The following is a 44,613-nucleotide window of genomic DNA, read 5'->3' on the forward strand; positions in this document are numbered from 1 at the left end:
ATAGGAAACACCGAACCACTCGGCCTGCTGATCACCTTGCGGGAGCGACAAGGCGACCGCCATGGGGCGGAACGTCTGGTTCGCGAAGCCATCGAAACAGGAAACACCGACCCACTGACGCTGCTGATCACCTTACGGGAGCGACAAGGTGACCACGAAGGGGCGGAACGTCTGGTTCGCGAAGCCTTCGAAATAGGAAACACCGAACCACTCGGCCTGCTGATCACCTTGCGGGAGCGACAAGGCGACCGCCATGGGGCGGAACGTCTGGTTCGCGAAGCCATCGACACCGGAAACACCGACCCACTGGACCTGCTGATCGCCCTCCGAGACCACGAGAGCGACCACGACGGCGTGGAACGTCTGGTTCGCGAAGCCTTCGACACCGGAAACACGGGCCCACTGACGTTGCTGATTACCCGACGGGAGCGAAAGGGCGACCACGAGAGGGCGGAACGTCTGGTTCGCGAAGCCGTCAACGCCGGAAACACCGGCCCACTGGACCTGCTGATCGCCCTCCGAGACCACGATAGCGACCACGACGGCGTGGAACGCTTGATCCGGGAAGCTGCCGACGCTGGAAGCACACTGATTCGGTGGCACATGGACACGTTGCGAGAACAGATAGGCAACGGTGAAGTCGCCGAACGCCTCGCACGTCAGGCCGCTGACGCAGGAGACACACTGAAATTGACGGTTCTGGTCACACTGCGGGACGACGCGGAAGACCCCGAGGGCGCCGAACGCTTGCGCACATGGTTGCGCCAAGGACTTGACACCGAAGGGGCGTAGGCACAGGTCCGAGGTTTTCCGGCCGAACGAATCGAGTCGCCCACCGCTTTGGCCACGGCGGGCGTAGCGTCCGCGTGCCGGGCTCGTGCCTGATCACCGGGTTGGCCGACGACGACAGGGCTCATACGCCCGCTCAGTCTGAGGGAGCCACGCAATCTGATTAACAGTTGGCACGGCTGGCGGTTGCTGACCGAACTCCACACCCACCCTGCGATGCCCGAAGCTCTGGTTGCAGTTCTGGTTGCATTCGTGGGCGTCCGGCAGCGTTCACAACACCGGCAGCCGAGTGCTCCGTCGCAGGTCAGAACGCCAGTAGCCCCAGTCGAACGGGCAGATGAGCAATTGGAAAGCGTGTTGGGTTCACCCCCTCACGAGTTCGAATCTCGTATCCTCCGCCAGCCTGAACAGGCAAAACGTTGCCCCCCGGTCGCCCTGCGACCGGGGGGCAACGTCGTTGTCGGTCTCGGTTCTGGTCTCGGTTGCGGCGCATCAGCGCCTCGCTCCCGTTCCCGGGCTTCGTGTGCCGAGTCGGCGTCGGGTGTGCCGGGGGCATCGCGGGTTGCGGCGTCATGTGGTGTGTAAGAGCCGGGCGAGCCAGGCGGTGCGGGTGCGGCGGGCCGTGGCCGAGATGTGCGCCTGCGGGTACAGGGCGTCGAAGCCGTGGAAACCGCCTGCCCAGACGTGGAGTTCGGCCTGTCCGCCGGCCGCCCAGATCCGGGTGGCGTAGTCGGTGTCCTCGTCGCGGAACACTTCGGCGGAGCCGGTGTCGATGTAGGTGGTCGGCAGGTTCGAGAGATCGTCGGCCAGCGAGGGCGAGACGTACGCGGGCACGTCGTCATCGGTGAGGTCGCCGAGAACGCAGCGCCAGCCGAAGTCGTTCATCTCGCGGGTCCAGACGCCGGGGCCGCCGGAGTACTGGAGGCTGGAGGTGCTGGTGTTGCGGTGGTCGAGCATGGGGCAGGTCAGTATCTGCGCGGCGATCGCCGGAGTGCCGAGGTCGCGGGCCAGCAGGGTGACGCCGGCCGCCAGGCCGCCGCCCGCGCTGGCTCCCGCGACGATGATCCGGGCGGGATCGACGCCCAGTTCCTCGGCGTGTTCGGCGACCCAGAGCAGTCCCTGGTAGCAGTCGTCGACGGGGACGGTGCCGGTGGCCTCGGGCGCCAGTCGGTAGTCCACGGACACCACGACCGCGCCGAACTCGTCGAGCCACTCCAGCGGGATGTCGATCTGCGAGAAACGGTCGCCCATCACCATTCCGCCGCCGTGGATCCAGTACACGCAGGGCGCGGCGGTGGTGCGGTCGGCGCTGCCGGGGGTGAAGACCGACAGGGGTATCGCAGTGCCGTCCTTGGCGGGCACGGTGACCTCGCGTCGGTCGACCCGCCGGTCGGCGAGCAGGGACTCGACCGGCGTCGAGGGGTACTGCCGCAGTTGTGCGAGCAATTCCACGGTGAGCTCGGGCATCAGCGGCATGTCGGAGAGGAGGTCGCGCAGTTCGGGGTCCAGGGCGGGGCGCGCTGTGGTCATGGTCGTCGGCCTTTCGCGGGGTGGTGCGGGGGCGTTCGGGCGGGATTTCGGGTGGAGCGAGGGCCGCCTCGGCAGCACCGGGGCGGCCTCCCCGAGGCCTAGAAGGCGGCCTTGCCGCAGACCGGGACGTAGTCGGTGTTCTCCGGCTCCTTGGCCAGTAGTTCGCCGATCCGCGCCACGATCGCCTGGGCGGCCTCACCGGCGAACGTCCGGTGGTGGTCTTCCTCGCTGGTCCATCCCTCGGTGACGTGTACGACGTCGGGGTCGGAGGCGGAACGCGAGACCAGGTAGACGACGCAGTGCTCGCTCGCGCCGGGGCTGCCCTCGTCGAGGCCGGTCGACAGCAGATCGACCAGCCGGCCGCCCATCCCGGGAGCGGCGGTCAGCGTGGCGTTGAATCCGTAGTTGGCAATCATGGGGAGCCTTCTTCGTATCGGTGGAGTGGACTTCCTCCATTCAATGCCTCTGACCTGCGGAAACGTTAGAATGATCCTCTCCCGCTCTTGCACGATCCTCGCGAAACCGGGAGTGCTTTCACGCATTGCTGCTGAAATGGGCGCATGTCCCTCGATGAGTTCCGCGAGCTCCTGGCCCGGCACGCCCGCCCCGACTGGACCACCGCCGTCGACGGCGTCCTGATCTCGAAGGTCGACCGGCCCGACCCGCCCGCGCCCTCCATGTCCGGCACGGTCCTGGCGGTCATCGCCCAGGGCGCCAAACGGCTCGCGCTGGGCGATCGGGTCTACGAGTACGGACCGGGGCAGTACCTGGTCGCCTCCGTCGACCTGCCGGTCACCGGACAGTTCACCCAGGCCGACCCCGGCCGCCCCGCCCTGGGCTTCGGGCTCGTTCTCGAACCGTCCGCCGTTGCCGACCTCCTGCTGCGGGCCGGCCCCGGAGACATGCCCCGCACCGGCGGAGGCCCGCCATCGGGGATCGCCGTCAGCAACGCCCCGCCCGCCCTCCTGGACGCGGTGGTCCGGCTGCTGCGCCTGCTCGACGAACCCCGCGACCGCGCCGTACTGGCCCCGCTGGTCAAACGCGAGATCCTGTGGCGGGTGATCACCGGCGAGCAGGGTGCGACGGTGCGCCAACTGGGCATCGCCGACAGCGGTCTCAGTCATGTCTCACGTGCCGCACGCTGGATCCGTGAGCATTACGCCGAGCCCTTCCGGGTCGAGGACGTGGCCCGCCTCTCCGGCATGAGCGCCTCCGCGTTCTACCGCAACTTCCAGGCGGTGACCGCGATGAGCCCCATCCAGTTCCAGAAGCAGATCCGGCTCCAGGAGGCACGACTGCTGCTGGCCACCCACCCGGGCGACGTCGCCGGGGTCGGCCGGCGCGTCGGCTACGACAACCCGTCGCAGTTCAGCCGCGAGTATCGCCGCCGGTTCGGCGCGCCCCCGGGCCGGGACGCGGTCCGCCTGCGGGACGCCGCCCGCACCCCGGCAAGCGTCATGCTGTAAGCACGATTGGGCAGAACGGGAGAATCGTGCAAGGAGGGGCGAGGATAGTTCTACTGTTTTCCCAGCTCAGAGCGATTCAATGGGATCACTGAAACCACCGCTGAGCAGGAATGAACATTCCGGTCCGCGGATCCCACCACATCGCAAGGGGCACAGCATGAACACTGTTCTGATCACCGGGACCTCGTCCGGCTACGGCCGCGCGACCGCCCTCCACTTCCACGCGCGGGGGTGGAACGTCATCGCGACGATGCGCGGCCGGCGCCCGGATGTCCTGCCCGAGTCGGACCGGCTGCGCATCGTCGAACTGGACGTGACCAAGCCCGACACGATCACCGCCGCGCTCGAGCTCGCCGGGCCGATCGACGCCCTGGTCAACAACGCGGGTGTCCCCTCGATCAGCGTGTTCGAGGGCACCCCGATGGCCCGCGTGCGGGAGGTCTTCGAGACCAATACGTTCGGCGTGATGGCCACGACCCAGGCGGTGCTGCCCCAGTTCCGCGAGCGCGGATCCGGCGTGGTGGTCAACGTGACCTCCAGCGTGGTGCTGGGCGACATGCCCCTCTCGGCCGTCTACAAGGCGAGCAAGGCGGCCGTCGAGGGGTTCACTTCGTCCCTCGCGCTCGAACTCGCACCCTTCGGCGTACGGGCCAAGACGGTCCAGCCGGGCGCCTGTCTGACGACGAACTTCGCGGGCAAGGCCATGGACGGCGGGCCGCTGGACGAGCTGGTCCCACCGCCCTACGCGCCGTTCGCAAGGAAGGCCATGGCCGACTTCACCGGCCAGGATCTGTTCACCCAGGAGAGCGATGTCGCCGAGACGGTCTGGCGCGCCGCCCACGACACGACCGGCCGACTGCGCTTCCCAGCCGGCCCCGACGCCGTCCGACTCGCCCAGGCGACGTGACCGAGCCGGATGCGCTCTCGCGTGTACCGGCGTGGGATTGTCCGCGGCGGGCATGGGGAGACTCGACCCGCTGGGCGCGGCGGCCGCCTTCACCCGCCGGCAGTGGCGCTGTACGCCCCTTCATCCCAGAGCTGCCACAGACCGCCCGCAGCACCACCGAGTCGTAGGGCGCGGGACCGAGAACCCCATATCCTCCGCCGGCCCGAACAGGCAAAACGTCAGCCCCGATCGGTTCGCCGATCGGGGCTGACGTCGTCTCGGTACACGGTGCGGCTCGCGACGACTTCCTCGAACGGCCGCCGCATCCGCGCCGGCCCGGCCGGCGTCGACCGTGGGCTCGAGGGTGTCGGTTGTGAATGTGCCGGCGGGGTCCGATGGGGGGCGCTGTCAGCGGCGTCACCCGGATGGCAGGCCACAGGCGTCGTGGTGGGGCGTTCGGGGCACACGGGCCCGGTCACGAGCATGTTCGAGAACCAGTTCAGTGGGAGAGCCCGTCATGCGGACGAACACGGTGCTCCGCGGTGTCGCTGTCGCGGTGGGGCTGATCCTGATCGCCTGCGCGTTCGTGCTCGCGTACGTCATCACGCCGAATTATGTGGTTCGACTCCCCGACGACACCGACGCCAAGCGGTCCTACATCGGCAGTTTCAGGACTCTGCTCGACGCCCAGGAGGTGGCGAAGGGCAGCCTTGCGACAGCCGTCAAACGAGACGTCCCCCTGGCCATCGAGCGGACCGTGAAGGTCGAGGCGACCTCGGGCAACACGGCCCTGGTCAGCGATGCCCGGACGACGACCGCCGCAGGCAATCGGGTCGAGAAGACGGACTGGAAATACGCCGTCGACCGCAAGACGCTCGAACCGGCAGGCAGCCATCCGGCGGACTGGACGGTGGTCGAGGCCCAGGGCCTGACGGTGAGTTGGCCGCTCGGCGCGAAGAAGCGGACGTACACCGGCTGGCGGCCGGAAACCGGGAGCACGACCCCGCTGACCTACACACGCACGGAGAACAGGTCGGGACTCGGCACCTACGTGTACGAGGCGCACCTGCAGCCCACTCGGATCACCGACGCCCAAGTGCTCGCCGGTCTGCCGCCGGCCGTCCCCAAGGCCACCCTGGCCCTGGTCGCCCAGCTCGGGACCCTACCGCCCGCCGCCAAGGAGCAATTGGCGGCGCTGTTGCCCACATTGAGCGATCCGGTGCCGCTCGCCTACACGCTGGCGAGTGCGGATACTTTCTGGATCGCCCCCGAGACCGGCATCGTGATCGACACGCAGCGGTCCCAGCAGCGCGTGGCCGGAGTCATCGCCCCGAGCGGCGGCGCCTTCCTCCCGCTGCTGCCGGTCTCCGACGTTTTCTACCAACAGACCCCCGGGTCCGTGAAAGCCGCCGCGAACGACGCCCGTGACGGCCACGACCTGATCGTGCTCGTCGGTACCACTCTGCCCATCGTGATGGGTGTGGTCGGCGCGCTCCTGGTTGCCGCGGCGCTGCTCATCCGTCGTCGCCGCCGCCCCGAACCGCTGCGGACGCCCGACACCCCTTGAGTTCGGCCGTCTTGGACACCCGTCCACCAACCCAGCTTGCACCCTCCTCCGCAGCGTATGGCGGCCCTGACATCCCGCGTCCGGCGGTGAACCACTCGCGCGACCGAGGCTCGGTGGTGGGCTCCGCCCACATACTGACTGGATGTCAGCTTGGTTCGGCGGTAGTGCCGCGCGTCTGCGCGCCGTGTGTGGCGACAGTCGGCTTTTGGATGTGCTGGTCGCGGGGGCGGTTGCCGCGCCGGTGTTCGTTCCGTTCGCGACCGCGCCCGATGTGACGCCGCTCGGCTTCGTGGTCAATCTCGGCACGGTCGTGCCGTTGATCTGGCGGCGGCGGGCGCCGTTCGCGGTCACGTTGATCGTCGCCTTCTTCGCCACCGCCGTGTCGTTGCATGATCGGCCCGGGCAGACGTTGCAGTACGGGGCGTTGGTGGCCATCTACACGTTGGCCGATCGTGGGCGGCATCGGTGGCAGCGTTGGGGGTTCATCGGCACGCTCACCGCCACCACCCCGTTCGGCGCGCTGCTGGTCAAGGACAACGACGCGGGGCAGTTCATGTTCACGCTGCTCCTGCCCGTCATGGCGTTCCTCATGGGCATGCTCGCCCGGGCGGCTCGGGAGAGGTCGGATGCGTTGGTGGAGCGGTCCGCCCAGTTGGAGCGTGAGCGTGAGGCCGAGGCGGCGCGGGCTGCGGCCGAGGAGCGCGCGAGTATCGCCCGCGACATGCACGACATCCTCGCGCACGCGGTCAGCATCATGATCGTCCAGGCGGAGGCCGGGCCCGTCGTGGTGCGAACGGACCCCGACCGGGCCGAACGCTCCTTCGACGCGATCGCGGAGGCCGGACGCGACGCGATGGAGCAACTGCGCCGCATGCTGGGCGTCCTCAAGGACGATCAGGAGCAGGACATCGGTACCCGCGCGCCCCAGCCGACCGTCGACACGATCGCCCAGCTCATCGAGCACGTCGACCGTACTCACGTCCAGGTGCGACTCGTCGTCGAAGGGGACCGTCGCGACCTGCCCGCCGACGCGGACCTGGCCGCGTACCGCATAGTCCAGGAAGCCCTCACCAATACGGTCAAGCACGCCGGCGCCTCCACGGCGGAGGTACGGCTGAGCTGGACCGGCGACGAACTGGAGATCACTGTGACCGACGACGGCAGGGGCGGCGGCGAAGCGAATGCCGCAGGGTGGCGGCGCGGCGGCGACGGCCTGATCGGCATCCGCGAACGTGCCCTCGCCTGCGGCGGAACGGCCGATTCCGGCCCGCTGCCCGAAGGCGGGTTCCGCGTACACGCGCGTCTGCCCTACACCCCGACCTCGGCGGTGGCCTCGTGATCCGCGTGGTACTCGCCGACGACCAGGAGTTGGTGCGCAGCGGCTTCGCGATGATCCTGGACGCGCAGCCCGACATCGAGGTCGTGGGCGAGGCGGCGGACGGCACCGCCGCCGTCGCCGCCGTCCGCGAGCACGTCCCCGATGTGGTCCTGCTCGACATCCGTATGCCGGGCCTGGACGGCATCGAGGCCGCGAAGATCGTGTGCGCCGAGACCCCGGCCCGCGCGATCATGCTCACGACGTTCGGCCGGGACGACTACGTCTACGACGCCCTCTACGCGGGGGCGAGCGGCTTCCTGCTCAAGGATGTGCGGCGGGACGATCTCGTGCACGCGGTGCGGGTGGTCGCCGCAGGGGAGTCGCTGCTGGCGCCCGCCGTCACCCGGCGGCTCATCTCGGACATCACCCGCAACCGGCCGCGCGCCGGGGCGACCGAGTCCGAGCGCCTGGCCGTGCTGACCGCGCGCGAACGCGAGACCCTGCGCATGCTGGGCCGTGGTCTGTCGAACGCGGAGATCGCCACCGCCATGGTCGTCAGCGAGCACACGGTCAAGACGCACGTGAGCAACGTGCTGTCCAAGCTCGGGCTCCGCGACCGGGTCCAGGCCGTCATCGCCGCGTACGAAACCCGGCTGATCGAGCCGGCCTGACGGGCCTTCGGACGGGCCTACCGGGGCGACGGGTGGCGGGCCATCGGTCGCGCGGGGGAGCCGGGCGTCGCTTCTCCCCCGCGCCGGCCATATCCGGAGATCACCGGCCGCGGCGATCTGCGGGACCGTCGTTCTCCAGAGGATTGAGGACATGGGAAACACCCGTTCCGAATCCCGGGAGAATCGCTCATGACCAGGACCGCCTTCCACCTCGCCCCCGCCCTCATGGGCGCCTACGGTGTCGTGCGTCTCGTCGACGGCATCGACGGGCAGCACGGTCCCGGCCCCGCCTGGACCATCGGCCACCTGCTCTTCCTCGGGTCCCTGCTCCTGTACGGCGTGGTCATCGCGGGACTGCGACGCCGGATCCTCGACGCCGGAGGTGGCGGTCGGGCCCGCAGGATCACCGCCGACGCGCTCACCACCGTGGCCGCCGTCGGGCTGGCCGCCTTCGTCCGCGTCGCCGTCGTCGACATCGTCGTCGGGCTGAAGGCGGCCGACGCGGCCGAGAAGAGCGCGTTGTCCGACCGGTACGCCGACGTCCCCGCCGTGATCCCCCAGGCGTTCTACGAGATCGGACCGGTGTTCTTCATGCTCGGCCTGCTCGCGCTGTTCGTGCGGTACGCGGTCGTCGGCCCCCGGCGCGGCCTCGCCTCGGCGGCTGCCCCGGTGCTGGTCCTCGTGGGCTTCGTGGCCATCATGGCCGACCTGAACCTCCTCCCGATCGGCGCCGCCCTGATCTGGGTCGCCCTCGTCCCGCTCAACCGTGCCGACACCATGACGCCGGTCCGCCGGGACGCTTCGGTCACCGCCACGGTCTGAGGCGCGGTGGCGCGGACGGTACGACCCGACCTGCGCTTTCCCGGGCCGCGGCCGTGACGTTAACCGTCAGGTTAACGCGCCTTGCGGAAACGGCCGTTGCCGAAGATCCACCCGAGATCCGATGGTTGACCTGCGGCGACGCCCTCGTGGCCGCGTCGTCGAGATGACTCGCAACCAGGAGGACGCGCCATGGAACACCTGCAGACCGGTGTGCTGCTCACCACCCTTGTCACCGCGGGGCTGATGGCCGGGCTGTTCGCCGCCTTCTCCTACTCGGTCATGCCGGGTCTCGGCCGGTCGTCCGACCACACGTTCGTCGAGGCGATGCGGGACATCAACAAGGCCATCCTCAACCCGGTCTTCATGCTTCCGTTCATGGGCACGATCCCGCTCCTCGGTGTGGCCACCGTCCAGGCCTGGCGCGACCAGGGTCGGCCCGTGTTGCCCTGGGTGCTGGCGGCGCTCGCGCTGTACCTGGTCGCCTTCGTGGTCACCGCCGGCGTCAACGTGCCCCTCAACAACCGACTCGCGGAGGCCGGTGATCCCGACCGGACCGGGCGATCGGCCGCGATCCGCGCGGACTTCGAGGGCAAGTGGGTCACCTGGAACATCGTCCGCGCGTTCCTGCACACGGCGGCGTTCGCCTGCCTGGCCTGGGCGCTGATCGTGCACGGCGCGCACCGGTAGTACCGCGGTGGGAGCGTCCGCGACGCGGACCGTCGATACCCCGGGTATGCCTAGGGATACCCGGGATCCGCCTGCCTCCCGGAGTGCCCCCGACCGCCCGTGTTGATGGACTTCGCATACCGCCCGAACCGTGGCGGCGAGCGGGGCCGGGAGGACGAAGTGGGCGGCACGGGTGGCAAAGTGGAGTACGCGCCGAGAGGTTCGGAGCCGGTACGGCCCGCTCCGGCGCGACCCGATGTACCTGTCCTGGAGATGCGGCAGGCGGTGCGCGGGTACGGCAGCGGCGACGCACGGGTGCGGGCGCTGGACGGTGTGGACCTGTCGATCGCGGCCGGCGCCTGGGTCGCGGTGATGGGGCCGTCGGGATCGGGCAAGTCGACGCTGCTGCACTGCGCCGCCGGACTCGACACGCTCGACTCGGGCCGCGTGACCCTCCTCGGTGAGGACCTGACCGACGCGGACGACCGGCGCCTGACCCGACTGCGGCGCGGCACGGTCGGGTTCGTGTTCCAGAACTTCAACCTGGTCGCGTCCCTGACCGCCGAACAGAACGTGGCGCTGCCGCTGCGGCTGGCGGGGCGCGGGGTGCGGCGCGAGGACATCCGGTCCGCGCTCGCCGACGTCGGGCTCGCGGACCGGGGACGGCATCGCCCCCGCGAATTGTCGGGTGGGCAACAGCAGCGCGTCGCGCTGGCGCGGGCCATGGTCACCCGACCCAGGGTGCTGTTCGCGGACGAGCCGACCGGTGCGCTCGATTCGGCGTCCGCCCGCACCGTGTTGGGGCTGTTGCGGGGCATGTGCGACGACGCGGGACAGACGATCGTCATGGTCACGCACGATCCGGTCGCCGCCGCGGTCGCCGACACCGTGGTGTTCCTCGCGGACGGGCGGGTGGTCGATCGCATCGAGCGGCCGTCCGCGCGGCGCATCGCCGATCGCCTCGTGTCGCTGGAGGTGTGAGCCGATGTTCACGCTCTCCTGGAGCACGCTGCGCGACCGCAAGCAGTTGTTCGCGGGCGCGCTGGTGGCCATCGCGCTGGGCGTCGCGCTCGTCCAGGCCTCGCTGCTGGTGTTGATGTCGGTGTCCGATCCGGTCATCCCGTCCGACCTGCCGCACGCCGAACGCAACGAGATGCGCGAAGGCTTCGTCGGCGCGGCGATGCTGATGGGGCTTCAGGCCCCGCTCGTGGTGTTCCTCGCGGCCTTCGTCGTCGGCTCGACCTGCGCGTTCGCGGTCGCCCAGCGCCGTCGGGACCTCGCGCTACTGCGCGTGTTGGGCGGCGGCCGCGGCCAGGTGCGACGGTTGCTCGCGGCCGAGTCGCTGCTGCTGGGTGTCGTCGGTGCGCTGTGCGGCGCTCCGCTGGGGCTGATCGCCACGTGGGTCCAGGCACGACTGCTCGAACACGTCGGCTTCGTGCCCGCCGGGTTCCGACCGACGTACTGGGACTGGAAGGCCGTACTCGTCGCGGGCGCCACCGGAACCGGCATCGCCCTGCTCGGCTCGTGGAACGCGGCTCGGCGCGCGGGGCGCATCCGCCCCTTGGAGGCCATGCACGACACCGGCGCGGCGGCCCGCGTGATGACGCCGGGCCGGTGGTGCGTCGGCCTGTCGTGCCTCGCCCTGTCGATCGTGCTCGCCGTCGGCGCGCAGGCCGCCGACATGATCGGCGCGGTCACCATCGCGATGGTGCTCGCGGTCGTCGGCGCGGTGGCGCTGTCGGCGCTCGCTCCGCTGGTCGTGCCGCTCGTGGCACGGGTGTTCGGACTGATCTTGCGGCGCAGCGCGCTGGGTGCGCTGGCCGAGGCGAACATCCGCGACGGCGCGCGTCGCAACGCGGCCGTCGCGGCGCCGCTGATCACCCTCGTCTCGCTGGTCCTCGGATTGTCGGGCGCGTTGGGGGTATTGGCGCGGTCGATCGGTGTCGAGCAGGAACAACTCACCCGCGGCGACCTCGTCGTCACGTCGGCGGACGGCGCGCGGGCGGCGCGGCTGGCGGGGATCCCGGGCGTCGCGGACGTGTCGACCCGGCTGACCGTACCGGTGCCGGTGACCGCCGAGGTGCGCCGGGACGGCGCCGGGGCCGCCCGGCCGCACGTGTTCGACGAGCGGGTGATCGCCGTCGACCCGGCCGCCTACGCACGGGCCCGTACGCTCGCGCCCGCGTCCGGCTCGCTGGCGGACCTGCGCGGCGACACCGTGGCCGTCGGCTCCGCGGTGCCCGCCGAGGGCTACCGTCCCCCGCGCGTCGGCGACACGGTGAGCGTCGACGTCGCGGGGCACGAGCGCACCCTGCGGGTGGTCGCGGTACTGCCGGAAACGCTGGACATCGGCGACGAGTTCCTGATTCCGCGCGAGGCCCTGCCCGGCGATCTCGTCGCCGCCGCGCCGGCGGAATCCGTGCTGACGGTCGCGCCGGGCGTGTCCGTCGCCGAGGTCGCGAAGCGGATCCGCGCGGCGGGTCTCGGCGAGTCGACCACCGTGGCGCGATGGGCGCGGGGCAGAGCCGACGCACAGCAGGACGGCAACGACAAGATCTTCGCGGTACTGCTCGCACTCGCGGGTGTCTACGCCCTGATCGGCGTGGTCAACGCGCTGGTCATCGCCACGGCCGAACGCCGCACCGAGTTCGCGGTCGTCCGGCTCGGCGGCCTCGAACGCCCGCAGGTGGTACGGATGGCGCTCGTCGAAGCCTGTGCCGTGACCACGATCGGCCTCCTGCTCGGCGGTCTCGTCGCGGCGGCGGGGATGGCCGGTACGGCCAGGAGCACGGCGGCCGCGACGGGGACGGCGATCGTGGTGGTGCCGTGGGGCATGGTGGCGACCACCGTGTCGGGGGCGTTCGCCGTGACGGTGGTGGCCGCGGTGGTGACCACGCGGAAGGCAACGCGGGAGCGCCCGGTGCGAGTCGCCGGGGCGCGTACGTGAGGGCCACGGTCCGTCGGGGCGGCCGTTCAGGCCGCGTGAGCCGCGTCGACGGCCGCCGGGCGCGCGACAGGTGAGGGCGGGCGGGGCGGCGGGCTCGACGGCACGGTAGGTACGGTTTGCGCACCGCCGCCAACGATCGCGAGAGGACCGCCGTGCCGTCGTCTGCCCTGCTTCGTCGCCGGCGGTCCGGAAGCCGCGCGAGCGCCGACCACGCGCCTGACGACCACGCGCCTGCCGACAGCAGGGCCGGCGCGGGCCCGCGGCTGCGGCTGCGGCTGCGGCTGCGGCGGATGCGACGCGGGCTCGCCTACCTCGCCCTCGGCCTGCCCACCGGCCTCCTCGCCCTGGTCGTCCTCGGCACATTCGCGACACCGGTGCTGATGGCGTGCACCCGGCCGGCCGACATCTCCTCGTGGGCGGACGCCGTCCGCCGCGCCGCGCTCCTGCTGTTCGGGATTCTCCTGACCGTCGGTATCGCGCCCCTGGCCGCGGCTCCGCTGGCCGCCCTGGAACGCCGCCGGCTGCGCGTACTGGCGTCCGCGCCGGCCACGCCGGCCGATCCCGAGCCGGCCGATCCCGAGCCGAGCCCCCGCGCCGTTCGATTCCGCGCGAGGTACACCACGGCCCGCGCCTGGCGCGAGGTCGCCGCCGGGTACCTGGTCGCCGTCGCCGGGCCCGGGCTGGTGCTGCTCGCGGCGATCTGGGCCGTCCTGTGCCCGGTATGGCTCGCCGCGCCGCTCGTGGTCGCGCGCAGCAGCGGCGGCCCGGTGGCGCTCGGCATCGGCCACGCGCGCAGCGTCCCCGACGCGCTTCCGTACTGCGCCGCCGGGCTCGCCGCGGGCGTCCTGGGCCTCGTGGTTCTCACCACCCTCGTCCGCGCGCAGGCCGCCCTGTCCCGGACCCTGGTCGAGCCCCGCCCCGACCCGCTCGCCGCCCGCCTCGTCGAGGTCACCCGCTCCCGGTCCCGACTCGCGGACGGCTTCGCCGCCGAGCGCCGCCGCATCGAACGCGACCTGCACGACGGCGCCCAGCAGCAACTCCTCGGCCTCACCCTGCAATTGGGTCTCGCCCGGATGGACCTGCCCGCCGACTCCGCCGCGGGTCGGGCCGTCGCCAGGGCGCACGACCAGGCCAAGACCCTGATGGCCGACCTGCGCGAACTGATCCGCGGCATCCACCCCCAGGTGCTGACCGACCGGGGGCTGGGCGCGGCCCTGTACGAACTCGCCGAGTTCTGCCCGCTGCCCGTCGGCACGGACATCGACCTGCCGCACCGCCCACCGCGAGCGGTCGAGACCGCCGCGTACTTCGCCGCCGCCGAGGCGCTGGCCAACGCGCTCCGGCACAGCGCCGCCGACCACATCCGGCTCACCGCCCGCGTGCGGCACGGCCGGCTGACCGTCGACGTCGAGGACGACGGACGCGGCGGCGCCCGCCTCGCCGACGGCACGGGGCTGACCGGGCTCGCCGACCGGGTCGCGGTCGTCGACGGCACGATCCGGGTATCCAGCCCCCCGGGCGGGCCGACCCTGGTGCGGGTGACGATCCCGTGCCCGCCCCATCCACAGGAGGACGACCGGTGAACCCGCTGCGCCTGATCCTGGCCGAGGACACCGTCCTGCTCCGGGCAAGCCTCACCGGGCTGCTCGAGCGCCTCGGCTTCGAGGTGACCGCCGTCGCGGACGGCGCGGCGCTGACCGCCGCCGTCCACGAGCGGGTCCCCGATCTCGTACTGACCGACGTCCGCATGCCCCCGGCGTTCGCCGACGAGGGCCTGCGCGCCGCACTCGCGCTGCGCGCCACGTTCCCGTCCCTGCCGATCGTCGTCCTCAGCCAGTACATCGAGCCCGAAGGCGCCGCCGAACTGCTCGCCGGTGGCGGCGGACGCGCGATCGGCTACCTCCTCAAGGACCGCATCGTCGACGTCGAGGACTTCGCCGCCACCCTGCGCCGCGTCGCCGCCGGCGGCACCGCCGTCGACCCCCAGGTCGTCACCCGCCTCCTGCGCCGCCGCGCCGAACCCGTCGCCGCACTCTCCCCGCGCGAACGCCAAGTCCTCGCGCTGATCGCCGAAGGCCTGTCCAACGCCGCGATCATGCGCGCCCTGGACATCTCCGAACCGGCCGTCGGCAAGCACGTCCGCAACATCCTCACCAAGCTCGGCCTCCCGCCCGACGACGACACCAACCGCCGCGTCCTCGCCGTCCTGGCCTACCTCGGCTCGCGCAACACGCCGGCCCACCCCGCCGACGAACCCGGTCCTGTGGACCCGCCGACCGTAGGCGCCCCGAGCCCTGACCGACCACGGCCTCCGTCGCCCCGCCGATCGGTTGCGCCATAGCCCAAACCTCGAAGCCCGTCAGGTCGCGGTTGGAAGGATGGGCGTACGAGCGCGAGAGCCTCCGAAAACGGGAGTCGCCGAACGTTGTCGGAACCGGACGGGTGCCCCGATCACGATGCGATCAGGGCACCCGCGTCCACAGCCATTCACCGCCCGCGCCACCGCTCGACCCCGCCCGCTACCGGGACCCGAAACGGGACCGTCCCGACACGGAAGCGGACCCGGCAGCCCTCAGTGAGTTGTTTCGTCGAATCGACCGTTCCGGTACTCCGGAGGTCCTTCCTGTGCGAAGGAAGTCGGATTCGCCTGCCAAAGGCCCGTGCCGGGGGAGGGTGGCTCCTCGGTAGCGTCCGTCGGCCTGTCACGGACAGAGTCGGAGGTTCGCTCGGATCGCGGGGCCCCCGGCGATTCCGGATCACCCGAGGGTGCGTGCGGATGGCCGGAAGGGGTTTCGTCGGCGGACGAGCGGCGAGCATCGTCGTCGCCCTTGTGGATATCGAACCTCAGTCGAATCCGTTCAGCTTCGACAAACCTTCCGGCGGCTTCCATCGACCGGGCAATCCGATCCACGAACACTGTCCGTTGGTCGGATTCTCCGGACAGCCCCAAGTCGGCCAGCAGGGTTACCAAAGGACCGATCACGGTGTCCTCGGACGAGGACGCGCCGGAGTCGGTGGGAAAACCGTCTACCGCGTCCACGTCGGGCCTCCCGCCCACCCAATCACCAAGCCCTTGAAATCCGCCGGCCCCACCCACATCGACGGATGCGGCAACCAGGTGTCGGTACAGCTCCGACACTTCCGCGTCATTCGCGGCAGCGGAGATCCGGGCCAGTGGCCCGATGAGTGTGACCGCTTTCTCGACCTCCTCTTCGTGTCGTGCCAGCCACCAAACCACGGCACTTCCCGTGCTCTTGAGGACCTCGTCGCGAAGGTAGGCCCGTTGGTTGCGCTCGTACTGGCGTTGGTACTCCCATGCCTCCTCCGACTTGCGGAGCGTGGACAGGTCCCGCAGCCTCGCCATGTCCGCCGCATCCAGCGTCAAGGTCACGTCGATCGCCAGCACGATCACTGCTCCGGAAGGATCCTGCTGCACCCCACCGAGGGCACCCCGAAGCAGGTGACCGGCGAAATCGCAGTGCTCGGGATGCTCCCGGCCGACGATCGCGCGGGCCCGTCCCAACAGAGCTGAAACAGCCAGGCTCGCCGGGTTGATGTGCGAGTCGGCGGAGAAGTCCTGAATGGGCCGCCACATCACGGTCGCGGAGAACACGAAGTCGTAGTCGGATGCGCAGCTGGGAAGCGCCACGCGCTCCACGCGTGTCTGCTGGTAGGGCGGCACTGTGGGCGCCGAAGGGAGGTTGTGCCGCGACGTACCCGCAGGATGGCCGGTCGTGGAATTTGCGGCTGCCCGCGACAACGCCACACATCCGACGACGACGACCGTGACAGAAACCCAAGCCCACAGGGGCAACCGGAGGATGGCACCGAGGACGGCGGGAATCAGACCGGAGACGAGAATGACGAAAAGGTTCTTGCTCCTGGTATTCACTGGGCCTCTCCCGAGTCCGATACGTCAGGTTCGTCTTCCATGGGGTCGAAACCCTGTGCGACGTCGATCTTGTGCCGGAGCCGGTCAGCGACCATTTCACGGCTCCGGATGCCATCCGACAACGGCGGCGGATCGTTTCGGGCCCATGAGCCGGCGATCACGTACAACCGGTTGAGCGCGTCGGGTCGATCCGCGGCGGCGCTCGTCAAGATGTCGAGCATCGGGTCCCAACCACTGTCCTGCCGAACGGTCGAGAGCCAGCGCCGAACCGTCGCCTCCCACTCCTGTGGGGGCCGCTCCGCCATGACCGTGCGCCACGCGCGGATCAGGTCCGGCCAGAACCTTCGAAACGGCAGGACATCGGGTTCGAGCAAGCGCACGAGCAGCGCCAGGTTGAGCTCGGGTCGCCCGCGTTGCCTATGGAGCAGACGATCGATCAACCTTCGATACAACCGCTCGCTGGACACCGCCAGTTCGAACAGGGCCTCACGCGCCGCCTCGGCCTCTTCTCGACCCGGGTGCAGCGCCAGGTGGTGCAATCTGACCAGCGCCTGGTTGGGATGAGTCCGGGCGATCACCTGATGGCAGACACGGGCCAAGACGTGCACGAGGTTCGTCGGCAAGGCGGGACTGATGGCCCACGTGTAGGCCTGCTCACGAAACGTCGCTCCGTAGCGTTCGTGGCCCAGTCCGGTCTCTAGCGCAGCCGCCGCCTCGACACGAAACGGCCGCGACGCCGTCGGGCGCGTCCACGATTCGACGAGGATCCGAACGTCGTCCGGCCGATCGACGCCCAACACCTGCTCGACCACGCGGGAAACCAATCTTCCCCGATCGTCCGGCGTGAGGTCGGGCATCGCAACGCACTGAGCGACCCAGTCACGCATTCCCTCCCGAAGGTCGGGAAAGTTGACCCAGAAGTGAGTCCGGATCGCTCCGTCGTAGGCAAGGCGCTCGAATCCCACCCGGCCCTCGTCGTCACGCTGGATCCGAAGGCACTTCAACTCTTCTCCGAAGTCTGCCTGCGCCAACCGAGGCGTCTCGTCCTCACGGTGATCGAGATTCCTCAGCAGCAGTCGTGAACCGTGGAAGACGGCATCTCCGGTGGCACCATCGAGCATGGCGGCGGCCAGCAATAACGCTCGCTCCGGAACGCTGCGATGCGCGTTCACCTGCGCCGCCGCCTCCCCCGTGCGGTCGGTGACCGCCGCCATCGCCTCGGCGCACCAGGAAGCGAAGTCGCCCCCGTACCGACCGCTGTCCCGAGCCCGTCGGACCAACCCGGCGAAACGTGCGATCTCCCGCATCGGCGAAGCCGCCGAAAACCGAACCAACTCCGCTTCGGTCAACTGCTCAGGCGCGAAATCCACGCCGTCCACGCGGAGATGGCGACTGAGCACCGCCGTCCCACGCGGACGACCCAAATGGACGACCAACGGAGCGAACTCGGCCTCGAGCAAATACTCGCGCCCGGCCGGAAGGATCGCGACCAGTCGCGCGCCGCAAACTCCGACTGTCGCACGGTATGCCGCCAGGGTTCGCCGGCAGCGCAGAAGTCCATCGTCGTCCGTATCGGACAGGTCGAGGAGAAACCGATCCTGAGGGCCGGCATCGAGAATGGCCTCGTCCCGCTCCACCGACAACTCTTCGAATCGACCCTCCTCCGAAACGTCGAGTTGGTGCAGCAACATGGTCGCTGCGGTGCGTCTGCCGATCCCCGGTGGCCCATCCAGCAGGATCAATGTCCCGGGAGCCGCCAGTCGGTCCCTGGCTCGGCCGTAGTGCGGTGGAGGAATGAAGCGTCTGCTGAGCTGTATCCGGTGCTCACGTGCGACCCGGAGTGGATCCGCGCGCACCCGAAACGTTCGCTCGAACCACTCATCCCCGGCGACATTGAAGTTTATCTGAGTCCCGGATCCGCTGTGAACGGAACCACGAGGCTCATGGATCCAGGCGCCGGCGTCGGTTGTCATCGGCTTTTGTCCGAGCCTCCGTGCCGACCGTCGAACCTCTGGCGTATCGTGCCCGAGCTATCACCGGCAGTGTAATTGAGCCCCGTATTGTCCCCGGAGAATCGCGGGGCGTTGTACTGGTCTCCGGTACCGGTGTGCACCGGTGCCTGAGGCTCGCTGATGAAGGTGCCCGACAAATCTCCCACGAGATTTCCGATACCACCTCGCTGGGTATGCCGAACGTCGTGTGCCCGGGTCTGCACGCCCCGGAAATCCTCCTTGTCAACGGCCATGTCGGTATCACCTCGAGCCTCACCATCGCGGCAACGATCGCGGTCCGCCGCAGCCAACTGCGGAACAAGTTCGGCGAGATTGTTCCCAAGCTGCGCCAAACCGACCTCGATGTTCCGGTGATCCAGCCTTCGATATTGGTGGTCCGCCAGGTCCGCGAGAGCCGGGGGAAGCAACTCACGCTCGAGTCTGACGGTCCTACCGACCAGCACCGGGATCACCAAGGATCCGCTCTCCAGCGCCTCGACGATTTCTCGACGGGTCCAATCCTCGGGATCATCCAGCGCACGTCCGCCCTGCGCGGCTCGTGCCTCCATCCACCCGGACCCGATGACGGCCAGCAGGACGCTACTGCGTCGGAGCGCAGTGATCAACGCCTGGGGAAAGCGCCGGCCAGGTTCGATCGATTTGCCGGCGCGGAACACCCGTTCGCTGCCGAAGCGGCGCGAAAGTTCGTGATCCACGAGCGCAGCAGTGGCCTCCTCGTCTCCGGTTCTGTAATTGACGAAGATATCGGGCATGCCTCTCTCTTCTCCGAGAAGGAACGAAATTCCGAAGCCGAACGAAAAGGACGCACAGTGCCCGAACCTCGGAGTGCAAAGAAACGAAACGACCTGTATCAACCGGCTGTGCCGACCCCGACGCAGGTCACTACCGCGTCTGATCGACCGCCAAAGCCAGTGCGGGCTGCAGGTCTCGAACGGTCCGATTGGCCTGGAAGCGTTGCAACTCCCTGGCAAGGCGCCGTATATCGGTCCTGACTGTGGCGGACGGCACGATCGAAGCCACGTCGAGCAGTTCCTTGGCGATCTCGCAGGAATGCTCCACCTCACCTGCAGCAGCGTGGGCCAGTGCCCGGCGCATGCCGTACCTCATCCTGGTGCGATGCGCCCGCGGCGCGATGCGAAGGCACTCGCGATCGAGAATTTCGACGGCGGCACGCGGTCGTCCGAGGTCATGCAGGCACCAGCCATTCACCATGCTCACCGAATCGGCCAGATTCGTGCTGCCGATCACGGGTGCTTCGGATGTCCGGGCGTCTGCGGAGCCGAGCAGGTCGCGAGCTCGGTCGAGACTCTTCAGGCAGGCCCGTTCGTCCCCCGCAAGAGCATGTCCTTGGGCCTCGCGCTGAGCCGCCAGACCTCGGATCCGGGGTGGCAGCGCGCTGTCCTGTGCTTGATCGGCGAGCCCGATCGTCTGCTCCGCGTCGGACTTGTAGAACGCGATCAGCGCGCGTCGAACGAGCGCGTAGGAGGAAAGGTCGGTGTCTCCCCCCGCCTGGGCCATCTCGACGGCCTGCGCCGTCAGATCGATGGCATTGCGGTCGTCCCCACTTTCCTGGGCCATCCACCCGGCGTATTCCGCGAAGCGGGCGGCCAGCACCAGGAACCGGGCTCGTTCGCGAGCACCGCTTCGGGCCGCCGACTGCACCAGCATGCGCGTCTGGGACTCCAGCAGCGGAAGCAGCACCTTCGGATCGGCACCTTGGCCAAGTTGCCGGATCTGGTCGAACTGCGTCCGAAAGGAGGCCCCGATCGGCAGGTTCGCCGGCGCGGGATCGCCATCGTTCCGGGTCAATATCACGCCGAGCAACGACCCGGTGCCCGAAACGAGCAGATCCCGCCGCTGCACGAACCGGTGGGGATCGTTGTCCGAGTCGTCCGACGGTCCCTGCGGCTCGACCAGGCGCCTCAGCCGACCACCGGCGTCCAGTAGCGCGTCACACCGTTGTGCCAGGTCGAACGACGGCCGTCGAACCCCGCGTTCGACCTTGCTGAGATAGCCCTTGTCGTAGTTCGCCAGCTGAGCGAAGGCGCCGAGCGAGAGACCCGCCCGGTGCCGAAGACGACGTAACTCGGAACCGAAACTCAGAGGCGTACCCATGCAGAACTCCACCCTTTGGGCCGTTGCACACCGGAAGATCGGAAATCAGGGGATCGGAGCGCGTCCCCAGCTCCGACGAAGAGTCTGGCATGCGACACGGCGCAAAAGCCTGGTTCCGCGAGGGTTGCCCGTTGCCACCCCACGAGTACCGGAATGACTGATCCCCACTTCACAAACGCCGCCGCGCGTCACCTGGTGGTCGTCGTGTACGCCCGACCCCAGTGATCGCCCCCCGAGTCGCGCGCTGCGTGCGGCCCGTCCATCCCGGTCAGGGGTTGGTGCGGAGCCAGGTGAGGACTGCGAGGACTCGGCGGTGGTCGTCGTCGGATGGGGGGAGGGCGAGTTTGTCGAAGATGGCGGAGATGTGTTTTTCGATGGTGCCCTGGGTGAGGGACAGGGTGCGGCCGATGGCGGTGTTGCGGCGGCCCTCGGCCATCAGGGCGAGGACTTCGCGTTCGCGGGGGGTGAGGGCGGCCAGCGGGTCGTCGCGGCGGCGGGTGAACAGGGCGGAGACGACCTCCGAGTCCAGGACGGTGCCGCCGGCCGCGACGCGGGTGAGCGCGTCGGAGAGTTCGTCCAGGCGGGAGACGCGGTCCTTGAGCAGGTAGCCGACGCCGCCGCCGTCGGCCAGCAGGTCGCCGGCGTAGCTCTCCTCGACGTACTGGGACAACACCAGGATCGCCGTCCCCGGCACCTCGCGACGGATCCGCAGGGCCGCCCGCAGGCCCTCGTCCGTGAAGGTCGGCGGCATCCGGACGTCGACCACCGCCACGTCCGGCCGGTGTGCGGTCACCGCCTCCACCAGGGACGGGCCGTCGCCGACCGCCGCGACCACCTCCGCGCCGGTCTCCTCGAGCAGGCGGACCAAGCCCTCCCGCAGCAGCAGCGAATCCTCCGCCAGGACCACCCGCATCAACGCTCCCCCACCCCGCTCAACGGAATCTCCGCGGTCAGCGTGGTCGGCCCACCGATCGGGCTCACCACGTCGAGCCGACCCTCCACCGCGGCCAACCGGTCGACCAGCCCGGCCAGGCCATGCCCCTTGCCGGGATGCGCCCCGCCGCGCCCGTCGTCGCGAACCTCCACCGACAACGCCCGCTCGTCCACCCGCACCCGCACCCGACACCGCTCGGCCCCGGCGTGCTTGGCGACGTTCGTCAGCGCCTCGGTCACCACGAAGTACGCCGTATTCTCCACCGCCGGGGCGAACCGCCGCCCCTCCGGCAACTCGGCCGTCAGCGTCACCGGGACCGGACACCGCGCCGCCGCCGCGGTCAGTGCCGGCACCAGGCCCCGGTCGGCCAGGATCGGCGGCGCGATCCCCCGGGACAACGCCCGCAGTTCGGTCAACGCCTCGTGGCTCTGCGAGATCATGTCGGCGACCAACGGCCGGGCCCGCTCGGGGTCGTCGTCGAGCCGACGGGCCACGGTCTCCAGGTCCATGGTGAGCCGCACCAGTCGCTGTTGCGGCCCGTCGTGCAGGTCCCGTTCGAGCCGGCGCAGCGTGTTCGCCTCGGCCGCCACCGCGCTGCGCCGACCCTGTGCGAGCTGTTCGGTACGCAGCTGCAACGCCGCCGTCTCGTTGGTCAGCAACACCCGGGCCAGTCCGGCCTGGATCGCCACCAGCGCCCGCGTCATCGGCGCCGCCGTGGCGAGCAGCACCACACCGATCCCGGTGTTGAACGCGATGTCGGCGGCCCGCGACGAGACGCCGAACATCAGGTCGAGCAGACCCTGCTTGCCCTCGTCGCGCGGGATCGGCCACGACCACGCGACATACAGCACCTCCCCCAACCCGCCCACGGTCCAGGTCAGCGCGAGGCAAAAGCCCACCACCCGCAGCGGGAAGGACACCACTGCGTGCGTCAGATCACGCCAGGATTGCGGGTCGCGCAGCGCGCGCGACCACGCCTTGAAGCCCGTACCCGTCGACGCCCGGTAGCCGTGCGGCGGCAGAGCCCGACCGGTCACCGCCTCCACCCGCCGACGCTCCACCGAGGCGAACCACCCGGCCGCGGCCAACACCCCGACCAGGACCGGGATCCCGAACACCAGGACCGAACCCACCGCGCCGATCGCGAACCCGCCGAGCCCGACCACGAACGCGGCGACACCCAGCGGCAAGCCGCCCAGCACGAACCCGAGTCGGCGCAGAAAGAGCCGAAACGCCCCCGCCTCCTGCGCGAGTTCACGCGGCGCGGCCGCCGCCGGGGATGATGTGGTCGTCTGGGTCATGACCACATCCTCGCCGCCGGAAACGACCGCGCCCAGCGGGTATTCCGGACCCCGGGGGTAGGGCACACCCCCAGACGCCCCCCGTCGACCCGAACCCGCGAAGGCCGGTCCTATCGCGCGGGCACGATGTTCTGATTCGCGTGGAAGAGGTTCCCCGGGTCGTACTTGCGCTTGATCTCGGCCAGCCGGTCGTAGTGCCCGCGATACGTCGCCTCGACCCGATCGTGGCCCTCCCCCTCACCGATGAAGTTGACGTACGCGCCACCCATCGAGTGCGGGTGCAGGTCCCGCCAGTAGTCCACGCACCACTGCCGAATCGTCCCCGCGTTGGCCGGGTCCGGATCGACACCGCCGATGATCCCGGACCAGACCGCGTCCCGGTAGTCCCACGCGGTGTCGTCGCGATCCACCCGATGCGCCGCCCCGTCGATCGGATACAGGTGCATCGTGGACAGCGCCGTCGGCAGGTTCTCCGCGTACGCGGCGTGCACGTCGATCGCCTCGTCCGTGATGCGATCGAAGAAGTCACCGCGCCAGTACCACTGGAGGCCCGCGGGGATCAGCTCGTCGAACATCGACTGGAACGCCGGGTACGGCATCGGCGCGGCGAAGTGGAAGGCCGGCGCGCCCGGTTCGCGCGCCACGGCGAGTACCCGCTCGGCCGCGTCCGGATCGCCGCTCCAGCACCACACCACGCCGCACATCGCGCGCCCGTGGATCTCCTCGGGGAACGGCGGCCCGGGCGGCACCGTCAACAGCGCGAAGAAGCCGTACAGCTCCTCGGGCGCCTGCGGCAGGAACTCGCGGTACCACCGCAGCACTTCGCGCGTGTGCTCGGCCGGCCACACGGTGACGCCGCCGGTCACCATATTCACCGCGTGCAACCGGAAGCGGAACGAGGTGGCCACCCCGAAGTTGCCCCCGCCGCCGCGCAACGCCCAGAACAGGTCCGGGTGTTCGCTCTCGCTCGCGGTCACGAAGCCGCCGTCGGCGAGCACCACGTCCGCGGCCACCAGGTTGTCCACGGTCAGCCCGTACCGGCGGGTCAGATAGCCGTGTCCGCCGCCCAGGGTGAGCCCGCCGACACCCGTCGTCGACATGATTCCGGTGGGGGTTCCCAGGCCGAACGCGTGTGTGGCGTGGTCGAGATCGCCGAGCAGGGTGCCGCCGCCGACCCGGGCGGTGCGCGCGGTGGGATCCACCCGTACCCAGCGCATCGGCCGCAGATCCACGGTCACCGCGTCGTCGACCACACACAGCCCGCCACCGCTGTGGCCGCCGCCGCGCACCGCGAGTTCGAGGTCGTGGTCGCGGATGAAGTCCACTGCGGCCATCACGTCCGCCGCGTCCGTGCACCGCACGACGGCCGCCGGACGCCGATCGATCATCGCGTTGTAGATGGTGCGCGCCGCGTCGTACTCCGCGTCGTGCGGCCCGATCACCGGCCCGCGCAGCGTGGTGCGCATGTCTTCGAGAGTCTTGCCGTCCATGACCATCTCCCTGACGGGACGCGGACCGCAAACCCGCCCGGTCGCACGCCGACCGACCCTCGGGAAGCAATCATGCGCCGATCCCCCGGCGCCGCCGGGCCTGCAGGACTCGCCGAACGCCGCAGGGCTTACCCGTCCAGCGTCCCGCCGCGCCCGGCAACGCGCAATTCAGGGGCGGACCGCCCGACCCGGTCACCCGCGGAATCACCCCACCAAGGCACTCCGCCACGCACTCCCACCAGCCGAAACGCCGCCGGCACACCCGCGCCCCGCCGGGCTCGGGCCGCCGACGATCACTGCCCGCCCCGACAGCGGTCGCCGCAGATCGCCAGGCTGCACCAGCGACGCCGCCCGCTCGCATCCAAAAACAGCCAGCCGCACGCCTCGTCCGGACACCTGCGGACGAGGAACCGGCGCGGATCCGCCAGGAGTTCGGCCGCGCTGCGAGCCACCGCGTACACCGGCAGCGCCAAACCCGCCGCCGGCGACAACCGCCACCGCCCCAGCCCGTCCTCGCCGCGCCGGAACACCGCCGCCCCGGCCGCCTCCCGAGCCGTCTCGGCCACCGCGTTGAACGCGCGCACGTCCTGCGGATCGGTCAGGCAGGCGTACAGATCGGCCCGAAACCCCCGCGCCCGCGCCAATGCGGCGGCGGCCTCGTCGGGCCGCTCCCACGCCCGCCGACGCAGCCACGCGACCAGCCGCTCTTCGGCCAGGTCCAGATGCCCCGTCCACACCGCGAGGGTGGCGTAGCCGCGCAACCAGTCCGCGCCCGCGCGCTCGGGGCCACCCCAGCCCGCGTACGTGTTGCAGAACTCCAGCGCCGGATGCCCGCTCGTGTTCCAGGGCAGCCACTCCTCCCCGACCCGCACCGCGTACACCGGCGCCGAGGGCCGATCCAGGCGCGGGTCACCGCGCAGGATGCGCTCATGCAGCGTGGTCAGCGTCGCTCCCGGCTCGATGCCCAGTTCGCTCACCAGCACCTTGTGGGTATGCCGGTACGCCTCCAACGCCTCGGCCCGCCGACCGGCGCGACACAGCGCGGTCATCCGGGCCGCCACCAGCCGCTCCCGAGCCGGGAACTCGTCGGCCACCGGCGCCAGGTCGGCCAGGACCCGATCGTGCAACCCCATCGCGAGCCGGGCCTCGGCACGCTGTTCCAGCGCGGACACGCGCAGTTCGTCCAACCGCCCGGCCAGCCGAGCGCGCAGCCGATCGTCGATCACATCCGCGAGCAGCGGACCCCGCCACAGCGCCAGCGCCCGATCCTGGCACCGCATCCGCTCCGCCGGATCCGCGGCGCCGCCCGACCGCGCGACCAGGTCCAGGAATTCCCGTACATCCACGGCATGCGCGTCGGCGTCCACCGTGTATCCGCCGTGCCGGGTCCGCACCCGCAGCCCGTACGGCGCGAACCGGCCCCGCAGCCGACCGATGTAGGTGTGCACCGTGCCGCGCGCCGATGCCGGCGAACTCCCCGGCCACATCAGGTCGATCAGCCGCTCCGTGGTGACCACGCGCCCGGCGTCGAGGAGCAGCAGGGCCAGCAGACACCGTTCCTGACGGCGGGTGCCCACCAGCACGCTCCGCCCCTCGTGGCACGCCTCGAAGGCGCCGAGCAACCGAAACTCCATGACCACCTCCACCGGGCCCGCGTGGTGAGAATCCGGTCAGCGCGGGGGCGGAGTCTGGGCGATGCCCCCCGAATCGGGCGGGCCGACCGCACCCCACCTCGCAAAGGATCCCCATGCGCCGAACCTTCGTCACCCTGACGGTACTTGCCGCCCTCCTCGGCGCCGCCGCGACAGCACCCGCGTCGGCCGCCGACCCCGCCCCCACCACGGCCGAGACCACGACCGGGGCCCCCTCCGCCTGGGAACCCGCCCCGCCCACCCCGCCGTTCGACCACCCCGCCGGTGCCCGCTGCGACTTCCCCGTACACGCGGAGGCGATCCTCGACGAGGTGGTGCAACGTGTCCTCGAAACCCACCCCGACGGCAGCCCGAAGCGGGTCGCGTACAAGGGCCCCCTGGTCATGCGGGTGACCAACACCGACACCGGCACCCACTTCGACGCCGACGCCGGTGGCAGCGCCGTCGTCGAATATCGCCTCGACGGCTCCCAGCGCTGGCTGGTGCTCGGCCCCGTACTCACCACGTTCCGCGCGAACGGCGGCAACGTGCCGCGCGGCGTCTACACCATCGACGGCGTGTACATCCTGGACATCACCGCCGACCGCACCAAAACCCTGACCATGCTCCACGGCGGCACCGACGACATCTGCGCCCGCGTGGCCCGATAGGCGACCCGCCGCCCGGGGGATGCCGGCGGAAAACCGCCGGCCGCGGCCCGGTCGGGCTGATGAAGTGGGGCCATGACGAGCCCGCGTGACACCGCCCTGACCTTCCGCGCCCTGCACACGAGTTCCGCGCCCCTCGCCCTGGCCAACGTCTGGGACGCCGCCGGCGCCCGCCTGGTCGTCGAGGCCGGCGCCCGCGCGGTGGCCACCACCAGCGCGGGCGTCGCCTGGGGCCTGGGCGCCGCCGACGGCGACCTCCTCGGCCGCGACCGGGCCCTCGAACTGATCGCCCGCGTGGTGGCCGCGGTCGAGGTACCGGTCACGGCGGACATCGAAAGCGGCTTCGGCGTCGACCCGGACGGCGTCGCCGAGACCGTGCGCGGCGTGCTCGCCGCCGGCGCCGTCGGGATCAACCTGGAGGACGCCTCGCACGGCGGCCCGACACCGCTGCGCCCGATCGCCGACCAGGCCGCGCGCATCGCCGCCGCACGGGCCACCGCCGACGCCGCCGACGTCCCGCTCTACCTCAACGCCCGGGTGGACACCTACCTCCGAGGCACCGGCGAGCCCGCCGACCGCCTGCGCGAGACGCTCGACCGGGCGAGCGCCTACCTCGCCGCCGGCGCCGACGGCGTCTTCGTCCCCGGCGTGGTCGACCCGCCCACCATCGCCGCGCTCACCGCGTCCCTGACCGCCCCGCTCAACATCCTGGTCGGCCCCGGCGCCCCCGACGTCGCCGAACTCGGCCGGCTCGGCGTGGCCCGAGTCAGCCTGGGCTCCGCCGTCGCCGAGGCCGCCTACGCGGTGGTCCGCCGCGCGGCGCGGGAGCTGTACGACAGCGGCACCTACACCGGCCTCGCCGACGCGATCCCGTACGGCGACCTGAACGCGCTGCTCGCCCGCTGACCCGACCCTCGGCGGCGGCCCGGCCCACCCCGGCCGGCCGCCGCCGACTCAGCCGAACGCCAGGGTGTCGCCGCCCGCCGGTCGGCGCAGCAGGGCCAGCCGATCGGCCAGGTCACCGCCCGAGGCCGGGGTGTACAGCACCACCCGGCGGTTGTCCTCGGGGGTGATCAGGACCTGGCAGTCCACCTCCACCAGACCGAGCACCGGGTGCAGCACCCGCATCCGGCTGTTCCGCCGCACCGCCACCTCGTGCCGATCCCACAACTCGGCGAACTCGTCGCTGGCCTCGCGCAACCGGCTCACCAGCCGCGTCACCGCCGCGTCGTCCGGCCGGTGCGCGGCGGCGGCCCGCAGGTCGGCCACGTGCAGCCGGCTGTAGTACTCGTGCTCCTCGGCCGGATACGCGGCCCGCTGCCGGGCGTCGCCGAACCACCGCCACACCACGTTGCGGCCGTGCTCCGAGACCGTACACACCCCGCCGAGCAGGGCCTGCGCCATCGCGTTCTGGGCCAACACGTCACCGAGGTCGTCGAGCACCTGCGCGGGCGTGGTGTCCAGCTGGTCCAGCAGATGCAGCAGCGCCGGCGCCACCTCGTCGCCGGCGGTCCGCGCCGCGGGCGGGCGATGCCCGGCGAGCAGGTACAGGTGATCCCGCTCGTCGTCGCTCAACCGCAACGCCCGGGCCAGCGCGCCGAGCATCTGCGTGGACGGCTGCGGCCCGCGGGCCTGCTCCAGGCGGATGTAGTAGTCGGCCGACATCCCGGCGAGCTGCGCCACCTCCTCCCGGCGCAGACCGGGCGTACGCCGCCGAGGCCCGGCGGGCAGCCCCGCCTCCTGGGGCGAGACCCGCTCCCGCGAGCGCCGCAGGAAGTCGGCGAGCTGGTCCCGAACAATCTTCATGCGTCCATCGTCGCGCATCGCCGCGTCGCCAGAGTGGGACCGCCGATCCCAGGGTCGGCGATGCCCTCCCGGGCCAAAGGCCCCGGCGGCAGGGTTACGGGTGTCGGAGCCGATGCCCGACGTCGTTCGACACCGGCCGTTCGTCGATCGACACCCGCCGCTTCCCGAAGGAGTTCGCCATGCCCGTCGTCAAGGTCGCCGACGCCCAGGTCCACTACGCCGTCTCCGGTTCCGGCGCCGGCCCCGCGCTGCTGCTCGTGCACGGGACCGGGTCCGTGGGGGCGCCGGTGACCTGGGGCTCGACCATCCCCCTCCTCGACGGGGACCGGGTGGTCATCGCCCCGGACCTGTCCGGGACCGACGCCACCGTCGACGACGGCGGCGAGCTGACCGTCGAGATCCTGACCGACCAGGTGATCGCGGTGATCGAGGACGCCGACCTCGGCCCCGTGGACCTGCTCGGCTTCTCGATGGGCGCGACCGTGGTCGCCGCGGTCGCCGCGCTGCGGCCGGACCTGGTGCACCGGCTGATCCTGGTCGCCGGGTGGGCGTACACCGAGGGCGAGGAATACCTGCGCAACACCTTCGCGCTGTGGCGGCGGCTCGGGGACACCGACGCCGAGTCGTTCTCCCGGTTCGTGACGATGACCGGCTTCGGCCGGGGCTTTTTGAACACGATCGGTCGCGACGCGGTCGAGGCGATGACGCGGAACATGACGCCGACCCCGGGCACGCTGCGGCACGTGGACTACGACGTGGCCCTCGACATCCGCCCGCTGCTGTCGCGGATCCGGACCCGGACGCTGGTCGTCGGCTGCGCACAGGACGCCACCATCCCGGTGGAGCACAGCCGGGCCCTGCACGACGCGATCGCGGGCAGCTCGTACGTCGAGATCGACTCCGGACACGTGGTGATGTTCGAGAAGCAGGACGAGTTCGTCGCCAGGGTGCGCGAGTTCATCGCCGCCGGGTGAGGCGCGAACGCGGGAAAACCCCCTGACCCTCGCCCCCGGTGCGGCCCACAATGTGGAACCGACGGCGGTGTCCGGACCACCCGAGCGGGTGTCGGTCGGCACTGGGATCATCGAGGGACACCGAGGGGAGGTGACGGACGTGGCGTACGGCGAACGTGCCCCGCATGCACCGATCGTGAGCCTGACCGACCGTCGGGCGCTGGAGGCCTGGCGACCGGCCGACGACGAGGTGATCGCGCGGGCCCGCAAGCTCAAGGAAGAGGCGCTGCTCGACTTCGGCATGGAACTGTCGGTCATCGCCTCGTGGTTGTACACCAAGTGCCACCACCACATCCCGACCACCGCGATCGACACGGCCGCCGTGATGGCCTCCGGCGACGGCACCTGCCTGCTGCTCTACAACCCCCGGTTCTTCTGCGACCTGGGCCTGGACGGCGTCAAGTTCGTGCTCTTCCACGAGGCCAGGCACCTGATCCAGCGGCACCTGTTCGCCGAGGCCGACCTGCGCGCCGACCCGGTGTTCACGCTCGCCGCCGAGGTGACCATCAACCACGTCGCGATGACCCGCCTCGGCCGCGCGTCGCTGCCGATCGTGCGGCGGGTCGACCCGGACACCGGCGCGCGGATCGACGAGCCGACCGGCATCGACCCGCGCGAGATCCACCGCGCCTACGTCAAGGACCTGCAGGACCAGGGCCTGGAGTCGCTGCCCTACGACGACTTCGTGGACACCGACGCGACGGTCTACGCCGAACTCAAGCGCATGAAGCACCCGCCGGTCCCACCCTCGCTGTGCGTGCACGTGATCCTGGGCGAGGGCACCGGGCTCCACGACGGCATGGACGGCGAGACGGTCGACCGGGTGGCCTCGGAGGTGCTGCGCAGCGTGCTGCTGGCGGCGCGGCGGGGCGAGCGGCTGGCCCGGCGGGAGCTGCTCGACCTGCTCTCCCGCACCGACGGCGCCACCGACCGCACCTCCAAGCTCTGGGGCGATCTGGGGGCCGGCTTCCTGCGCGGCGAGACCCAGCGCACCCGTCGGGTCGAGTGGTGGCAGCAGTGGCTGGTCGACGTACTGGCGTCCAAGCTGCGCGAGGGCGAGCGGCTGGTCTATCCCAAGAAGCGCGGCGCGCTGCTCGCGGCGCTGGGCCACGACCCGATGCTCGCCCGACGCGGCCTGGAGCGCACCAAGGTCGTGGTGATCGCCTACGACACCTCGGGCTCGATGCCCGACCACGTGGTGGGCTGGTTGACCGAACTGGTCGGCAAGGCCGAGGGCGTGGAGACGCACTGGCTCAGCTTCGACGGCACGGTGATGCCGTTCAAGCCGGGCGAGCGGGTGCTCGGCGGCGGCGGGACGGACTTCCAAAACGTCGCCGACTACGTCGAGGGCCGGCTGGCGATCGAGGGCTCGGGCCGGTTCGAGGAATCGGTGGACGCGGTGGTGATGCTCACCGACGGCTACGCGCCGCCGATCACCCCAGCCGATCCCGACAAGTGGATCTGGCTGATCACCGAGGGCGGCGACGACTGGCCCGAGCGGCACGACCCGCCCATGGACTGTCACCGCGTCGTCACCGGCGACCACTGATCGGGGCCACCGATGCCGACACACCTCGCCGACCGATGCCCGCGCCGACCGACGCCCCCGGCCGAAGAGCCCTCCGCGGCAGCACGCCGTGCGGCCGCCCCCGGAAGGAACCATGACGATCACCGCTGACACCACGCGCGCCGGCCGACCCGCGTCCGAGCCCAAGTGGAAGGTCACCGCCACCTTTCCCGAGCGCCCCAAGGGCTGGAAGGGCGTATCCAAGCTCGAGGAGTTCATCGACGCGATGATCGACCTCGGCCAGACCGGGCAGATCTTCGGCGAACACGGCATCGGCAAGACCGCCACGTTCTTCAGCCACATCCCGGACCGGCACGAGGACACGGTCCTGGTCTTCGTCCCGGCCGCCAACCTGACCCCCGACGACCTGCTGATCAACGCGCCCGTCCGGGACGCGCGCACCGGCGAACTGGTGCTGCGTCAGCTGATCATGCGTCAACTGCGGCCCGGGAAACGTTTCGTGCTGCTGATCGACGACGCGTTGCAGGCGGGCGAGACGATCCAGTCCCAGCTCATGCAGATCGCCTGCAACTGGACGCTCGGCGAACACGACCTGCGCGAACTCGGCTGCGTGGGCGTCTTCCTCACCGACAACGAGTCGCTGGCCGAGACCGCGACCCGGCGTACCGACCTGGCCATCCTGGACCGCATGGTCACGGTCAAGATCACCGCGACCGACACCGCGTGGCGCTACAAGCTCGCCGAGCGCTTCGCCGGCACCGACCTGACCCAGGTCTTCCAGGTGTGGACCAGCCTGTCCCCGGCGCTGCGCCAACTGATGTCCCCGCGCACGCTGGAGCACGTGATCGACTGCGCGCTGGCCGGCTTCCCGCTGGTGTGGGGGCTGCCGCTGGTCAACGGCGAACGGCTGGCGCTGACCGAGACCAGGAAGGACGGCTCCCCCGGCCCGGACCGCACCGACGAGGTGCTCGACCGGATCGCCTCCGGCCTGGGCGTGCGCAACCCCGACCAGACCCCCGACGCGGTGCGCCGGATCGTCCGCGAGGCGATCCACCGCCGCTGGTCGGTGCTGGTCCAGGGTCCGCCCGGCTGCGGCAAGACCGAGGTGGTGCGCGAGGTGGTGCGCGCCGAACTCGGTCACGACCCGCTCTACTTCTCGCTGCCGGTGACCAACGTCGAGGACCTGTGCGCGCCCGTGCCCACCCCCGACGGCTCGCTGGAGAACCTGCTGGCGGCCAAGTTCACCGATCCCGGCGCCAAGGTGATCGTCTGGGACGAATACAACCGGCCCAAGGACAAGTCCACCTTCGCCAAGCTGATGGAGGTCACCCAGGAGTGGTCCATCGCGGGCCGCCCGATCCCCGGCCTGCGCGCCCAGATAGCGCTGCAGAACCCGCCGTACCACCTCGGCCGCAAGATGCTCGTCTCGCGCAACAACATTGCCCAGGCCACCCGCTTCACCGCGTCGCTGACCATTCGTCCCGAGGACATCCCGGCCAACGAGTGGCTGATCGCCACCTACGGCCCGGTCGCCGAGACGGTGCTGGAGTGGTGGAAGAACGACATCGACGACGAGGGCCGCGACTGGATCACCAAGCGCACCCTGGAGCGGCTGATCAAGCTGCACCAGCGCGAACTGCCGCTGGAGATGGCCAAGGTCTACCTCGGCGACGGCGAATACGCGCCCGTGCCGCTGAACGCCCTGGAGGCCAGGTTCGCGGAGAACCCGGCCACCGGCCTCGGCGACATCTCGGCCAACCTCGACGAATGGGTGCGCCGACTCGACGCGGCCAACGAGGAGTCCGGCGAGGGCACCGACGACACCGACATCGTGCACCAGGTGCTGGCCAACGCCGAGTTGTCCCAGCTGCGCGAACACATGGACACCGTCGCGCAGTTGCTCGCCGGCCTGCCGCCCAAGCTGCGCTCCAGCTATCTGGTCGGCCAGTCGGTGGACAAACAGCGCTTCTGGATCGAGGCGTTCGCGAAGATGCCGCGCCGCTGAACCCGGCCCCCGTCGGCCCGCCCGTCAGCGTTTGCGGCGGGCGGTGCCGAACAGGCTGCGGGTGATCTCCCGGCCGATCTGGGTGCCCATCGAGCGCAGCATCGACTTCACCGCGGAGTTGCCCATCATCTGCTCGACCATCCCGGGCTTCGGCTTCTCCTCCCGGGCGTGCCCGCGCGCGGGTTCGTCGGGCGCGGGCGGCTGCGCCGGCTCCGCGGGCGTCTCGGCCCGGGTCTGAGCCGCCGTCAGCTTCTCGAACGCCGACTCGCGGTCGACGGCGGTTCCGTACGTGGGGAACAGCGGCGAGTTCGCCACGAACGTCCGCATCGCCTCCTCCGGGATCGGCGCCATCAGCGACCGCGGCGCCCGCAGCCGGGTCCAGGCCACCGGCGTCGGCGCACCCTTCTCGCCGAGCACGGTCACCACCGCCTCGCCGGTGCCGGCCTGGGTGAGCACCTGGTCCAGGTCGTAGGGCGAGCGCGGGAAGGTGGACACGGTGGCCTTGAGCGCCTTCGCGTCCTCCGGGGTGAAGGCGCGCAGCGCGTGCTGGACCCGATTGCCCAACTGGGACAGCACGTCGGCGGGCACGTCACGCGGCGTCTGCGTGACAAAGAAGATCCCGACGCCCTTCGATCGGATCAGCCGCACGGTCTGGGTGATCGCGGTCAAGAACGCCTTCGACGCACCCGTGAACAGCAGATGCGCCTCGTCGAAGAAGAACACCAGGCGCGGCCGATCCGGGTCGCCGACCTCGGGCAGATCGTGGAACAGGTCGGCGAGCAGCCACATCAGGAAGGTGGAGAACAACTGCGGCTTGTCCTGTACCGCCGCGAGTTCGAGCAGCGAGACCACGCCTTGCCCGTCGGAGGTGGTGCGCAGCAGGTCGGCGGTGTCGAAGGCGGGTTCGCCGAAGAACGCCGCGCCGCCGTTGTTCTCCAGCGTGATCAGCGCACGCAGGATCACCCCTGCGGTGGCGGCGGACAGACCGCCGATCCGCTTGAGCTCCGCCTTGCCCTGATCGTCCGTCAGGAACTGGATCACCGCGCGCAGGTCCTTCAGATCCACCAGTTCCAGGCCGCGTTGATCGGCGAAGTGGAAGATCAGCCCGAGCGAGGACTCCTGCGTCTCGTTCAGATCCAGCACCTTCGCGAGCAGCGTCGGCCCGAAGTCGGTGATCGTGGCCCGGATCGGCACCCCGGTACCGATCCCGCCGAGCGCGTAGAACTCGGCCGGACATCCGCCCGGTTGCCAGTCCTGACCGACCTCGGCCGCCCGCGCGGCGACCCGCTCCCCGGGCTCTCCCGGCGCAAGGATGCCGGAGAGGTCGCCCTTGACGTCGGCGAGGAAGACCGGGACGCCCTGCGCGGACAGTTGCTCCGCGATCAGTTGCAGCGTCTTGGTCTTGCCGGTGCCGGTCGCGCCCGCGACCAGCCCGTGCCGATTGAGCACCCCGAGCGGGACACGCACCCGCGCCCCCGGGTACGCGATGCCCGCGACGACGGCGGCGCCCAACTCCACCGCGGGTCCGGTGAAGGCGTACCCGGCCGTGATGGTCGCGATGGTGTCGTCCTGCTCGGTCATGCGCTCCTCCGCTCACCCGGGATCCGGGAAGCGAATACACCGATAGCGCAAGAAATATCCCGATTGCCCCGGCGGATCGGCCATCCGAGCCGACCCGTTCCGCGACGCCTATCCCTCGCTTCGGCACGGGGTGGGGGTTCGGAGACCACGATCCCGGTAGGCTGAGCCTGTGATCTTCAAGCGGATCGGTGACGGCAAACCGTACCCGGACCACGGGAGGTCGGGTGCCCGGCAATGGGCCGACATCGCCCCGCGGCCCGTGCGTCTGGACCAACTCATCACGACGAAGCGGCAACTCGACCTCGACACGCTGCTCGCCGAGGACTCGACCTTCTACGGCGATCTCTTCGCGCACGTCGTGAAATGGCAGGGCGACCTGTATCTGGAGGACGGCCTGCATCGCGCGGTCCGAGCCGCCCTCCAACAACGCCAGGTGCTGCACGCGCGCGTGCTCGAACTCGGCTGAGCACGCAACCCCGGCGGCCCGATCAGGTGGTCGTCACGAGTACGGCCGTGCCCGGATACGCAAGGTGCCAGGTCGGCGCTAACCTCGACTCCATGGCGACCGGGACCACGGCCATGCCGTGCAGGAGGAGGACGGGGGCACACCGATGAGCATGCTCACTCCCCGCGGCATGGGAGGCCAGTACAAGATCACTGGCAAGCTGTATCCGCGGATGACGCGGCGCAGGCGACGCATGCCCGTGGTGATCGCGATCGTGGTCGGCCTGGTGGTCCTGGCGACCGCCGGCTGGGGTGTGTACCACTTCACGTCCGACGACGGCGGCACCGCCGCGGCCTGCCCCTCGCCCACCGCCTCGGCCCCGCCGCCCACCGAGGCCGCGCCCCTGCCCGAGCCCAAGACGATCACGGTGAACGTCTACAACGCCACCAAGCGCACCGGCCTGGCCAAGACCGTCGCCGAAGCCCTCAAGACGCGCGGATTCACCATCGGCAAGGTCACCAACGACCCGCTGAACGCGCCGATCGCGGCCACCGCCGAGATCCGCCACGGCTTCCCCGGCGCCACCCCCGCGAAGGTGGTCGCCGCCCAGGTCGCGGGCTCCACCGACAAGGAGGACCAGCGCACCGACGGCTCGGTGGACCTGGCCATCGGCGACGCGTGGACCGACCTGGCCACCCCGGAGGCCGCCGCGGCCATCCTGTCCCCGCCACCCCCGCCCCCGCCCAGCCACACCCCCGGCTGCTGACCCAAGCCCCCGCTGCCGCCCCACCCAAAGGGGCGGCAGCCCCCGCCAGGCCCCGAAAACCCCGAAGGCGCCACCCGAACTCCGGATGGCGCCTTCGTCTTGCAAGAGCGGTAGCGGTGGGATTTGAACCCACGGATAGCTTGCACCATCACACGCTTTCGAGGCGTGCTCCTTAGGCCACTCGGACACGCTACCGAGAGAGAGCTTACCGGATGCCGGGGTGTGGTTCGTAACCGGATTCGTCGGTGCGGTTGAGGGTGAAGAAGTCGCGCAGGACGGCGGTGCACTCCGCCGCCGCGACGCCGGCCACGACCTCCGGGCGGTGGTTGAGGCCGCGGTCGCGGAGGACGTCCCACAGGGAGCCGGCGGCGCCGGCCTTGGGGTCCCAGGCGCCGAAGACCACGCGGTCGACCCGGGCCAGGACGATCGCGCCCGCGCACATCGTGCACGGCTCCAGGGTGACCACCAGCGTGCACCCGGACAGGCGCCACTCCCCGACCGCCTTGGCCGCCTCGCGCAGCGCCACGATCTCGGCGTGCGCCGTCGGGTCGCCGTGTGCCTCGCGTTCGTTGCGGCCGCGGCCGAGCACCGCGCCGTCCGGGCCGAGCACCACGCACCCCACCGGCACGTCTCCCGTGTCCACCGCGAGCGCCGCCTCGGCCAGGGCCAGCCGCATGGCCGGCTCGTACCGCCGCAGCGCGGGATCGAATCGGGGCTCGGGCACCGGTGGGGGCATCGTGCTCAGCGGACCGTCTCCAACTCGTCCGCGCAGCCCAGCCGTTCCGCTATCACCGCGATGGCGTCCGCGGGCAGCCCCGCCTCGCCCGCGAGGTCGGCCAGCAGTTGGGCCGACACCCCCAGGTCCACCAGGACGGTCTCGTCGCCGGCCGGACCGGTCGGCAGCACGGCCTCGTCGTCCTCCTCCAGGCCGTCGAGCACATCGGCCGTCAGCAACGCGTCCGCGTAGGCGCTGCGGGAGACCGCGGCCACGTCGGAGACGTAGATGCGCGGGTCCTCCTCACCGTCCACCCGGACGACCGCGAACCAGGTGTCCTCCTGTTCGACGAACAGCAGTACCGGTTCGTCGTCCACCGCCGCCGACCGTGCCAGGGCGGTCATCCCCGCCGAGTCCTCGACATCGTCGAGGTCGGCTTCACGGGCCTCCCACTGCTCGTCTGTACGTACGAGCACTGCGGCGAAGTACGCCACGGGACTCTCCAAGATCGTTCGCTTCGGCGTTGTCTCTCGCATCGTGGCAGATACCGGACCACCACGACGGGAATTGGCGCACGTTGACGAACAAGGTCGCCGCGACGATCGCACGCGGATCGTTTTCAGTAACGGAACGTACGCATCCGCATCATCTGCCGCAGCCGCTCGTTGCGCGCGCGCCGCGGTTGGATGCGGGCCCGCAGCTCGCGCGCCTCGGCGAGTTCGCGCAGGAAGAGGGTGCGCCGGCGACGGCGAGCGGCCTCCGCCTCGCGGCGCTCGGCCGCCGTCGTTCGAGGTTCCCGACTCTCCATCACCACGCCCCTGGACTCCAAAATCCACCGAAACCGACGTGGCAGTAGTTCCCGGGACACGCCGGCTCAGTCATCGCACCACCGGACCGGGCCGGGTATGCGTTCACAAACCGGTTCAATAACTCCAATTTACCCGGGATTCCCATAACCGCCCGGCCCGGACCGCCCGCCGGATCCGCGCACGGCCGACGAATGCCACCGAACACGCCCCGAAACCGACAACCCCGCAGGGTCGCGGGAGGGGCCGGCGGGCTACTGTCGCTGCATGCGGATTCACGTCGTCGACCATCCTCTGGTGGCCCACAAACTCTCCACGCTGCGCGACCGGCGCACCGACTCGCCCACCTTCCGGAGGCTCGCCGACGAACTCGTCACGCTGCTCGCCTACGAGGCGACGCGGGGGGTGCGCGTCGACCCGGTCGCGATCAGCACCCCGGTCAGCGAGACCACGGGCGTCAAGCTCTCCTACCCCCGGCCGCTGGTGGTGCCGATCCTGCGCGCCGGCCTGGGCATGCTGGACGGCATGGTGCGCCTGCTGCCGACGGCCGAGGTCGGCTTCCTCGGCATGATCCGCAACGAGGACACCCTGGAGCCGTCGACCTACGCCACCCGCATGCCCGACGACCTCGGCGGCCGGCAGGCGTACGTGCTCGACCCGATGCTCGCCACCGGCGGCACCCTGATCGCGGCCACCAAGCTGCTCTTGGAGCGGGGCGCGCTGGACGTGACCGCGATCTGCCTGCTCGCCGCCCCCGAGGGGGTCAAGGTGATGCAGGAGGCGTTCGCGGACACCGAGGCCAACGTCACCGTGGTCACCGCCTCGATCGACGAGCGGCTCAACGAGCAGGGCTACATCGTCCCCGGCCTCGGCGACGCCGGCGACCGGCTGTACGGCACCGCGGGCTGACCCGGGCATCGACCCGAGCGGGCCCGACCCGCCCCACGCACCGCGTACGGCCGTTCGGGGCCGATCCCGCGGCCCGTGTCCCACGCGGGACCAAGGCCCTGCCCCGACAGGCCGAACGCCGGATGCGCGCGGCCACGCCTCGGCGCATGCTGGAGATGTGCCCGGGGCTGGGCAGGAGCCCCGCAGGCACCCCGGGACTGTTTGCCGATGCTGCGAAGGTACGACCCACCTTTGCTCCGGCGGGGGTCCCACAGGGGAGAGGGAGTGGCCGGTCCCCCCGCGGCCGCCCCCTCTCCCCTATTGTTTCTCCCCGACACCTCATAGGGGAGGCGGGGATATGGCGGGGCAGACCAAACGGATCCTGACGCTGCTCCTGATCGTTTTCGTCATCTACACGATCATCGCCACTCCCGAGAAGGCCTCCGACCTGGTCGCGCAGTGGTTCCAGGCGATGTCCTCCGCCGCCAAGTGGTGCGGTGACCAGATCAGCAGGCTCACGGGCTGAGGTCGTGCGCCGAGCGGCGAGCGCGGCGTCGGGGCCGGAGCCGGCACCGGTCGACGGCTCCACCACCGAGACCCACGCGATACGCCGCTACCTGCTGCCCACCGAGACCTGCGCGATAGCCGTTCGCCGGCACTGGGCGATCATCATCGGCCCGCTCGCGGTCACCGTGTTCGGGATCGCCTTCCTGGCGCTGCTGCTGTGGTACTTCACGTCCGCGAACCTGATCGTGAAGTACGGCGTGTGGCCCGTCGGCACGGGCCTGCTGCTGTGGTGCTCGGGTCACATACTGACCTGGCGCAACGACTACTTCATCGTCACCGACAAGCGCATCATCCTGGCCACCGGGCTGATCGGCCGGCGGGTCAACATGCTGCCGCTGACGCAGGTGACCGATATGAGCTACCGACGCAGCCCGGGCGGCAGATTGCTCGGACACGGGACGTTCGTGATGGAGTCCGCGGGGCAGGATCAACCGCTCAGGGAGGTCGAGTTCGTCCCTCGACCCGACGCCGTCTACCTGAAGGTATGCGATCAACTGTTCGGCCCGAATGTCGACTGATCGCCAAAGACCGACGAGTAATGCGAAACGGCTGGTAAAACCTCGAATTTTCTTTGCGGTGATTCGCGGCTTTCGTACTGTCGACATGCCGCTAGATACACCCGCATCACCTGACAAATCGGGGATGTCGCAAGGGGTTTGGGGCGGTGACCCGCGCCGGTAAGGGGGTACCGAACGACGGGCTGCCGTTCCACCATGGCCGGCAGCGGACAGGTTCCGCTCCAGGACCGACGAGGAGGTGGGCTCTCCAGTGCTGCTGCGAGATGCTTCCCACGAGGGCACAGCCGGCTCGACCGCCGACCGCGCCGCGCCCGCGCGCCTTCCCCGTACCGGCATCCCCCGCGCCCGCGCGCTCCGGGGTTCCGGCACCGACACCCCCCAGGACACCCGCACGCTGTCCCGAACCCTCCTGCTCCGCCTCACCGACGTCGTCGAGGGATCGGCCGAGCACGCCTACGTGCGCAGCACCCTGGTCGAGCTGAACCTGCCCCTGGTGCGCTTCGCCGCGAACCGCTTCCGCAGCCGCACCGACCAGTACGAGGACGTGCTCCAAGTGGGCACGATCGGGCTGATCAAGGCGATCGACCGTTTCGACCCGCATCGCGGCGTCGAGTTCCCGACCTACGCCGTGCCGACGATCATCGGCGAGATCAAGCGGTTCTTCCGGGACACCTCGTGGAGCGTGCGGGTGCCCCGCCGGCTCCAGGAGTTGCGGCTCGCGCTCGCCGAGGCCACCGAGCAGTTCAACCACAAGTACGACCGGGCACCGACCGTGGTCGAACTCGCCAAGCACCTGAACCTGACGGTCGAGGAGATCCTCGAGGGCATGGAGGCCGCCAACGCCTACTCGCCCGCGTCGCTGGACGCGCACGACCTCGACGACGATCGCGACAACGCGCTGATCGCCCGTCTCGGCCAGGAGGACGAGGCGCTCGACGGGGTCGAGTATCGCGAGGCGCTGCGGCCGCTGCTGGCCCGGATGAGCCCCCGCGATCGGCAGATCATCATGCTGCGCTTCTTCGGCAACATGACGCAGTCGCAGATCGGCGAGCGCCTGGGCATCTCCCAGATGCACGTCTCGCGCCTGCTCGCCCGCGCGTTGGCGCGGTTGCGCGCCGACCTGTCCGCCTGAGCGATCGCGGCCCGACCGCGGTGCGCGCCGGCCTCGGCCGCTGTCCGGCAAGGCCCCTGACGGGTCATCAGGGGCCTCGCCGGGCGGCCGATCGAGACCGCCCGCACCCGGCGGGCCGGGGTCGGGCGGCGGCTCAGAAGCTGAGCAGCCGGGCCCGGAGCCGCAGTTCGGTGATCGGGTCGATGTTCAATCCCTCGCGCAGGTACGCGTCGAACGAGCCGTACTTGCCCCGCACCTCGGCGAACGCCGTGTCCAGGTACGACTTCTGCACGTAAAGCAGCGGGTCCATCAGGCTCGGGTCCTGCATCAGCCCGGCGGCCTTCAGGCCCGCCTTCGTGGCCTCGTTGCGCGCCCGCAGGTTGTCGTTGCTGGCCAGGAAGTCCGCCTGGACGGTGGCGTCGTCGACACCCAGCGCCTTGAGCACGATCGCGCTCATCCAGCCCGTGCGGTCCTTGCCCGCCGTGCAGTTGTAGATCACCGTCCTGCCGTCCGCGAGATCGCGCAGCACGGTGGCGAACTGCGCGCGCTGGGCCGGGTCGTCGACGAAGCCCCGGTAGACGTTCTCCAGCGCGGCGGCGGCCTTGCCGTCGCCGAGCAGCTCCTTCTGCCGGATCGGATCCCGGCTGCCCACCGCGGCGTTGGTGATGGCGGTGAGGTTGCCGTCGGCGATCGGCAGGTTCTCGACCGGGGTGCCCGCGGGCAGCCGGTTGACGCCGTTGCCGGTGATCTCGATGTCGGTACGGAAGTCGGCCGACACGTCGAGGCCCAGACCGCCCAGGCGGGTCACGTCGGCGTCGGTGAGCTTGCCGAGCGCGTCCGCGCGGAAGACCTGGCCGTACTTCACGGTCCGGCCCGCGTCCGCGCGGTAGCCGCCCAGGTCCCGGGCGTTGGGCGCGCCCTGCAGGCCGAGCGAGCGCGGGGCGGTGACCACTGCGGCGTTCGGGCCGGCCGGGGTGATGGCGAAGTACCAGCGCTTGGCCGGGTCCAGGCCGGACACGGTCAGCGAGGTGCCCTTGGTGGTGCCGACGAGCCGGGTGAAGCGGTCCGCGTCGGTGGACGCGTACACGCGCATCGGGCCGGGCCGACGATCGGTCCAGGTGATCGTGTACGTGCCGTCCGGGCCGACCGTGGCCGAGGCCCCGGTGACCGAGCCGAGACCGGCGCGGGCCGAGACGCCCGAGTCGCCGTTGCCCGTGGCGGCCGAGGCCGGGGACGAGGCGACCGCGACGGTGCCGCCGAGCGTGAGCGCCGCCGTGACGGCGAGGGTCGCGAGGCGGGTGGTGCGTATACGCATGCGGTTGTGCTCCCGAGGAGGAAGTGTTCCTGATCGCCCGGGAACGACCTGGGAAAACAACCGGTCGTCGCCGCCGAGCGACGGACACACTGTAGTGACGACCGGGCGCCGACTCCAGACGGTGCCGTATGGAGGAATGGTGCGATGGGTCACTGTACGAGCCGGTTGCCGGATCCGCCGATCACCGGGCGAACCGACCACCCGAAGCCGCCCTCTCGCGGCCCGAATCCGCCGCATCCGCAGGCCACTTCGACACGAAGCCCACCGAACACGCCGGCGAAGAAGCCCAGTCGCCACATCCGCCCCCTCGACGGGGAACGCCGGCACCCGGTTCGGGAGTTTCCCTGATACGCCGTCAAATAGGTACCGAGCGACGGGATTCCGGGTAGAACGGCGCCATCCGCCCGGTCATCGGGCGGACCTGGGGCAAAGTGGGGACCAACGCGCGCGCGTGCGCCCACGGGCACGGGCCGTGCACGCTATACCTGTTGATACCGGTCGCACGGGTGGGAGGACGTCCACTCACCGGCGACCCGAAGGGACCGGCTCGCCGGCCGGCCCGACGCGAAGGAGGAAGCCGTGCCGGACGGTACCAGCAAGCGCCACACCCCCGGCGATGGTTCGCCGGGCCGGCCCGTCCCGCGAGCCCAGGGTCCCCGGCGCCCCGGTCCGGGCGATCGCGAACGCCCCGAACCCGACTGGGATCGTCGGCCCGACCCCGACTACGACCGTCGGCCGGACCCGGACTACGACCGTCGGCCGGATCCGCTGTACGACCGCGAGGTCGAGGCGCCCTCCGGACCGCCGGGCTTTACCGACTCGGCGTCGCCGGACCAGGGCGGGCGCCGCTCCGGGCGGGCCCGCCGGGTGGCCAACTGGTTCGGGTTCGGCGCGCCGCCCGAGGAGGACGAACCGGACCAGTACGACCGCCGGCCCGGCTTCGGCCGCCGCGATCCGTACGAGGCAGACGCCGGGGTGTACGACTACGGGCGCGATCAGGGCCAGGAGTACGACGACGACTACGATCCGGCGCCGCCCGCGTCGGGCCGCAATCGGCGGCGCACCGGCTCCTCGCACTGGGAGGACGTGATGCTCGGCTCGTCGCCGCCTCCGGGCACGCCCATGTCGGACAGCATCCCCGGCGACACCATGCCGCCCGATCGGTTGCACCGCGACGCACAGGGCGTGGTGCCGCCGTCGCGCGGCGCCGCCCGCCCGGGACGGCGCGAGGATCCGCAGCAGTGGCGGCCGGAGCCCGACGACGACATCGAGCCCGCCGATCCGATGGATCCGGTCGACCCGCTCGACCCCGGCCCGAGCCCGTCCGCCGAGCGCCGTCCGAACTACCCGCCGATCCCCAAGCACCGGCCCGCACCGGCCGTCGAGTCGGACGGCTACTCGTCGATCGACGCGAGCCCCGGGTTCGGCGACGATCCGACGGAACGACGGCGCGACGTCGGCGGCGAACCCGCCCCGGACGACGCCGGCGAGGCGGGCACCACGTTCCTCAAGGTGCCCCCGGCCCAGCGCACGCCCCCCCGCTCCGCGCCCGCGGACAACCCGGCCGACGAGGTCCCGCGAAGGATGTTGCGCATGCTCCCACCTCCCGCCCTCGCCGACGGCGGCGGCATGGTCGTCGACGGCGGCCGGCTGGGCCGGTTGAACGTGCGCGCCGCCGGCGTCCGGGGCGAACTGCACCAGCAACAGGGCCTGCCCAGACAGAACTGCTTCGCGGTCGGCCCGGACCCGAGCGCCCGCTGGACGATCGCCATCGTCTGCGACGGCGTCGACAACGCGCACGCCTCCGAACTCGCCGCCCAGATCGCGGTCCGCAGCGCCTATCGCACCGTCGCGCGGATGGTCGCGCGCGAGCGGCACGAGAACTGGGACTGGGCCGGTGTTCAGACGGAGGTCGAGGAGGACCTGCGCTCCCGCCTGACCGGCACCGCCGACCGCGCGCACGAGCTGGGCCGCTCCGAACCCGCCACCCGCCTGGCGATATTGGTCACCGCCGCCGATCCGTTGGAGGACGACCGGGTCGACATGGCCGTACTCGGCGACAGCACCGTGCTCCGCCTGGCCCAGGGCGGCTGGCGTGCGCCGCTGGGCATCCGGGACACCTCGCTGGAGGCCGCGCCGGCGGCGATTCCCGACCAGGCCGGCGACGACCAGCTCCGCATCTGCCGGACCACGTGGCGGCCCACCGACGTACTGGTGATGATGACCGGCGGCTTCGCCGAGGCACTCGGCCAGCCGACCGCCGGTCTCGCCCCGCGCCTGGCCGAGGATTGGCGGACCCCGCCATCCCTGTTCGACTACCTGCGTGATGTGGACGAGGGCCTGCGGCTGCGCGAGGAGGACGGCTGCGTCGTCGCGCTGTGGCCGTCGACCTGACCCGAGGAATCGAGCGACGAACCGCGAATACCGGATACCGGAGTATTCGCGGAATGCATATCGCGGGCGGGATCCCGGAGGGATGGGGTCCCGCCCGCGGTATGTCGGCCCGTTGGTGCGGCGGTCGGTATATCGACCGAGGGGTGGGTCAGGTGACGGCAATGAGCACGACCGCCGCGACCACGATGATCGCGATCACGACTCCGGCGATCAATAGCACCGGCGGGGTGCCGCGCCGGGCCGGTTCGCCGGGAGCCGCGGGGCGGTCCTCGGCGACAAAAGCCCGGAACATCTGAGTACTGGCTGCAGGATCCATCTCGTTGTCAGGCATGCGCAGACCATACCGCACCCCGGAAAACGCAAAAGGCCCGTCCCTTTCGGGACGGGCCTTTCACACGTAAATTCCGGCGGCGTCCTACTCTCCCACACCCCTTCGAGTGCAGTACCATC

At 70.8% G+C, this 44,613-nt stretch carries 40 protein-coding genes, 1 tRNA gene and 1 pseudogene; 24 read left to right on the plus strand and 18 right to left on the minus strand.

The features are described from left to right. Positions 1–792, plus strand: a pseudogene (locus ACFRCG_RS38415) (hypothetical protein); the annotation flags it as partial. A 567-nt stretch (positions 793–1,359) separates the two neighbouring features. On the opposite strand, the gene ACFRCG_RS38420 reads toward ACFRCG_RS38415, so the two are convergent. Both ACFRCG_RS38420 and ACFRCG_RS38425 read right to left on the minus strand, forming a co-directional pair. After that, positions 1,360–2,319, minus strand: coding sequence for an alpha/beta hydrolase (locus ACFRCG_RS38420; protein WP_380040260.1), 960 nt, complete (start codon positions 2,317–2,319; stop codon positions 1,360–1,362). A gap of 98 nt (positions 2,320–2,417) precedes the next feature. Further along, entirely contained in the window at positions 2,418–2,735 is a 318-nt protein-coding gene (locus tag ACFRCG_RS38425; protein ID WP_380040262.1) for a putative quinol monooxygenase, read from the minus strand. Between the two features lie 144 nt (positions 2,736–2,879). Here ACFRCG_RS38425 and ACFRCG_RS38430 point away from each other — a divergent pair, with 144 nt between their 5' ends. The 11 genes from ACFRCG_RS38430 to ACFRCG_RS38480 all read left to right on the plus strand — a co-directional run bounded on the left by ACFRCG_RS38430 (position 2,880) and on the right by ACFRCG_RS38480 (position 15,003). Beyond that, a complete protein-coding gene (locus tag ACFRCG_RS38430; RefSeq protein ID WP_380040264.1) occupies positions 2,880–3,785 on the plus strand; it encodes an AraC family transcriptional regulator N-terminal domain-containing protein in 906 nt (301 codons plus the stop codon). A gap of 157 nt (positions 3,786–3,942) precedes the next feature. Then, on the plus strand, positions 3,943–4,692 hold the full coding sequence (locus tag ACFRCG_RS38435) for an SDR family oxidoreductase (protein WP_380040266.1): 750 nt from the start codon (positions 3,943–3,945) through the stop codon (positions 4,690–4,692). A 496-nt stretch (positions 4,693–5,188) separates the two neighbouring features. Beyond that, complete coding sequence (locus tag ACFRCG_RS38440; protein ID WP_380040268.1) at positions 5,189–6,238, plus strand: porin PorA family protein; 1,050 nt, start codon at positions 5,189–5,191, stop codon at positions 6,236–6,238. A 142-nt stretch (positions 6,239–6,380) separates the two neighbouring features. Further along, on the plus strand, positions 6,381–7,577 hold the full coding sequence (locus ACFRCG_RS38445; RefSeq protein WP_380040270.1) for a sensor histidine kinase: 1,197 nt from the start codon (positions 6,381–6,383) through the stop codon (positions 7,575–7,577). Between the two features lie 50 nt (positions 7,578–7,627). Next, positions 7,628–8,227, plus strand: coding sequence for a response regulator (locus ACFRCG_RS38450; RefSeq protein WP_380040322.1), 600 nt, complete (start codon positions 7,628–7,630; stop codon positions 8,225–8,227). Positions 8,228–8,416: 189 nt separating this feature from the next. Further along, positions 8,417–9,049, plus strand: a complete 633-nt coding sequence (locus ACFRCG_RS38455) for a hypothetical protein (RefSeq protein ID WP_380040272.1) — start codon at positions 8,417–8,419, stop codon at positions 9,047–9,049. 189 nt (positions 9,050–9,238) lie between these two features. After that, positions 9,239–9,736, plus strand: coding sequence for a DUF1772 domain-containing protein (locus tag ACFRCG_RS38460; protein WP_380040274.1), 498 nt, complete (start codon positions 9,239–9,241; stop codon positions 9,734–9,736). Between the two features lie 252 nt (positions 9,737–9,988). After that, the gene (locus ACFRCG_RS38465; RefSeq protein WP_380040324.1) at positions 9,989–10,696 is read left to right on the plus strand and encodes an ABC transporter ATP-binding protein; all 708 of its coding nucleotides are present in this window, start codon (positions 9,989–9,991) and stop codon (positions 10,694–10,696) included. Between the two features lie 4 nt (positions 10,697–10,700). Continuing rightward, the gene (locus tag ACFRCG_RS38470) at positions 10,701–12,662 is read left to right on the plus strand and encodes an FtsX-like permease family protein (RefSeq protein WP_380040276.1); all 1,962 of its coding nucleotides are present in this window, start codon (positions 10,701–10,703) and stop codon (positions 12,660–12,662) included. Between the two features lie 152 nt (positions 12,663–12,814). Further along, positions 12,815–14,245, plus strand: coding sequence for a sensor histidine kinase (locus ACFRCG_RS38475; RefSeq protein WP_380040278.1), 1,431 nt, complete (start codon positions 12,815–12,817; stop codon positions 14,243–14,245). A gap of 14 nt (positions 14,246–14,259) precedes the next feature. After that, positions 14,260–15,003 (plus strand): response regulator transcription factor, encoded by a 744-nt coding sequence (locus tag ACFRCG_RS38480; protein WP_380040326.1) that lies wholly within the window; start codon positions 14,260–14,262, stop codon positions 15,001–15,003. A gap of 231 nt (positions 15,004–15,234) precedes the next feature. On the opposite strand, the gene ACFRCG_RS38485 is transcribed toward ACFRCG_RS38480, so the two are convergent. The 8 genes from ACFRCG_RS38485 to ACFRCG_RS38520 form a co-directional block, all read right to left on the minus strand. Beyond that, positions 15,235–16,554: a hypothetical protein gene (locus ACFRCG_RS38485; RefSeq protein WP_380040280.1), complete on the minus strand. Its 1,320-nt coding sequence runs from the start codon at positions 16,552–16,554 to the stop codon at positions 15,235–15,237. Next, positions 16,551–18,245 carry a hypothetical protein gene (locus ACFRCG_RS38490; RefSeq protein ID WP_380040282.1) on the minus strand — a complete coding sequence of 565 codons (1,695 nt, stop codon included), beginning with the start codon at positions 18,243–18,245 and terminating at the stop codon, positions 16,551–16,553. Before ACFRCG_RS38490 ends, ACFRCG_RS38485 begins: the two co-directional genes overlap by 4 nt. 278 nt (positions 18,246–18,523) lie before the next feature. Then, positions 18,524–19,318: a toll/interleukin-1 receptor domain-containing protein gene (locus ACFRCG_RS38495; RefSeq protein WP_380040284.1), complete on the minus strand. Its 795-nt coding sequence runs from the start codon at positions 19,316–19,318 to the stop codon at positions 18,524–18,526. A gap of 130 nt (positions 19,319–19,448) precedes the next feature. Then, on the minus strand, positions 19,449–20,681 hold the full coding sequence (locus ACFRCG_RS38500; protein WP_380040286.1) for a helix-turn-helix domain-containing protein: 1,233 nt from the start codon (positions 20,679–20,681) through the stop codon (positions 19,449–19,451). Positions 20,682–20,949: 268 nt separating this feature from the next. Then, complete coding sequence (locus ACFRCG_RS38505; protein WP_379998751.1) at positions 20,950–21,594, minus strand: response regulator; 645 nt, start codon at positions 21,592–21,594, stop codon at positions 20,950–20,952. Then, positions 21,594–22,916 carry a sensor histidine kinase gene (locus ACFRCG_RS38510; protein ID WP_380040288.1) on the minus strand — a complete coding sequence of 441 codons (1,323 nt, stop codon included), beginning with the start codon at positions 22,914–22,916 and terminating at the stop codon, positions 21,594–21,596. Before ACFRCG_RS38510 ends, ACFRCG_RS38505 begins: the two co-directional genes overlap by 1 nt. A 110-nt stretch (positions 22,917–23,026) precedes the next feature. Further along, positions 23,027–24,406, minus strand: coding sequence for an FAD-binding oxidoreductase (locus ACFRCG_RS38515; RefSeq protein WP_380040290.1), 1,380 nt, complete (start codon positions 24,404–24,406; stop codon positions 23,027–23,029). Positions 24,407–24,699: 293 nt separating this feature from the next. Then, the gene (locus ACFRCG_RS38520; protein WP_380040292.1) at positions 24,700–26,040 is read right to left on the minus strand and encodes a BTAD domain-containing putative transcriptional regulator; all 1,341 of its coding nucleotides are present in this window, start codon (positions 26,038–26,040) and stop codon (positions 24,700–24,702) included. 113 nt (positions 26,041–26,153) lie between these two features. Between ACFRCG_RS38520 and ACFRCG_RS38525 the strand changes: the two genes are divergently transcribed. Both ACFRCG_RS38525 and ACFRCG_RS38530 read left to right on the plus strand, forming a co-directional pair. Beyond that, positions 26,154–26,708 carry a hypothetical protein gene (locus ACFRCG_RS38525; protein ID WP_380040294.1) on the plus strand — a complete coding sequence of 185 codons (555 nt, stop codon included), beginning with the start codon at positions 26,154–26,156 and terminating at the stop codon, positions 26,706–26,708. A gap of 72 nt (positions 26,709–26,780) precedes the next feature. Next, positions 26,781–27,611, plus strand: a complete 831-nt coding sequence (locus ACFRCG_RS38530) for an isocitrate lyase/phosphoenolpyruvate mutase family protein (RefSeq protein WP_380040296.1) — start codon at positions 26,781–26,783, stop codon at positions 27,609–27,611. 48 nt (positions 27,612–27,659) lie between these two features. Here ACFRCG_RS38530 and ACFRCG_RS38535 read toward each other — a convergent pair whose 3' ends face one another. Next, on the minus strand, positions 27,660–28,511 hold the full coding sequence (locus tag ACFRCG_RS38535) for a helix-turn-helix transcriptional regulator (RefSeq protein WP_380040298.1): 852 nt from the start codon (positions 28,509–28,511) through the stop codon (positions 27,660–27,662). Between the two features lie 179 nt (positions 28,512–28,690). Between ACFRCG_RS38535 and ACFRCG_RS38540 the strand changes: the two genes are divergently transcribed. From ACFRCG_RS38540 to ACFRCG_RS38550, 3 genes are all read left to right on the plus strand, one after another. Continuing rightward, positions 28,691–29,485, plus strand: coding sequence for an alpha/beta fold hydrolase (locus tag ACFRCG_RS38540; RefSeq protein ID WP_380040300.1), 795 nt, complete (start codon positions 28,691–28,693; stop codon positions 29,483–29,485). A 172-nt stretch (positions 29,486–29,657) separates the two neighbouring features. Next, a complete protein-coding gene (locus ACFRCG_RS38545; RefSeq protein ID WP_380040328.1) occupies positions 29,658–31,073 on the plus strand; it encodes a hypothetical protein in 1,416 nt (471 codons plus the stop codon). 112 nt (positions 31,074–31,185) lie between these two features. Further along, complete coding sequence (locus tag ACFRCG_RS38550) at positions 31,186–33,057, plus strand: AAA family ATPase (RefSeq protein ID WP_380040302.1); 1,872 nt, start codon at positions 31,186–31,188, stop codon at positions 33,055–33,057. A gap of 24 nt (positions 33,058–33,081) precedes the next feature. On the opposite strand, the gene ACFRCG_RS38555 is transcribed toward ACFRCG_RS38550, so the two are convergent. Then, the gene (locus tag ACFRCG_RS38555; protein WP_380040304.1) at positions 33,082–34,638 is read right to left on the minus strand and encodes a helicase HerA-like domain-containing protein; all 1,557 of its coding nucleotides are present in this window, start codon (positions 34,636–34,638) and stop codon (positions 33,082–33,084) included. A 169-nt stretch (positions 34,639–34,807) separates the two neighbouring features. Here ACFRCG_RS38555 and ACFRCG_RS38560 point away from each other — a divergent pair, with 169 nt between their 5' ends. Together ACFRCG_RS38560 and ACFRCG_RS38565 are read left to right on the plus strand one after the other, a co-directional pair. Further along, positions 34,808–35,104, plus strand: a complete 297-nt coding sequence (locus ACFRCG_RS38560) for a type II toxin-antitoxin system VapB family antitoxin (protein ID WP_020556786.1) — start codon at positions 34,808–34,810, stop codon at positions 35,102–35,104. A gap of 151 nt (positions 35,105–35,255) precedes the next feature. After that, positions 35,256–35,849, plus strand: a complete 594-nt coding sequence (locus ACFRCG_RS38565) for a LytR C-terminal domain-containing protein (RefSeq protein WP_380040306.1) — start codon at positions 35,256–35,258, stop codon at positions 35,847–35,849. A gap of 108 nt (positions 35,850–35,957) precedes the next feature. Here the strand turns inward: ACFRCG_RS38565 and ACFRCG_RS38570 are convergent. The 4 genes from ACFRCG_RS38570 to ACFRCG_RS38585 form a co-directional block, all read right to left on the minus strand. Then, positions 35,958–36,044: transfer RNA gene (locus ACFRCG_RS38570), tRNA-Ser, on the minus strand. Positions 36,045–36,054: 10 nt separating this feature from the next. Then, a complete protein-coding gene (gene tadA, locus ACFRCG_RS38575) occupies positions 36,055–36,585 on the minus strand; it encodes a tRNA adenosine(34) deaminase TadA (protein ID WP_380040308.1) in 531 nt (176 codons plus the stop codon). Between the two features lie 5 nt (positions 36,586–36,590). After that, complete coding sequence (locus ACFRCG_RS38580; RefSeq protein ID WP_380040310.1) at positions 36,591–37,100, minus strand: tRNA adenosine deaminase-associated protein; 510 nt, start codon at positions 37,098–37,100, stop codon at positions 36,591–36,593. Between the two features lie 83 nt (positions 37,101–37,183). Further along, positions 37,184–37,372, minus strand: a complete 189-nt coding sequence (locus ACFRCG_RS38585; protein WP_078979378.1) for a hypothetical protein — start codon at positions 37,370–37,372, stop codon at positions 37,184–37,186. Between the two features lie 265 nt (positions 37,373–37,637). Here ACFRCG_RS38585 and upp point away from each other — a divergent pair, with 265 nt between their 5' ends. The 4 genes from upp (at position 37,638) to ACFRCG_RS38605 (ending at position 40,475) form a co-directional block, all read left to right on the plus strand. Then, positions 37,638–38,279, plus strand: coding sequence for a uracil phosphoribosyltransferase (upp, locus tag ACFRCG_RS38590; protein WP_380040312.1), 642 nt, complete (start codon positions 37,638–37,640; stop codon positions 38,277–38,279). A 337-nt stretch (positions 38,280–38,616) separates the two neighbouring features. Then, positions 38,617–38,784, plus strand: a complete 168-nt coding sequence (locus ACFRCG_RS38595) for a hypothetical protein (protein WP_170222223.1) — start codon at positions 38,617–38,619, stop codon at positions 38,782–38,784. 4 nt (positions 38,785–38,788) lie between these two features. Then, positions 38,789–39,343, plus strand: coding sequence for a PH domain-containing protein (locus ACFRCG_RS38600; RefSeq protein ID WP_380040314.1), 555 nt, complete (start codon positions 38,789–38,791; stop codon positions 39,341–39,343). A 250-nt stretch (positions 39,344–39,593) separates the two neighbouring features. Continuing rightward, positions 39,594–40,475, plus strand: a complete 882-nt coding sequence (locus tag ACFRCG_RS38605) for a SigB/SigF/SigG family RNA polymerase sigma factor (RefSeq protein ID WP_078976446.1) — start codon at positions 39,594–39,596, stop codon at positions 40,473–40,475. Positions 40,476–40,608: 133 nt separating this feature from the next. On the opposite strand, the gene ACFRCG_RS38610 is transcribed toward ACFRCG_RS38605, so the two are convergent. Continuing rightward, a complete protein-coding gene (locus tag ACFRCG_RS38610) occupies positions 40,609–41,769 on the minus strand; it encodes a tyrosine-protein phosphatase (RefSeq protein WP_380040316.1) in 1,161 nt (386 codons plus the stop codon). 579 nt (positions 41,770–42,348) lie between these two features. On the opposite strand from ACFRCG_RS38610, the gene ACFRCG_RS38615 reads away from it, so the two are divergent. After that, positions 42,349–44,163, plus strand: a complete 1,815-nt coding sequence (locus tag ACFRCG_RS38615) for a protein phosphatase 2C domain-containing protein (RefSeq protein ID WP_380040318.1) — start codon at positions 42,349–42,351, stop codon at positions 44,161–44,163. Between the two features lie 148 nt (positions 44,164–44,311). On the opposite strand, the gene ACFRCG_RS38620 is transcribed toward ACFRCG_RS38615, so the two are convergent. Beyond that, the gene (locus ACFRCG_RS38620; RefSeq protein ID WP_379998717.1) at positions 44,312–44,494 is read right to left on the minus strand and encodes a hypothetical protein; all 183 of its coding nucleotides are present in this window, start codon (positions 44,492–44,494) and stop codon (positions 44,312–44,314) included. Positions 44,495–44,613 lie beyond the last annotated feature (119 nt).

Source organism: Embleya sp. NPDC056575 (genome assembly GCF_042793325.1).
Lineage (GTDB): Bacteria > Actinomycetota > Actinomycetes > Streptomycetales > Streptomycetaceae > Embleya.

Excerpts from the sequence above, each read along its gene's own strand:
- ACFRCG_RS38555 (WP_380040304.1), bottom strand. The coding sequence starts at position 34,638 with ATGACCGAGCAGGACGACACCATCGCGACCATCACGGCCGGGTACGCC.
- ACFRCG_RS38490 (WP_380040282.1), bottom strand. The coding sequence starts at position 18,245 with ATGTTGCTGCACCAACTCGACGTTTCGGAGGAGGGTCGATTCGAAGAG.
- ACFRCG_RS38565 (WP_380040306.1), top strand. The coding sequence starts at position 35,256 with ATGCTCACTCCCCGCGGCATGGGAGGCCAGTACAAGATCACTGGCAAG.
- ACFRCG_RS38440 (WP_380040268.1), top strand. The coding sequence starts at position 5,189 with ATGCGGACGAACACGGTGCTCCGCGGTGTCGCTGTCGCGGTGGGGCTG.
- upp (WP_380040312.1), top strand. The coding sequence starts at position 37,638 with ATGCGGATTCACGTCGTCGACCATCCTCTGGTGGCCCACAAACTCTCC.
- tadA (WP_380040308.1), bottom strand. The coding sequence starts at position 36,585 with ATGCCCCCACCGGTGCCCGAGCCCCGATTCGATCCCGCGCTGCGGCGG.
- ACFRCG_RS38580 (WP_380040310.1), bottom strand. The coding sequence starts at position 37,100 with ATGCGAGAGACAACGCCGAAGCGAACGATCTTGGAGAGTCCCGTGGCG.
- ACFRCG_RS38455 (WP_380040272.1), top strand. The coding sequence starts at position 8,417 with ATGACCAGGACCGCCTTCCACCTCGCCCCCGCCCTCATGGGCGCCTAC.
- ACFRCG_RS38435 (WP_380040266.1), top strand. The coding sequence starts at position 3,943 with ATGAACACTGTTCTGATCACCGGGACCTCGTCCGGCTACGGCCGCGCG.
- ACFRCG_RS38420 (WP_380040260.1), bottom strand. The coding sequence starts at position 2,319 with ATGACCACAGCGCGCCCCGCCCTGGACCCCGAACTGCGCGACCTCCTC.
- ACFRCG_RS38470 (WP_380040276.1), top strand. The coding sequence starts at position 10,701 with ATGTTCACGCTCTCCTGGAGCACGCTGCGCGACCGCAAGCAGTTGTTC.
- ACFRCG_RS38595 (WP_170222223.1), top strand. The coding sequence starts at position 38,617 with ATGGCGGGGCAGACCAAACGGATCCTGACGCTGCTCCTGATCGTTTTC.
- ACFRCG_RS38430 (WP_380040264.1), top strand. The coding sequence starts at position 2,880 with ATGTCCCTCGATGAGTTCCGCGAGCTCCTGGCCCGGCACGCCCGCCCC.
- ACFRCG_RS38515 (WP_380040290.1), bottom strand. The coding sequence starts at position 24,406 with ATGGACGGCAAGACTCTCGAAGACATGCGCACCACGCTGCGCGGGCCG.
- ACFRCG_RS38585 (WP_078979378.1), bottom strand. The coding sequence starts at position 37,372 with ATGGAGAGTCGGGAACCTCGAACGACGGCGGCCGAGCGCCGCGAGGCG.
- ACFRCG_RS38445 (WP_380040270.1), top strand. The coding sequence starts at position 6,381 with ATGTCAGCTTGGTTCGGCGGTAGTGCCGCGCGTCTGCGCGCCGTGTGT.
- ACFRCG_RS38510 (WP_380040288.1), bottom strand. The coding sequence starts at position 22,916 with ATGACCCAGACGACCACATCATCCCCGGCGGCGGCCGCGCCGCGTGAA.
- ACFRCG_RS38495 (WP_380040284.1), bottom strand. The coding sequence starts at position 19,318 with ATGCCCGATATCTTCGTCAATTACAGAACCGGAGACGAGGAGGCCACT.
- ACFRCG_RS38540 (WP_380040300.1), top strand. The coding sequence starts at position 28,691 with ATGCCCGTCGTCAAGGTCGCCGACGCCCAGGTCCACTACGCCGTCTCC.
- ACFRCG_RS38535 (WP_380040298.1), bottom strand. The coding sequence starts at position 28,511 with ATGAAGATTGTTCGGGACCAGCTCGCCGACTTCCTGCGGCGCTCGCGG.
- ACFRCG_RS38460 (WP_380040274.1), top strand. The coding sequence starts at position 9,239 with ATGGAACACCTGCAGACCGGTGTGCTGCTCACCACCCTTGTCACCGCG.
- ACFRCG_RS38500 (WP_380040286.1), bottom strand. The coding sequence starts at position 20,681 with ATGGGTACGCCTCTGAGTTTCGGTTCCGAGTTACGTCGTCTTCGGCAC.
- ACFRCG_RS38610 (WP_380040316.1), bottom strand. The coding sequence starts at position 41,769 with ATGCGTATACGCACCACCCGCCTCGCGACCCTCGCCGTCACGGCGGCG.
- ACFRCG_RS38525 (WP_380040294.1), top strand. The coding sequence starts at position 26,154 with ATGCGCCGAACCTTCGTCACCCTGACGGTACTTGCCGCCCTCCTCGGC.
- ACFRCG_RS38530 (WP_380040296.1), top strand. The coding sequence starts at position 26,781 with ATGACGAGCCCGCGTGACACCGCCCTGACCTTCCGCGCCCTGCACACG.
- ACFRCG_RS38520 (WP_380040292.1), bottom strand. The coding sequence starts at position 26,040 with ATGGAGTTTCGGTTGCTCGGCGCCTTCGAGGCGTGCCACGAGGGGCGG.
- ACFRCG_RS38550 (WP_380040302.1), top strand. The coding sequence starts at position 31,186 with ATGACGATCACCGCTGACACCACGCGCGCCGGCCGACCCGCGTCCGAG.
- ACFRCG_RS38620 (WP_379998717.1), bottom strand. The coding sequence starts at position 44,494 with ATGCCTGACAACGAGATGGATCCTGCAGCCAGTACTCAGATGTTCCGG.
- ACFRCG_RS38505 (WP_379998751.1), bottom strand. The coding sequence starts at position 21,594 with ATGCGGGTGGTCCTGGCGGAGGATTCGCTGCTGCTGCGGGAGGGCTTG.
- ACFRCG_RS38425 (WP_380040262.1), bottom strand. The coding sequence starts at position 2,735 with ATGATTGCCAACTACGGATTCAACGCCACGCTGACCGCCGCTCCCGGG.
- ACFRCG_RS38465 (WP_380040324.1), top strand. The coding sequence starts at position 9,989 with ATGCGGCAGGCGGTGCGCGGGTACGGCAGCGGCGACGCACGGGTGCGG.
- ACFRCG_RS38450 (WP_380040322.1), top strand. The coding sequence starts at position 7,628 with ATGATCCTGGACGCGCAGCCCGACATCGAGGTCGTGGGCGAGGCGGCG.